The sequence below is a fragment of the Amycolatopsis marina genome, from assembly GCF_900111885.1.
Lineage (GTDB): Bacteria > Actinomycetota > Actinomycetes > Mycobacteriales > Pseudonocardiaceae > Amycolatopsis > Amycolatopsis marina.
Window position 1 is genome coordinate 173,015 of sequence record NZ_FOKG01000008.1, and the last position, 57,671, is coordinate 230,685.

The following is a 57,671-nucleotide window of genomic DNA, read 5'->3' on the forward strand; positions in this document are numbered from 1 at the left end:
GATCCGGTCGCTGCCTGGCCAGAAATGCGTCAGCAGCAGTGTTCTCGCTCGGGCGCGTGCCGCCCAGGTACCGGCTTCGGTAGCCGTCATCACGTAGCGGGGGGTGGTGTCCGGCGCGGGTCCCTGCAGGGTCGCGTCGGCGATGAACAGGTCGGCGTTCTCGGCCAGCCGGGCGAGCTCGGGGCTGGGACCGCTGTCACCGGTGTACGCCACGACGAGACCCGGTGCGCTGAGCCGCACGCCGATGTCGGGCACGTGGTGCGGCAGCGGGAACCCGGTGAGGCGGAACGGCCCCAACTCCTGGGTGCCTTCGATGTCGTGCACCTCGAACACCGCGTGCGGGTCGGGCCGGGGCTCGGTGCTTTCCAGTACGCGCAGAACTCCTGGTGGGCAGTACAGCGGCAGTTGCCGCCGGCGTTCGGCGAAATAGTGCGCCCTGCCGACGGCGGTCAGGTCCGCGCAGTGGTCCGGATGTTCGTGCGTGATCACCACCGCGTCCACCGCGCGGTCCTGACAGTGTTCGAACAGCCGCGATGCCGTGCCATAGCCCAGGTCGAGTACCACCCGAAACCCGTCGTACTCGAGCAGGTACCCACTGCACGCACCGCCGGGCTCCGGCCACGCCCCACTGCTGCCGAGCACCCGTAGTCGTCGCATCCGGCCAGTCTGCCAACGAGTCTGTCGGTCCGCGCCGGTAGCCTCCCGGGCGTGCTCACCGTCTCCACCGTGAATGTCAATGGTCTTCGTGCTGCCGCCAAGAAGGGGTTCGTCGAGTGGCTCGCGGCCACCGACGCCGATGTCGTCGCCTGCCAGGAGGTACGCGCCGAACCGGAGCAACTTTCGGACGGTGTCCGGGAGCCGGAAGGCTGGCACGCCGTGCACGCGCCCTGCGCGGTCAAGGGCCGCAACGGCGTCTCGCTGTACAGCAGGCAGGAGCCGGAGGCCGTGCGGATCGGCTTCGGGGAGGCCGAGTTCGACCACAGCGGGCGCTATCTGGAGGTGCAGCTGCCCGACCTGGTGGTGGCGAGTCTCTACCTGCCCAGCGGTGACGTGGGCACGCCACGTCAGGAGGAGAAGGAGCGCTTCATGGCGGCGTTCCTGCCCTATCTCGCGGAGCTGCGCGGGAAGGCCGCCGCAGCGGATCGCGAGGTGCTCGTGGTGGGCGACTGGAACATCGCGCACGCCGAGGTCGACCTGAAGAACTGGCGGACGAACCGGAAGAACTCCGGCTTCCTGCCCGAGGAACGGGCGTGGCTGGGCCGGGTGTTCGACGAGGTGGGCTATGTCGACGTGCAGCGCAGGCTAGACCCCGAAGGCCCTGGTCCGTACACCTGGTGGTCCTACCGCGGCAAGGCGTTCGACAACGACTCGGGATGGCGCATCGACCTCCAGGTCGCGACCCCCGGGCTGGCCGGACGCGCAGTCAAGGCCACCGTGGAGCGCGCCGAGACCTATGACGCCCGCTGGTCCGACCACGCGCCCCTGACGGTGTCGTACGGGTCGTGAGCACCCCGCCGCCAGGTCCACTCGGTGAGTCGCTAGTCTCGGCCCCCGAGTTGCTGCTTCCACACCGGGCTTGACACGCTCGGTAGCTTTCAACTCGAGCAAGCCCCCCTTTTGGGGGAAGCATGATTGCGTTCTCGTAACGGGAGGCACTTCGGTGCGCAGTGCTCTGGCAGAGCTGATGCGGTCGTCGGCGGCCAAGGTCCGGACCGTGGCGGTGCTGACCCTGGGTGCGCTGGCGTCGCTCGTGGCGACGGCCGGCACCGCGACAGCCGAGCAGGCGGCACGGGTGGAGCCGAACACGGTCACCTTCGGCCTGCTGGGGCCGGTCGGCCTGGTCGCGGTCGTGCTCGGCATCGTCGGAATGGCAGCGGGTGTCGTGCGGCAGCGCAGGCGTGTACGCGCCACCGCGGCGGCTGGTTCCGGGGACACCATGAGCGGTCAGGTCTCCGCGATGGCCGGGGCGATGCTCGCCGAGGGCGCCACCCGCACGGACTTGACCACGACCTCCCCCCGGACCCCGGCGGTCTGACCCACTCCGCGCGTTGGCGGGAAAGCGCCAGCCGGTGGCCCCGGAGCGCAAATATTCCTGCGCGTGGGGACAAATGCCTCACATCAAAACGCCTTACCGCCGGCACTGCTCGTCCGTAGTCTCGGATCATGGCTGACGACGTGTCGATCACCCCGCCCGCTGCACTGGAGACCCCGCCGAGTCCCTCCGCCCTGCGCCGCGCGCTCAGGCGTGCCGAGGACGGCGTGGCTCTCGACGTCACCGAGTCCGCGGTGCTGCTGCACTCGCGGGATGCGGATCTGGAGCGGCTGCTGGCCGCGGCGGGGAAGGTGCGCGACGCCCACCTCGCCGATCAGGGGCGCACGGGCATCGTGACCTACAGCCGCAAGGTGTTCATCCCGCTGACCAGGCTGTGCCGTGACCGGTGTCACTACTGCACCTTCGTCACGGTGCCCGGCAAGCTGCACTCGATGTACCTCGAACGGGACGAGGTAATCGAGATCGCCAGGGCCGGAGCCGCCGCGGGCTGCAAGGAGGCGCTGTTCACCCTCGGCGACCGGCCGGAGGACCGCTGGCCGCAGGCCAAGGAGTGGCTGGACGAGCGCGGCTACGAGTCGACACTGGACTACGTCCGCGCCTGCGCCATCGCGGTGCTGGAGGAGACCGGTCTACTGCCGCACCTCAACCCCGGCGTGATGAGCTGGGAGGAGATGACGCGGCTGAAGCCGGTGTCGCCGAGCATGGGGATGATGCTGGAGACCACCGCCGAGCGGTTGTGGTCGGAGAAGGGCGGGCCGCACTACGGCAGCCCGGACAAGGACCCCGCCGTCCGCCTGCGCGTGCTCGACGACGCGGGCCGGGTGGGCGTTCCGTTCACCACCGGCATCCTGGTCGGCATCGGCGAGAACCACACCGAGCGGGCCGAGTCGCTGCACGCGATCCGCGCCCGCGCGCGGCAGTTCCGCAACGTGCAGGAGATCATCGTGCAGAACTTCCGCGCCAAGCCGGACACGGCGATGCGCGCGGCTCCCGACGCCGACCTGCAGGACCTCGCCGCCACCGTCGCTGTGGCGCGACTGCTGATGCCGCCTGGCGTCAGCGTTCAGGCGCCGCCGAACCTCGTCGGCGACGAGCACGCACTCCTGCTGCGGGCAGGTATCGACGACTGGGGCGGGGTTTCTCCGCTGACCCCGGACCACGTCAACCCGGAACGTCCCTGGCCGCAGATCAGTGAGCTGGCCGGCTGGACCGCCGAGGCCGGGTTCACTCTGCGCGAGCGGCTGACGGTCTACCCGAAGTACGTCCGTTCGGCGGAGAAGTGGATCGACATCCGGTTGCACGAGCACGTCTCGGCGCTGGCCACCGAGGACGGCCTCGCCGACGAGGGGGCGGTGGTCGAGGGCCGCGCCTGGCAGGAGCCGGACGGCGGGCTGGACACGACCGGCCGGTCCGACCTGCACACCGCCATCGACACCGAGGGGCGAACCGGGGACCGGCGCGGGGACTTCGACAGCGTCTACGGCGACTGGGAGATGCTCAAGCAGCAGGTTCCCGACGCGACCGCCCCGCAGCGCCTGGACGACGACGTGCGCACCGGCCTTCGCCTGGCCGCCGACGACCCCGCGGCGCTGCTCGACGAGCGCAACAGCGCGGCGGCGATGGCCCTGCTGACCGCGGAGGGCCCGGCGCTGGAGACGCTGGCCGGGCTCGCCGACGAACTGCGGGCCGACGTGGTGGGTGACGACATCACCTACGTCGTCAACCGCAACATCAACTTCTCCAACGTCTGTTATGTCGGCTGCCGGTTCTGCGCCTTCGCCCAGCGCGAGCGGGACGCGGACGCCTTCCGGCTGTCGGTGCGGGACGTGGCCGCCAGGGCCGTCGAGGCCGCCGAGGCAGGCGCGACCGAGGTGTGTATGCAGGGCGGCATCGACCCGAAGCTGCCGATCACCTACTACGCCGACGTCGTCCGGGCGATCAAGGCCGCGGTCCCGGACATGCACGTCCACGCCTTCTCCCCGATGGAGATCGTCTCCGCCGCCTCGAAGGCCGGGGTGAGCGTGCACGAATGGCTCACCGAACTGCGCGACGCCGGACTCGGCTCCATCCCGGGCACGGCGGCGGAGATCCTCGACGACGACGTGCGCTGGGTGCTCACCAAGGGCAAACTGCCCGCACAGACCTGGATCGACGTCGTGTCCACGGCGCACCGCCTCGGCATCCCGTCGTCGTCGACGATGATGTACGGCCACGTCGACCACCCCGGCCACTGGCTGGGGCACCTGCGCGTGCTGTCCAGGATCGCGGCGGACACCGGGGGTTTCACCGAGTTCGTCGGCCTGCCGTTCGTGCACCACAACGCGCCGATCTACCTGGCAGGCGTGGCCCGGCCGGGCCCGACGATGCGGGACAACCGCGCGGTGCACGCCTTCGCCAGGCTGGGCCTGCACGGCCGGATCGACAACGTGCAGTGCTCCTGGGTCAAGCTCGGTGACGAGGGGACGGCGCAGGTGCTGCGCGGCGGTGCGAACGACATCGGCGGGACGCTGATGGAGGAGACGATCTCGCGCATGGCGGGCTCGGAGCACGGCTCGTCGCGTACCGCCGACGAGCTGAACCATCTGGCCGGGTTGGCCGGACGATCCTCGCGGCAGCGCACCACCACCTACGACAAGCGGCTCGAACCGCTCGATGTCCTCTCCTGACACGCTTTGAAAACACGGCTGGGAGCGGGTGCCTGCCCGCTCCCAGCCGTTGTCGTCGGAACTATCCGGTGTAGCGGGCGATCCAGCTCGAGTAGTACGGCACGTCGACGTAGATCGACGGGCCGGTGGCGCAGGTGCTGCTGTTGTTCCCCGCGCGGCTGGTGGCGCCGATCAGCTGCCACACGCCGTTGACCCGCTTGATCTGCGGGCCACCGGAGTCGCCGTAGCAGGCGCCGGAGTTGTTGTTCGGGTTGTCGGTGCAGATCTCACTGGCAGCGTAGATCCCGGAGCACTCCCGGTCGCTGACGATGGAGGTGTCCAGCTGCTGCAGGGTGACCGGGGCACCGCAGGCACCGCGCGGCGCGCAGGTCTGGCCCCAGCCGATGATCCGAGTGCCGGTGCCGACCGGGCCGGAGGAGGAGGCGATCGAGATCGGCGCCCGGTTGGTGATCTGGGTGGACAGGCGCAGCAGCGCGAGGTCGGCGGACGGGTGGGCGATCCGCTGGGCGACGCGAGCGACGGTGCCGCCGCTCGTGCGGTTGGTGGTGCCGACGCGCACCTGGTAGGGCGTGCCGCAGTGGGCGGCGGTGACCACCCAGCCGGGCTTGATCAGTGAGCCACCACAGGAATGGCTGCCCCAGCTCGACTGCAGCGAGGCCATGAACGAGTACGTTTCGGTGGCGTTGCCGCCGCCGACGATCAACGGTTCGACGCCGGCCGGTTCGGCCGAGGCCGTCGCCGGTACCGCCGTTGCGGCCAGTGCCGTCGCCGCCGCGAGTAGGAGGCCGGAGAGCAGGGACCGTGCCTTCATGGGTTCTCCTTCGGTAATCCCGAACGGGTGATTCGGTATCGAAAGGAACGGTAGAAAGCTGCCCGGAGTAACAGAACCGTCGGAAGTAGGTCCCGTTTAACTGTTTAGTACTTTTGTCGGGTGACGGTTCACCGCCCCTGCCGATAGTGGTCTCGCCGGGCGACCTCGCCGTCGGGTCGGTGCGGCGGCCTGAGAGAATCCGAGCGTGTCCGACGCTTCCGCATCTCCCGAGCAGGCCCGCAGGCCCCGCGTGCTCTCCGGCATCCAGCCGACCTCCGACTCCTTCCACCTTGGCAACTACCTCGGTGCGTTGCGCGAGTGGGTGAGTCTGCAGGAGACACACGAGACCTTCTACATGGTGGTCGACCTGCACGCGATCACCGTGGAGCATGATCCGAAGATGCTGCTGGAGCGGACCCGGCGCTCGGCGGCGCAGTTGCTCGCACTCGGTGTCGACCCGGAACGCAGCGCGCTGTTCGTCCAGAGCCAGGTGCCCGAGCACGCCCAGCTGAGCTGGGTGCTGGAATGCCAGACCGGCTTCGGCGAGGCGGGCCGGATGACGCAGTTCAAGGACAAGGCCGCCAAACAGGGGACGGACAGGGCGAGCGTCGGGCTGTTCACCTACCCGGTGCTGCAGGCCGCCGACATCCTGCTCTACCAGGCCAACGCGGTCCCGGTCGGGGAGGACCAGCGCCAGCATCTCGAGTTGTCGCGCAACCTCGCACAGCGGTTCAACCACCGTTTCGGCAAGACACTGACGGTGCCGGAGCCGCACATCGTGAAGGACACGGCCAAGATCTTCGACCTGCAGGAACCCACCTCGAAGATGAGCAAGTCGGCGTCCTCGACGAACGGGCTGATCGAGTTGCTCGATGACCCGAAGCGCTCGGCGAAGAAGATCCGTTCCGCGGTGACCGACACCGGCCGCGAGGTCGTTTTCGACCGGGAGAACAAGGCCGGCGTTGCCAATTTGCTCACCATCTACTCGGCGCTGACCGAGCGGACCGTCGCGGAGCTGGAAACGGCTTACGAGGGCCGGGGTTACGGCGACCTGAAAAAGGATCTGGCCGAGGTTCTGGTCGAGTTCGTGACGCCGTTCCAGGACCAGGTCCGGTCCTATCTGGACGACGTGGCCGAGTTGGACAAACTGCTCACCTGTGGTGCGGACCGGGCCCGTGAGGTGGCCGTGCCGACGCTGGCCGCGGTGTACGAGCGGATCGGCTTCCTCCCTCCCGCCCGTCTCCCCCCACCACCCAAAAGGTAGGCGCTTCGCGCCTCAGTCCTACTCCGTCCGCTAACCGGTATCCGCCCGCGGGTGGGTGTCCGAAATGCTCCACCGGCGGGTGCGTTCGTGCGCGGCTTCCTCCCGCCGAGGTTCCCGGTGGATCAGCACCGAGAGCCGGTGGTAGGCATTCAGCAGTTCGGTCCTTGCCTCGTCGTGTTCGCGGGCCACGGCATGCCGCAACGCCTCCTCGATCGCGGCGAGCACGATCGGCTCCACAGCGGACAGCGTGCGGGCGGCTTCGTTGGTGCTCTCGCGCAGCCGCGCCAGCAGTACCTCGGCCTGGCGCCCGCCCTCGGTGATCGTCAGCGCGGGAATCAACAGCCTGAGCTGGGTGTGCAACCGGGCGAGCAGCGCGCGCACGTCATCGGGTGCTGAAGCGTTCACCGTTTGCTCCTTCCCCGGCGGACCGCGTCCCACTCGTCGCAAGGTCCCGTCGCGACCGTCCCATAGTGGGACGCACGACCGTGTCGGGTGTGACGCTACGCCAGACGCGTTCTCCGGGCCGACTGCCGGTGTCTCCGATGCACAGGTCTTCATCGGCCGGTGCTCGCGTTGCGGGGTTCCGGTCGCGTGGTTAGCGTTCTTCCGTGGGAGACAGGGACGAGCGCGCCGAGTCCAAGCAGGGCGAGTCCGCCGAGCCGGACAAGGAGAAGCTGCTGGCGAGGCTGCGCCGGAAGTACCCGTGGCTGGACCACCTCGTCCGCGCGGCTGATTCGTTCAACGAGAACTACGGCAACCACTACGCCGCGGCGATCACCTACTTCAGCGTCCTTTCGGTGATCCCCATCCTGATGGTCGGGTTCGCGATCGCCGGGTTCGTCCTCGCGGGCAACCGCGAGATCATCGACCAGATCACCGAGGGCATCAACAACTCCGTGCCCGAGGGCCTCAACGACATCGCCAACAGCATCGTGGACACCGCGGTGGAGTCCGGTGGCGGCCTCGGTCTCATCGGTCTGGCGCTGGCGCTCTACTCCGGCATCGGCTGGATGTCGAACCTGCGCGACGCGCTGACCGCGCAGTGGGGACAGGAGAAGAAGCAGGTGCCGATCGTCTCGAAGACGATCAAGGACCTCACCGCGCTGCTCGGCCTCGGTGCGGCGCTCCTGGTGTCGTTCGCCATCACGGCCGCGGGCAGCGGTCTCGGCCGGCTGCTGCTCGAACTGGTCGGGCTCGAGGACGAGGGCTGGGCGGTGTTCCTGCTCAAGCTGGCCACCATTGTGCTGTCGCTGCTGGCGAACCTCCTGGTGTTCCTCTGGGTCATCGCCAGGTTGCCGAGGGAGAAGGTCGCGCTGCGCAGCGCCGTCAAGGGCGCGGCGATCGCGGCGGTCGGCTTCGTCATCCTCCAGCAGGTCGCCACGTACTACCTGCAGGGATTGTCGGACAAGCCGTCGTTCGCCGTGTTCGGCCCCGTCCTCGGTCTGCTGATCTTCGCCAACCTGGTCTCCCGCTTCCTGCTGTTCGTCACGGCGTGGACGGCCACCGCCAAGGAGAACGCCACCAGGACGGTGGAGCCGCCGCCGCCGGCGGTGATCCGGCCGCAGGTCGTGGTCCGCCGCAGCCTCGGCGCCGGTGCGACGGCGGGCGCCTTCAGCGCGGGAGCGCTCCTCGCCTGGCTCGCCGGGCGCCGCACCCGCTGAATTCGTCGACGAATTCCCGCGAGGACCGCGGTCCGTCGGTGGGGGTCGCTACCGTCTAGGTCCAGACGTAATCGGCAGAGACGGCAATCCCGAGATGACATCAGTGCTCATCGGCCGCGAACACCCCGCGGAGATACTGCGCACCGAGGTGACCAGGGCGACCGAAAGCCACGGTGGCCTCGTACTGGTGACCGGGGAGGCGGGCATCGGCAAGACCACCCTGGTCACCGGCGCCGCCGAGGAGGCCGCGCGGCGGGGCGCGCTGGTGTTGCACGGCACCTGCTGGGACCCGGACAGCGCGCCCGGCTACTGGCCCTGGGTGCAGGTCCTCAGGGCGCTGCGCCGTGGGGTGGACGAGGAGCGGTGGGCCGCGGTCGAGCGGGCAGGGGGCAGCACGCTGCCCGCGTTGCTGGGCGAGTCCAGACAGGCGGAACAGGGCGCCGAGTTCGAGCTGTACGACGCCGTCACCATGGCCCTGGTCACGGTGTCGGCCGCGCGCCCGGTAGTGGTCGTGCTGGACGACCTGCACTGGGCCGACGCCGCATCGCTGCGACTGCTGGAGTTCGCGGCGCGGCACACGTGGTTCGAGCGGTTGCTGCTGATCGGCACCTACCGCGACGTCGAGGTGGACGCGCCAGGGCACCCGCTGCAGTCGTTGATCACGCCGCTGGTCGCCAAGGCCACGACGGTGACGCTGACCGGCCTCGAACCCGACGACGTGGCAGCGCTGATCAGCCGGACCGCGGGACGCTCGCCGGACCCCGATCTCGTCGCCGAGGTGCACCGCCGCACCGGGGGGAACCCGTTCTTCGTCGAGCAGACGGCACGGCTGTGGCACAGCGGCGGCTCGGTCACCGGCATAGCACCAGGAGTGCGCGACGCCCTGCAGCGCAGGATCGAGTTACTGGCTCCACCCGTCCGGCACCTGCTCACCACGGCCGCGGTGCTCGGCCGCGAGTTCCACCGGCAGGTGCTGGCGGCCGCGGTCGCGTCTCCGGTGCCGCAGGTGGATCGGTTGCTGGACCAGGCGGTGACGGCCCGCTTGGTGGTCGCGCGCGGCGGCGGCACCTTCGCCTTCGCGCACGACCTGGTCCGGGAGTCGCTGTACGACGGCATGGACGAGGCCGAACGCCGTGGTCGCCACGCCGGAGTCGTCGCGGCCCTCGAGGGCTCGCCCACGCTGGCCGAGCGCGTTCTACCCGGTGAACTCGCCCGGCACGCCTACCTCGCGGGTCCGGACATCGAGCCCGTGCGTGTCGTGGAACATCTGCTCGCCGCGGCGCGGAACGCGAGCAGCAGGCTTGCCGGCGACGAGGCGGTCGAGCATCTCCGGCGGGCGCTGGACCGGGTGGACCCCGACGACCACCGCAAACGGGTCACCGTGGCCCTCGACCTGGGCCACGAGCTGGAGAGCACCACGGGGAGGGACGAGGCCCTCGGGCTCTTCGACCTCGCTGCCGAGGCCGCTCGTGCGGCCGGTGATCCGGCACTGCTCGCGCGCGTGGCCCTGACCGTCTACCGGGTCGACATCCCGGCCCCGCAGGACCGGCGAGACATCGAACTGCTGCGGGAGGCGTACCGGTCACTGGTGGGCGACATACCCGACGAGACGGTCAAGCCGGACCGGCTCGCGCACCAACTGACCGAGCGGGTCGCCGCGGTGGCCAGGGACGCCGAGGACGACGACGCGCTGATCTTCAGCCTGTGGGCCCGCCACAACTCGATCTGGGGTCCAGGTAGCGAACAGGAGCGGGTGGCGATCACCGACGAGCTGATCGAGCTGGCCCGGCGGACGGCCGACTTCGAACTGGAGTACTTCGCGGCGTCGTTTCGCTGGGTCGCGTTGCTGGAGCAGGGGGACGAGGGCTACCTCGAGCAGTTCCACGACTTCCTCGCCGTGACCAGGCGCGGCAAACTCGCCCGCTCCGAGTTCGCCTCGTCGGTCGACCAGAGCGTCATCTGCCTGCTGACGGGCCGGTTCGGGGAGTCCGAGGAGTTTCTGGACCGGGCCGTGGCCTCGTTCGGAGGCAACACACACCCGCACTTCGCCTACCTGGCCGTGCAGCTGCGCTGGGCGGTGTGGCTGGCCCAGGGCAGGTTCGACGAGCTGGCCGAGTTGCACCGGCAACTCGCCGCAACCGATCATCCGTTCCCCAGGCTGCTGCAGGCCGTCAGCGCGGCGGAAGCCGGGGACACCGAAGCGCTCTCCGCTCTGGCCGATCAGCTGGCGGAGGAGCGGCCGTACCCGCGCGATTTCCGCCCGCTGTGGTTGCGGCTGCAGGCCTCGATGGCGGCGCTCATCGGGGACGCGGACCAGCGGGCCGCGGCCCGCACCGACCTGGAGCCGTTCGCCGGGCAGTGGCTGGTCTCGCTCTACGGCTGCGATATCGCGGGCCCCGTGGAGCACTGGCTGGCGGAACTCGACCTCGCGGACGGGAATCGGGACGAGGCCGTGTCGCGGTTCACCGAGGCGAACCGATCCGCGGTCCGGATGCGGGCGCGGCCGTGGTCGATCCGGGCCAGGGATGGCCTGGCGCGTGCGCTGGCCGCACGAGGCTCCGGCGACGACGTGCCCAGGGCCAAGGCGTTGCTGGTGGAGGTGGAGCGCGAGGCGACCGCGCTGGGGATGCGACATGTGGCGCGCCGGACCCGCGAAGCGCTCGCCGAGACGAACGCTGCCGTAGTCCCGCCTCCACAGGCCGACGAGTTCCGCAGGGACGGCGAGGTGTGGTCGGTGACGTACGCGGGGCGCACCGTGCACCTGCCCGACGCCAAGGGCCTGCGCGACCTGCACGTGCTGCTGGGCAGGCCGGGAACGGACGTCCCGACGGTGCGCCTGCTCAATCCGTCCGGCGGCGAACTGGTCGCGGCCACCCACAAGCTCGGCGGCGACGCCGTTCTCGACGACGAGGCCAAGGCGCGCTACAAACGCCATCTCGACCGGCTCGACAGCGAGATCGACCGCCTCGTCGAACTGGGTGAGGACGCTCGCGCCGCCAAGCTGGACGCCGAACGCACCGCGCTGCTCGACCAGTTGCGCTCAGCCGCGGGGCTCGCGGGCCGCACCCGCAGGCTCGGCGACGAGGCCGAGCGGGCGCGCAAGACCGTCACCGCGCGGATCAGGGACACGCTGCGCAAGCTGGACCAGCTCCACCCCGAACTCGCCGCGCACCTGCGCGGTGCCGTGATCACCGGTGCGAGCTGCGGCTATCACCCGGACACCGAGGTGGGCTGGCGGTTGTGACCGGGTGTGGGGAACGCCCCCTGGCCGCTCCCCACACCCGCTCGCGCTCACTTGCGGTTGTACAACCGCATGGTGAGCGTCCCGAACACGGCGATGATCGCCGTGCCCGCGATCAGGACCCAGAGCGTCGCGCTCGCGTCCGGGGTGCCGTTCATCAGTCCGCGCACCGCGGCGACCAGCTGGGTGATGGGATTGACGTCGACGAACCCCTGCAGCCAGCCGGGCATGGTCTGCGGGTCGACCAGGATGTTGCTCAGGAACGTCAGCGGGAACAGCACCAGCATGCTGACACCCATCACCGACTTCTCCGACCGCAGCAGCAGGCCGAACATCGTCCAGATCCAGGAGAACGCGAACGAGAAGACGACCACCAGCGCGACCCCGAGCAGCACCCCGGCCAGACCGCCCCCTGGGCGGAATCCGAGGATCAGCCCGAGGATGAGGATCGTGGCCGACGCCATCGTGTAGCGGAATGCGTCGCCGAGCAGGTAGCCGACCATCGGCGACGGCCGCCAGATGGGCAGCGTCCGGAACCGGTCGAACACGCCCTTGCTGATGTCGGTGTTCACCGAGACACCGGTGTACATCGTGGTCATCACCACACTCATCACCATGATGCCCGGCAGCAGGTACTGCAGGTAGTCCGTGACCGAACCCTCCAGTGCGCCGCCGAACAGGTAGGTGAACATCAGCGTCATGATGATCGGGAACGCGGTGACGTCGAACAACTGCTCCGGCACGTGCTTGATCTTCAGCATCGCCCGCCAGCCGAACGTCATCGACGACGAGAACGGGCTCGGGCGCGGCGGTCGTTCACCGGACACCAGTACGGCGGCCAGGTTCTCCGCCGAGGGCGCGGCGAGGGTGGCGTCCTCGTCCTTGATGGCGGTGCTCATGATGCAAGCTCCTTCTCGGTCTGCTCGTGTGCGGGGCGGTTGGTCAGGGCGAGGAACACCTCGTCCAGGCTGGGCTGGCCGAGGGAGAAGTTGTCGACGGTGATGCCGGCCGTGGACAGCTCGGCCAGCGCCCGCGACGCGTGTTCGGCCGCTCCCTGTTCGGTCTCGTCGCTGATCCGGGCGGTCAGTGCCAGCGGGTCGGCGTCCAGCTGCACCGGCGTGTTGAGCGCGGTGGTGAGCACCTGTTCCGCCGCGGCTCGCTGGTCGGCGTGGCGCAGCCGCAGGTGCACCGCGCCCGCGCCGACCGAGGCCTTCAGCTCGCCCTTGGTTCCTTCGGCGATGACCTTGCCGTGGTCGATGACCGCGATCCGGCTGGCGAGCTGGTCGGCCTCGTCCAGGTACTGGGTGGTCAGCAGCACCGTCGTGCCCTGTGCGACGACCGCCCGGACGATGTCCCAGACCTGGTTGCGGCTCCTCGGGTCGAGGCCGGTGGTCGGCTCGTCGAGGAACAGCAGGTCAGGGGTGTTGAGGATGCTCGCGGCGATGTCGATCCGCCTGCGCATACCGCCGGAGTAGTTCTTCACCTGCCTGCCTGCGGCCTCGGTCAGGCCGAACGCCGCGAGCAGCTGTTCGGCGCGCTGCCGCGCCGCGGGTTTGCGGTGGCCGAGCAGTCTGGCCAGCAGCACCAGGTTCTCGGCGCCGGTCAGGTCCTCGTCCACCGAGGCGTACTGCCCGGTGAGGCTGACCCTGCTGCGCACGGCGTCCGCCTCACGCAGCACGTCGTGGCCGAAGACCCTGGCCTCTCCGTCGTCCGGCCGGAGCAGGGTCGCCAGCATCTTCACCGCGGTCGTCTTGCCCGCGCCGTTCGGGCCGAGCACGCCGTAGACCGTGCCTGCGGGGACGGCGAGGTCGATGCCGTCGACCGCCCGGGTGGTCCCGAAGGTTTTCACCAGCCCGGACGTCTCGATCGCCAGACCGTTGTCGGGTTGAGCCATGGTTGTTCCCGTCCTCTTTCGGTTCGTTCGTTCCAGTCGTGAGTGCTTCAGGACACGTAGGGCCGTGTGGCGCGGGCGTCCCGCAGTGCCAGTCCCCACCAGACGAGCTGGTCGAGCAGGGTCTGCGCCGCGTGCTTGCGCCCCTCCGTGTCGTGTGGTCTGCCTTGCTCGTCGAAGGTGCTGTCCAGCAGGTCGAGGCCCACTCCGTCGCGCATCGTGACGGTGTGCAGTTCGGTGAAGACCTCGCGCAGCTGCCCCACGGCGTGCATCCCCCGATAGCGGCAGCCGTAGGAGACAAAGCCGACCGGCTTTGCCTGCCACTCGTCGTAGGCGTAGTCGATCGCCTGTTTCAGCGACGCCGGGAAGCTGCGGTTGTACTCCGGTGTGACCACGACGAAGGCCTCCGCCCGATCGATACTGGCGGTGAACTCGGCCATCTGTCCGGTCGGCTTCGCCGGATAGCAGTCCGGGAAGTCGAAGTCGGCCAGATCGAGCACGTGGAGTTCGACGTCGGGGCGCTGCCGGGCGATGTCGGCGAACCACTCGGCGATGGCGGCTCCCGACCTGCCCTCCCTGGTGCTGCCAACGACCAGGGCGACCCGCAGGCCGGCCGCCTCGGTGTGGGTCATCGCGCCTCCATGCGGGAGTTCGTTGGTGTCTGTCCCATGGGCGCGAGATCCGGCCGAACGCTCGCTGGATCGGAACTAGCGGATGCCGGCGCGTCTCGATGTCCCCAATAATGTGGCATTGGGGAACTTCAACGTCCCCAAAACCTCATTGGGGACATCCCCGATCAGCGGAGCGCGACGGTCAGCAGGACGGCGGCCTCGCCGATGGCCTGGACGGCGTGCCGTTCGGGCGGAACGGGAGCCAGCTCGCCGCTGCTCAGCAGCAGGTCGCGTTCGGCGGTGCGCAGCCGCACTCGGCCGTCGAGGACCTGCACGGTGGCGGCAGGGGGCGAATCGTGCTCGGCAAGTTCCATGTCCTCGGCAAGCGCGATGATCGTGACCCGCTGGGAGGTACTGGAGACGATCGTTCGGGCGGCGCGGCCCGCGTGGTGGGCGCGGGCCTGCTCGAGCAACTCGGCGGACAGGGCGTGGATCGACGTGACCTCGGGGTGATGGCTCATGGAGCGGCTCCCGGTTCGGATCCTTCCTGACCGTGATCACCTCGACGATAACGGTGAGTGGCGTCGGGCGCAGGCCGTCGACAGACGCGATGGAATGCGCGGCAATCCCTTAGCGTTGCGAAGGACCGGGAGCCTATGCTGGCGGACGACCACGAGAGGGTGACGGTGACGGACACGGACGCGCGGGAGACCGCCGCGACAACACGGCTGCCCCGCGAGATCTGGGTACTGGTCGGCGCCAGTTTCCTGATCGCGATCGGCTACGGCCTGATCGCGCCCGCACTGCCCAGCTTCGCCGTCAGCTTCGATGTCGGGGTCACCGCCGCCGCGGTCGTCGTGAGCGCGTTCGCGTTCGTGCGGCTGGCGTTCGCGCCGGCCAGCGGACGGTTGGTGACGCGGTTCGGTGAGCGGCCGATCTACCTGTGGGGTCTGACCATCGTCGCGGCGGGCAGCGTGGCCAGTGCCTTCGCCGTCGAGTACTGGCAGTTGCTGCTGTTCCGCTCGCTGAGCGGAGTCGGCTCGACGATGTTCACCGTGTCGGCTGTGGGCCTGCTGATCCGGATCGCGCCCGCGCACCTGCGCGGCAGGGCCTCCGGGCTGTGGGGCACCAGTTTCCTGCTCGGCGGCATCGCGGGTCCGATCGTCGGCAGTGGTCTCGTCGTCGTCTCGCTGCGGGCACCGTTCCTGGTCTACGGCCTGGCGCTGATGCTCACCACCGGCCTGGTCTGGTGGCAGCTACGGCACTCGACGCTCGCGTCCCGCGCCGACGAGGACGGGGAGCCGGTGCTCACCTTCCGGCAGGCGTTGCGACACCGCACCTACCGGGCGGCGCTGGCCTCCAACTTCGCCAACGGCTGGGTGGTGTTCGGGGTGCGCATGTCCCTGATCCCGCTTTTCGTGACGGCCGTGCTGGCCAGGGGCGAGGAGTTCACCGGGATCGCGCTCGCGGTGTTCGCCGCAGCGAACGCGGCTGTCCTGCTGGTCGCCGGCCGGTTCGCTGACACCCGCGGTCGAAAGCCACCCGCGCTGGTCGGCCTTGCGCTGCTCGCGGTCGGTACGGTCCTGCTCGGTCAGGCGCAGGAGCCGTGGCTGTTCCTGGTGGCCTCGCTCGTCGCCGGTTTCGGCTCCGGCGCGCTGAACCCGGCGCAGAGCGCGGCCGTGGCCGACGTGCTGGGCAAGAAGGCCAGGGGCGGCGGAGTGCTCGCCGGGTTCCAGATGTCCGCCGACGTCGGCGCGGTCCTCGGTCCGCTGGCCGCGGGCGCGATCGCGGAGGCCTGGTCCTTCGGCGCGGCCTTCGCCGTTACCGGCGGCATCTCCGCGCTCGCCCTGGTGGTCTGGATCGCCGCACGCGAGACCCTGCCCGCCCCCGACACCGACGACGACGCGGACCGGGCGGGGCAGAGCGAACCCGAGCACACGGCCCAGGACGCCGTCCCCGAGTGCTGCGACCTGGACAGCGTGCGCAGGCGTTGACCCCTCCGTACCGCGCTATTCCTCGGCCTGCCTGCGGCGGTGCACGACGATCACGCCGCCGATCGAGACGATCGCCGCGATCAGGGTGATGATCCACCCGGTGACGCCGAACGGGTCCTTTTCCGACGGCAGGACCGACGTCCCCGCCGCGGCGACCTGGTCCTGCTCCGGCTCGGCCTCCTCGGTCATCGCCAGCGTGTCCGCGGAGTAGTTCAACTGCCCGACAGGCTCGGGACCGGTCGCGGCGAGCGCGAAGCCGTAGTCGAGCAGCTCCGCCGCCTGTGCCGACAGCCGGGTCGGGCGCTGCTCGCCGCGCAGCAGCACCACCGCGATGCGCCTGCCGTCGCGCTCGGCGCCGCCCGCGTAGGTGTGCCGCGCGTCGTCGGTGAATCCGGTCTTCCCGCCGAGGAAGCCGGGGTAGTCGTCGAGCAGACGGTTGTCGTTGTAGATCGGGATGTCCGGTTCGCCCGGCGCGCCGGGGAAGTCGATGTGCTGGGTCGCAACCGCTTTGGCGAACTCCGGGTCGTGGATGGCGTAGTTGTACACCAGGCTCATGTCGTACGCCGAGGTCATCATTCCCGGTCCGTCCAAACCGGACGTGGTGGCGGCCCGGGTGTCCCGCGCACCGATGCGGGCGGCGAGGTCGTTCATCTTCTCCAGTGCGACCGGCATTCCGCCGAGTGCCGTGGCGAAGGCGTGCGCCACGTCGTTGCCCGAGCGCATCAGGAGGCCGTGCAGCATGTCGTCCACTGTGTACTCTTCGCCCGCGACGATTCCGACACAGGTGCACTCCTGGTTCGCGTCCAGTTCGGTCGGCGTGATGGTGTCGTCCGGCTCGAACTCCTGGATCGCCACCAGGGCGGTGAGTATCTTGACCAGTGAAGCGGGCCGGTGCCGTCCGTGCGGGTTCTTCGCGGCCAGCACCGCGCCACTGTCCAGATCCTGTACCAGCCAGGACTCGGCCGTGAGCCCCTCGGGAGGAGCGGGAGCGCCCGTGGGCAGTACCAGCCCGCACTCGCCCATCCGCTCGCCGCCCACCGGTTCGATGGGCACCGGCAGCGGTTCGGGGGAGGGCACTCCGGGAGGCGGCTCCTCGGAGGTGTCCACCGGAGGGGGCGGTAGCCGCCGGTTCGAGCAGGACTGGCTGGAAGGATCACCGGTCTCGTCCTGGGCGGCCGCCGGCAGTGCCGTCACGGCGAGCACGCCGGAGAGCACGGCGACCAGCAGGACCCGGAGCGACCGATCACAAACGCTGCGCACCCGTGCAGTATGACTATCACCGCGCGGTCATACTGCACCCCATGCGCATGTCTCGCCGCACCTCCCTCTTTCTGCTGATCTTCGGCGTGTGGTCCTGGATCATCTGGATCACCTTCGTCAGGAACCTGTGGGCGAGCGACAACGCCTGGTCGGCGGACGGTTCGCCGACGACGTTCTTCGTCGTTCACCTGGTGCTGGCCGTGGTCTCGTTCGTGCTCGGCACGATCATCGGCGTGATCGGCTGGCGTGGCCGGCGGGGCGCGCGTTCCGCCGCGTCCGGGTGATTGCTCCGAATGGCGGGCAGCGCGCGGTAGTTTCGCTACCTAACGTTCTGCGCGTTGACCCGACCCCGGGCAGATCCCCGCGAGGCTGACCGCCTCCGGCCCGCTGCCCGCATCTGGAGGTGGAATGTCCCGGATCCGAACGAGGCTGTTGCCCACGGCCGTGGCGCTGGCGATGGGGGCGGGCGGTGTGCTGCTGGCCCCGACGGCCGCCGCGGCACCGTCCGAAGCCGCTGCCTGCGACACGACCAGTCCGCAGTACAGCTACGTGGTGCTTTACCAGCAGGGCACGGCGCAGTCTGATGTGGACTCCGAGCTGGCGGCGGAGTGCGGCAGCAGGATCGCCTACTACCCGGAGATCGGGGTAGCCGTCGCCAGCTCGCGCAGCGCCGACTTCGCCGAGCGCCTCGGCGTTTTCCGGGCGTACTCGGCCGAGCGTGAGATGGCCGAGCCGCCCGCGACCACGGCGGCGGCCGCCAGGTCGGCCGCCCGCGCGGCCGCCGAGGACGAGGCCGACCTGGAGCGCACCACCGAGGTCAGCGTGGCCGCCGACCTCAGCGAGCAGCAGTGGGACATGCGCGCGATCAAGGCGCCCGAGGCCAACGCGATCAACCCGGGCAGCCGCTCGGTGACGGTCGGCGTGCTCGACTCCGGTATCGAGTCCACCCACCCCGGTCTCCGTCACGCCGTGGACCCAGCCACGTCGGCGGGGTGCGTCACCGGTGCGCCGGACACCAGCCCGAGTGCGTGGGCACCGACGACGTCCGACCACGGCACGCACGTGGCGGGCACCATCGCGGGCAAGGACACCGAGGCCGGCTTCACCGGCGTGGCTCCCGGCGTCCGCCTCGCGTCGGTGAAGGTGGTCAGTGACCAGGGGCTGATCTTCCCCGAGTCGGCGGTCTGCGGCTTCATGTGGGCGGGCAAGCACCGGTTCGAGGTGACCAACAACAGCTACTACGTCGACCCCGGTATGTTCTACTGCCCCGAGCAGCCCGGTGACGCGGCCGCGTACGAGGCCGTCCGCCGCGCCGTCGAGTACTCGCAGCGTCGCGGCGCGCTGAACGTGGCAGCCGCCGGGAACAGCGATCTGGACCTGGCCAATCCGACCAGCGACCCGAACCGGCCGCATCCGGTCGACTCCAGCTGCGCGATCCTGCCGAAGGGCATCGACGGTGTCGTGACGGTCTCGGCCGTCGGCTACGAGGGCACCAAGTCCTACTACAGCAACTACGGCAGGGGCGAGGTCGAGGTGACGGCTCCCGGCGGGGATCGGACCCAGCCACCGCCGGAGGGCCAGGGTGCGGGCTGCCCGCTGTCGACCATCGTCGGCGGCAAGTACGGCACCAAGTGCGGGACGTCGATGGCCGCACCGCACGCTGCCGGGGTCGCCGCCCTGTTCGCGAGCCGGTACCGCAACGCGCCGCCGCAGGTGCTGAACGCGCTGTTGCTGGCCAAGGCCGATCCCGTGGCATGTGGCGAGGCCGAGGAGTGCACGGGCTCACCGCGCAACAACTCCTTCTACGGCCGGGGACTGGTGAACGCACTGCGGGCGGTGCGCTGACCGCCCGCCTCTGACAGCGGTCGGGGCCATCCTGCGAGCGACATCCGCAGGGTGGCCCCGACGGTGTCAGGGACTCCTGACACTGGGCCGAGTGGCCCCATTTGGGTCACGTGTCGGATACGTCGGTGGATGATTTGTAACAGCAGGACGAGTTTTGCCGCTTCTGGTGGGCAGAAAGCCTCACTTTCGGGTGAGGTCCCACGGTGACAGGAGCTCCGGCATGGGAACACCCGCGCTGCGTGTCCGTACCAGGCTGCGCCGGATCGTCGCGGCCACGACAGCGGGCGTGCTCGCCACGGTCGGGCTCGTCACGATCCCGTCGGCGCCCGCGGTGGCGGCGGTGCCTGCCGGGTTCAGCGACACGGTCGCGATCAGCGGGCTCAGCTCGCCGACGGCGACCGCGTTCGCGCCCGACGGCCGGGTGTTCGTCGCGGAGAAGAGCGGCATCGTCAAGGTGTTCGATTCGCTGGCAGACCCGACCGCGACCGTGTTCGCCGACCTGCGGACCCAGACGCAGGACTTCTGGGACCGCGGCCTGCTCGGCCTCGCGGTGGATCCGCAGTTCCCGGCCCGCCCCTACGTGTACGCGTCCTACACCTACGACGCCGAGCCCGGCGGGACCGCGCCACGCTGGGGCGACGCCTGTCCGACGCCACCCGGGGCCACCGACAAGGGCTGCGTCGTCACCGGGCGGGTGTCCAAGCTGACGATGGGCGCGGGCGGGACGGCGACCGCCGAGCAGCCGTTGCTCACCGGGTGGTGCCAGCAGTACCCGAGCCATTCCATCGGCACCGTGACCTTCGGCCCGGACGGCAATCTGTACGTCGGCGGCGGGGACGGTGCGAGCTTCAACTTCGCCGACTACGGCCAGGTGGGCAACCCCTGCGCCGACCCGCCGGGCGCGCAGGGCACGAACCTCTCGCCACCGGCCGCCGAAGGCGGCGCGCTGCGTTCGCAGTCGCCGCGCAGGGCGGCGGGTCAGCCGGTGCTGCTCAACGGCGCGATCCTGCGGATCGACCCGGACACCGGCGAGGGCGTTGCGGGAAACCCGTTCGCGAGCAGCGCGGACGCCAATGCACGGCGAATCATCGCCTACGGCCTGCGCAACCAGTTCCGGTTCGGCTTCCGGCCCGGCGGGAACGAACTCTGGGCCGGTGACGTCGGCTGGGGCACGTGGGAGGAGATCAACCGCGTCGCGGATGTGACCGACGCGGTGGCGGAGAACTTCGGCTGGCCCTGCTACGAGGGCGACGCCCGGCAGTCCGGGTACGACAACGCGAACCTGACCCGGTGCGAGTCGCTGTACTCCGGCCCCGGCCAGACGGCGCCGTACCACGCGTACAACCACAGCGCCAAGGTCGCGGCGGGCGACGGCTGCCCGACGGGGGGTTCCTCGGTCAGCGGGATCGCCTTCGAGTCGGGGAGCAACTACCCGCCTGCCTACGACGGTGCGCTGTTCTTCGCGGACTCCTCGCGTGGCTGTATCTGGGCGATGCAAAGCGACGGCGGCGAGCCGAGTCCCTCGCGGATCGTGCCGTTCGTGACCGGCGCGAATGTCCCGGTGCAGGTGCTCACCGGCCCTGGTGGCGACCTGTTCTACGTCGCACTCGGCGCGGGCGAGCTGCGCAGGGTGACCTACTGGGACGGCAGCAACCGGCCACCGGTCGCGGCGGCCACGGCGAATCCCTCGTCCGGCCCCGCGCCGCTGACCGTCCAGTTCGACGGCAGCGGCTCCAGCGACCCTGATCCGGGGGACACCCTCACGTACGCGTGGGACCTCGACGGGGACGGTGCCCACGACGACGCCACCGGCCCGATCCCGACATGGACCTATGTGGACACCGCAACGGTGGGGGCCGGGCTGCGAGTGACGGATTCGAACGGGGCCGGGGCCACCACCGGGGTTTCGGTGACCGTCGGCACTCCGCAGGGGCTGGATCCGGTGCCGGTGATCGACGAGCCGACGAGTGCGCTCAAGTGGCGCGTCGGGCAGACGGTGGCGTTCACCGGAAGGGCGGTCGACGCGCAGGACGGGACGCTCCCGGCCGCGGCGCTGTCCTGGCGGCTGGCGATCCGGCACTGCGCGACGAACGGGACGTGCCATACCCACAACGTGCAGGACTACACCGGGGTCAGCTCGGGCACGTTCGTCGCGCCGGACCACGAATACCCGTCGCATCTGGAACTGACGCTCACGGCGAAGGACTCCTCGGGGCGTACCGGCACCCGGACACTGGAGCTGCATCCGCAGACCGTCCAGCTGAACTTCACGTCGAATCCGAGCGGGGCACTGCTCACCGTGGCGGGATCGGAGCAGCGGGCGCCGTTCTCCCGCACGGTGATCGTCGGGTCGAACAACTCGATCAGCGCGGCCAGCCCGCAGCGGCTCGGTTCGTTCAACTCGAAGTACGCCTTCACGAGCTGGTCCGACGGCGGAGCCAGGACCCACAACATCACGGCGCAGGCCGCCGCGACGGAGTACCGCGCGAACTACCGCTGGTGCTGGCTGCTCAACCCCTGCTAGTTCCGTCACCCCGGAGGCGTTACCGGCTGTCCCCTTTCGAGTTACTGAGCGAACGTCAGCTCCCAATGTGCTGTAACAAGAGGAGAGTTTGCCGCTTGTCCTACAGGCCCCACGTCGGCGGTGAATGACCCGAGTTTGAATACGACACAGTGACTGGAGTTCGGCATGGGTGCCCCGACCGTGCGTGTCCGAAGCAGATTCCGCAGGCTGCTGGCGGCGTCGTCCGCGGTGGTTCTCGGCGTGACCGGCCTCGCGGTGGTCCCCGCGGCCCCGGCCGCGGCCGTGCCTGCCGGATTCCGGGACACGGTCGCGATCGGTGGGCTCAGCTCGCCGACGGCGGCGGCGTTCGCGCCGGACGGCCGGGTGTTCGTCGCGGAGAAGAGCGGCATCGTCAAGGTGTTCGATTCGCTGGCAGATCCCTCCGCCACGGTGTTCGCCGACCTGCGTAAGCAGACGCAGGACTTCTGGGACCGGGGTCTGCTCGGTCTCGCGGTGGACCCGGAGTTCCCGGCCCGGCCGTTCGTCTATGTCTCCTACACCTACGACGCCGAGCCCGGCGGGAAGGCGCCGCGCTGGGGCGACGCGTGCCCGACGCCGCCGGGGGCCACCGACAAGGGGTGTGTCGTCACCGGGCGGGTGTCCAAGCTGACGATGGGCGGTGGTGGGACCGCCACCAAGGAACAGCCGTTGGTGACCGGGTGGTGCCAGCAGTACCCGAGTCACACCATCGGGACCGTGGCCTTCGGCCCGGACGGCAATCTGTACGTCGGCGGCGGGGACGGCGCGAGTTTCAACTTCGCCGACCAGGGTCAGGTGGGCAACCCGTGCGCCGACCCGCCCGGCCCCCGGGGCAGTGACCTGGTGGCCCCGAACGCGGAAGGTGGCGCGCTGCGGTCGCAGTCGCCCCAGCGGCCTGCCGGGCAGCCGGTGGTGCTCAACGGCGCGATCCTGCGGATCGACCCGGACACCGGTGCCGGCGTGGCGGGAAATCCGTTCGCGAGCAGCGCGGACGCGAACGCGCGGCGGATCATCGCCTACGGCCTGCGCAACCAGTTCCGGTTCACCTTCCGGCCCGGCAGCAACGAACTCTGGGCCGGGGATGTCGGCTGGCACGACTGGGAGGAGATCAACCGCGTCGCGGATGTGACCGACAGGGTGGCGGAGAACTTCGGCTGGCCCTGCTACGAGGGCAACGACCGGCAGACCGGGTACTCGAACCTGGACCGGTGCCAGTCGCTGTACTCCGGAGCCGGCCAGACGGCGCCGTACCACGCCTACAGCCATGGCGGCGCGGTGGCGAACGGCGATGGCTGCGCCGCGGGGGGCTCCTCGATCAGCGGGATCGCCTTCGAGTCGGGGGACAGCTATCCGTCGGCCTACGACGGTGCGCTGTTCTTCGCGGACTCCTCGCGTGGCTGCATCTGGGCGATGCGGACAAGTGTCATGGGTGATCCGAGCCCTTCGCGGATCACGCCGTTCGTGACCGGCGCGAGCATCCCGGTGCAGGTGCTGGCCGGTCCCGGTGGTGACCTGTTCTACGTCGCACTCGGTTCGGGTGAGCTGCGCAGGGTCAGCTACCGCGACGACGGCAACCGGCCGCCGGTCGCGCGAGCGACGGCGAAGCCTTCGTCAGGCCCGGCGCCGCTGACCGTGCGGTTCGACGGTGGCGGATCCAGTGATCCGGATTCCGGGGACACGCTGACCTACGCCTGGGATCTCGACGGAGACGGCGCCTATGACGACGCCGCGGGGCCGAAGCCGACTCGGACCTATTCGGACACCACGGTGGTGGAGGTCGGGCTGCGGGTGACGGACTCGCAGGGGGTCAGTGACACCACGAAGGTCTCGGTGACCGTGGGAAGTCCGCGCGGGGACGGGCCGGTTCCGGAAATCGACGAGCCGACGGGCTCGCTCAACTGGCGTGTGGGGCAGCCGGTGCGGTTCTCCGGAAAGGCGGTCGACCCGCGCAACGACGCGCTGCTGCCCGCGTCGGCGCTGTCCTGGCGGCTGGCCATTCGCCACTGCGTCGCCGACGGAAGCTGTCACACGCACAGGCTGCAGGACTTCAACGGTGTCGGCTCGGGGACGTTCACCGCGCCGGACCACGAGTACCCCTCGTACCTGGAACTGACGCTCATGGCGAAGGACTCCTCAGGCCGTACGGGCACGCGGACGATGGAGTTGCGGCCCGAGACGACCCGCCTGGACTTCACATCGAGCCCGAGTGGTGCGCTGCTCTCGGTGGCGGGCAGCCAGCAGCGGACGCCGTTCTCCCGCACGGTGATCGTCGGGTCGAACAACTCGATCAGCGCGGCCAGCCCGCAGCGCCTCGGCGTGTTCAACACCAAGCACGCCTTCACGAGCTGGTCCGACGGCGGCCAGCGGACGCACAACATCACCGCACCGGCGGGCCCGAAGGAGTACCGCGCGAACTACAGCCGGTGCTCGGCGGAAAACCCCTGCTGAGGTAGCCGGCGGTGCGGACAGGTCACGGCGTCCGCCCTTGCACCGTGTACGTAAGGTAACCCATGTCCGGCAAGCGATGACTGGAATGTGGTTATGGAATCGCAGCACGTGCAAGTACAGCGGTCTCGTTGGCCGATGCTGGTGGCCGGGCTGGTGCTCGGCTTGGTGCTGGGCGGCGGCGGTGTGGCTCTGGGATGGGTACTGTCGTCTTCGGGCGGGGGTGATTCCAACAGCGCCGTCGCCGACGCCGATGCGGCCTGCGCACTGCTGGAGCGGATGAGTTCCGAACTTGATCCGAGCAAGCAGCTCGCGGAGTACCACCGATGGGGTGCGGTGTTCAGCCTGGCCTCGGCCGCCGCGGAGGAGGACGAGCGCTACAAGGAGCTGGCCGATGCGATGAAGACACCCGTGACCATCGTCCAACGGACGTTCGACGGTCAGAGCCCGGAGTTCGTCGACGCGGTGGCCGAAGCCCGGTTGGCCTGCACCGCTCGCTGAGCCCCTATCCGAATCCACGCCGAATAGGTACTCGTACCTATCGGTTCCACGCTTGTTTAGTCCTTCGTCGTGCGCACACGCTGATCGGAAGCGTCCCTGCCGCCGCGAAGGAGCCAGCACGATGAGACTGCGTCACACCCTGCCCGCGATCGTGGTCGCACTGGCGCTCGTGGGTGCGCCAGCCACCGCGAGTCAGCCACAGCACGTTCTCGCCGCTCCCGACATCCCGGTTGCCAACGTTCAGGCCCACCTCGCCCAGTTGCAGACGATCGCCGGGAACAACGGGGGCAACCGGGCCCACGGCAGGCCCGGGTACAAGGCGTCGGTGGACTGGCTCAAGGGCAAACTCGACGCCGCGGGGTACCGCACCCAGGTGCAGCAGTTCAGCCGCAACGGCGCCACCGGTTACAACCTCATCGCCGACTGGCCGGGCGGCGACGAGTCCAACGTCGTCATGGCGGGTGCGCACCTGGACAGCGTGTCGGCCGGGCCGGGGATCAACGACAACGGCTCCGGTTCGGCGGGCCTGCTCGAGGTCGCGCTGACCGTCGCGCGCAACGGCGGCACACCGGACAAGCACCTGCGGTTCGGTTGGTGGGGCGCGGAGGAACTGGGCCTCGTCGGCTCGACCCACTACGTCAACACATTGTCCTCAACGGACCGGAGCAGGCTCGACGCATACCTGAACTTCGACATGATCGGCTCGCCGAACCCCGGTTACTTCGTCTACTCCAGCTATCGGCAGCCCGCTGGCTCGCAGGCGTTGGAGAACCTGCTGAACGAGGGCTTCCGGGCCAGGAACGTGCCGACCGAGGCGATCAGTATCGGCGGCCGCTCCGACCACGCGGCCTTCGCCCGCGCGGGAATCCCGATCGGTGGCACGTTCAGCGGCGCCGAGGTACGGAAGACCTCGAGCCAGGCGATGAAGTGGGGCGGCAGCGCGGGGGTGGCCTTCGACCGCTGCTACCACCGATCCTGCGACACCACCAGCAACATCAACACGACCTCGCTGGACCGGCACACCGACGTCATCGCCCACGCGATCTACACCCTCTCCGGCGCGAACTGACAGCCGCCACCGACAGCTCGGTCCAGGGATGGTGCGTCTGCAAGTACCACCAAGCAAGATCATCGGCACCGCCAACTACCCCCATCCGCACTTTCCCGGGAAAGTGCGGATGGGGGTAGTTGGCGTCAGGGCGCACCCAGTCAGGTGCTCGACACCGGCACCGGCACTGGGGTCGGCCTGGCCAGCACCTGGTCCAGAACGTCGGTGAGTAACCGCGCCGGATCTGGGACCAGTGCCGTGACCCGCATCGCGACGATCGCGTCCGGTCGCACGAGCATGGACCCGTCATCGGACAGCCACGGTGCGTGGACCCGGTGCGCCGGTAGGCCGACGTCCGCCGCGGCGGTGAGCCACCGGTCGCCCGCGCCGCCCACCAGCAGAGTCCACCGGGACGCGACCAGGTCGAGCGTGGAGACCCCGTCGACCCACGCGTGGGGCAACCGTGATCCCGGCGACCCGTCCAGCGTCACCGCCAGGTCCACTGTGGATGGCAGTTCCGGCTGTGGATCGACGACGGCGGCCGAGTCGTATCGCTGGCCGAGGTGCACGACCGGCGCCGCCCACACCCCCGCGGCCGTCCTGGCGGCGTCGGCCTCAGGTCCACGCCCCCAGTGCAGATCTGGGTCGGGGAGCCTGCGCATCGCCTGGTCCAGTGTCGCCACGGCGACCGGCTCGCGCTCCTGAGCGTAGGTGTCGAGCAGACCGGCGCCCGCCTCACCCTTGTGCACGGCGCCCAGTTTCCACGCCAGGTTGTGCGCGTCCGCGACCCCGGTATTGAGGCCGAACGCGCCCAGCGGCGACACGGTGTGCGCGGCGTCGCCGACGAGGAACACACGGCCGACGGCGAAGCGGTCCGCCATGCAGCTCCGGGGCCGCCAGGGGAGCACGCTGCGCACCTCGACGGCGAGGTTGGGATCGCCGACCGCCGCCCGGACGACCGCGGTGCACCGCTCGTGCGTGAAGTCCTCCTGACGCTCGTTCCCTTCCACGTCGCAAGCGACGTGGAAGACCCAGTTCGTCTCGCCGTCCACGGTCGCCAGCAGACCGGGCGCCTCCGGCGTGGTGATCGTGCAGGTGGCGAAGGACATTCCCCGCAGGTGTGGTCGGAGGTCGGCCCGGAACAAAATGTTGAGCATCGACTTTCCCAGCTCGCCGGGCCCGGAGGTGCCCACGCCGAGCGCGGTCCGGACGGCGCTGTGCGTGCCGTCCGCAGCCACCACACGTGCGCAGCGCAACGAGTAGCGGCCATCGGGACCCGCCAGTTCGACGTCGACCCGGTCGGCGTCCTGCGCGATGCCGACCAAACGGGTCGACCAGCGCAGATCCGCTCCTCGGCGCGCCAGGTAGGCGGCCACCACGGCGTCGAGGCGGTCCTGCGAGCAGACGCCCCGCAGCCTGAACGGCATTGTGTCCAGTTCGTCGGCGGACGGGGTCGGCATGGGCACGGTCACGACGTCTCCCGCGCCCATCTCGACGACCGTCCGCGCCACCGCCTTGCCTGCGGAGCTTCGGAGGTCGACCGCCTCGGCGTCGGCGGCGGTGTCGAGCCCGAGCTCGCGGAGGATCTCGACGGTGCGCGGTCCGATGCCGGTGGCGCGCGGGTGGACCGACGGACCAGACCGGCGTTCGACGAGCACCACGGGAACGCCGTGGTGGGTGAGCAGCGCCGCGGCGAGCAGCCCGACGCTGCCGCCTCCAACCACGAGCACGGGCACCTCTGGATACACTGTTGTCGTCATGGATACACCGTATCCAGAAGGTAGGATGCCGGTCAACGAGGAAAGGAGCCCACTCGATGACCGAACCCGCTCCCTCGATGGTGTGGACCAGGCCACGCCCGCAACCGCGCCGACGTGCACCGGGGGTGGACCAGTACGTGGCCGCCGCGCTGGCCGTCGCCGACGCGGAGGGCTTGGCCGCGGTGTCGATGCGCCGGATCGCGAGCGATCTCGGTTCCGGGACTGCCACCCTCTACCGCTACATCACCAACCGCGACGAACTGCTGGATTTGATGATCGACGCGGTGCAGGGCGAGGACCCGATCCCCGAGCCGGTTGGGGACTGGCGCACCGATCTCGCCACGGTCGCGCACGCGCTGCGCGCGACCCTGCTGCGGCATCCGTGGTTGGCCGGCGAACTGTCGGGCAGGCCCTCGCTTGGCCCCAACTCGCTGCGGCGGTCCGAATCCGCCCTGCGCGCCGCCGTCGCACTCACGCCCGACATCACCCTGGCGTCGCAGGCACTCGGCGCCGTGCGCGCGTACGTGCTGGGTTCGGTGGCCACTCAACAGGCCGCTCGTCGTGACGAGCAGCGCACCGGCCTGACCGAGGAACAGTGGCAGCGCAGCGTCGGTCCCTACATCAGCGAGGTCCTCGCGGCGGGCGAGCACCCGATGCTCGCCCGCCGCGTCCTCGAAGGCGAGGAACTCGACCCCGACGTCGAGTTCGCGTTCGGTCTGGAATGCGTGCTCGACGGTCTCGCGGCCAGACTGGGTCGCTGACCGGTCGATACGCGTACCGGTTGAGTGGGTCCGGGCCGGTGAACAACTGGACCGCGTCATCGACGGTGGCTTGGACTGCCGTTGGTCGGGGCGAGGTGACCGCTTGCCGACAGCCACCTGCCGGTGGAACTGGTGTTCGAGTAGCGTCGGTGGTGTGGACGTGGACGAGCGGGTGATACCGGCGTGGCAGCTTTCCGAGGGGGAGCTGCTCGGTGCCCTGCCGAGTCCGAAAAGGTCTTGCGGCGGCAGTACGGGCGGATGCTGGAACTAGTGGCGGAGACGGAAAAGCGCGGTGCAGCCGCGGCGCAGGGGTATGCGGGCACGGTGTCGCTGTTGATGATGGCGCTGCGCCTGACCCGCGCTGAGGCCAAGGCCCGTGTCGCGTAGGCGACCACTCCAATGCCGGTGGCGCAGGACGCTCTGCGGGCGGGAGAGATCGGCGCCGCGCAGGTGGCACAGATTCAGAAAGTCCTGACCCAAGCACCGGACACTCTTCCCGAGGCCGAGCGGCTCGCGACGGAGAACACGCTGGTCGAACTGGGCTGCCAGGCCGACGCCACCAAGGTCGCCAAGGTCGGGCAGCGGATCCTGGGCCACTGGGACGTTGAGAACGCTCCCCCGAAGGATCGGGAGCACCCCAAGGGGCCGTATCGGGAGTTTTACGGCCGCTACCGCCGGGACGGACAGTACGTGTTCTCCGGGCAACTGGACCCGGAATCAGCTGGGGAACTGGAAGGCGTCATGCATCCGCTGGCGAAGCCTGACCCGGCCGATGTCGACGGCGCCCCGGACCGCCGCAGCCATGCGCAGCGGCAGGGCGACGCCCTCGCCAACATCATCAGCCGCACCGCCCGCGCCGACGATCTCCCGACCACCGGCGGCGAACGCGCCGTGGTGACGGTGACAGTGTCCCTGGCGGAGTTGGAACAGCGTGCGGAAACCGCGATGCGGGGCGCGACTGGCTACACCTCGATCAGCCAACTCCGCCGCTGGTGTTGCGAAGCGAAAGTGTTGCCCGCCGTCCTCGGCACCCACGGCGAAATTCTCGACCTCGGCCGCGCCCAGCGCCTCGCCACCCCGGCTCAGCGACGGGCACTGGCGATCCGGGACGGGGGCTGCACCCGGCCGGGCTGTACACGCGGTCCGAAGTGGTGTCAGGTTCACCACGTGGTGTGGTGGATCGCCAATGGACCGTCCGGTCTGGACAACATGATCCTCGTCTGTGCGAAACACCACCGCGAGCTGCACCACACCGGATGGTCGGTCCGCATCCGCCACGGAACACCGGAGTTCATCCCACCGGAATGGCTGGACCCGGAACAGAAACCCATACGGAACAGCGCACACGATCCGCCCGGTAGGCGGCGTCATCGATCGGCGTCGACCCAGAGCAGGCCGACGTCGGCCCGCTGGCCCAGGACGCGCAGCATGCTCTCCTCGGACGTGAAACGCCCGTGCACGGTCTCGTCCATGGACCGAACCACCAAGTGGTCCTCGAACCCGAGTCCCCAGGCGAAAACCTGACCGTCCCACCCCACATCGTCCTCTGTGGATTCTTACAGCGCGAACCGCCGGGGTGGATTGGCGAGCGCCCACGACCTCAGCAGGGCACGCAGCTCGTCTCGCGTCCGGGGCAACTCGGGAGTCATGGAGACAGCGTTGCACTACGGCGGACTGTCCCAGTAGTTGAAACAGCGGATCCGATCGTGTGATCGCGCCCGTGCCGGTCGACGCGATGAGATGAGGAGCGAGCACCGGAGAGGGGAGCCAGATGCCGACCAGACACGGCACCGCGCGCATTCGCAGCATCGCGACCGAGTTGCGAGACCTGCGTGACAAGGCAGGCCTGAGCACGCGGGAGGCGGCCAAGCGGGTGGGCATGTCCGCGTCCACGCTGAACCGGCTGGAGAACGGCGGCAAGGCCGTCGAGCCGGAGGACGTCTCGGCGCTGCTGGTGGTCTACGCCGTGACCGGCGTCGAACGCGAGCGCCTGCTGCAACTGTCCCGAGAGGCGAACCTTCCAGGCTGGTGGGAGACGGGCGACCGGCCGCTACCTAAGCATTTGCCTGCCCTGATCAGCTTTGAGTCGGAGGCGACGGCCATCGTCCATGTGTCGATGTTGCGTATCCCAGGGCTGCTGCAAACCGCCGACTACATCCGTGAAGTCATGTCAGCAAACCAGGTCGCCGCACCTGAGGTGGAGGCCCGGGTGGCTGCGCGACTTGGTCGTCAATCGGTGCTCACCAAGCCCCGGCCTCCCCAGTACCTGGTGATTCTCGACGAGGCCGTTCTGCGGCGGCCTGTTGGCGGTGGTCAGCTCATGGCGGAGCAGCTGAGGCACGTCGTGAACTCTGCGCGCAGGCCGAACATCGAGGTGCGTGTGATCCCATTCGCGCGAGGTGAGCACGCGGGTGTTGACGGCACCTTCGTCGTGATGGATTTCGCCAAGGCTCGCTCGATCGTCTACCTGGAACACAAGCGGTCGTCGCTGTTCGTGGACGACCCGGATGAGGTTCGTGTGTTTCATCAAACGACAGATACGCTGCTCACTACGGCCCTTGGATCGGGTGAATCACTGGAGTTTCTCGCGTCAGTGGCTGACGAATACAGCGAAGGGTGAAACACGATGGAGCGTTCCGAAGGGGTGCGGGACGCCGCATGGCGCACAGCCAGCTACAGCGGAACCGAAGGAGAGTGCGTCGAGGTCGCGCCGCTGCCGGGCGTCACCGCCGTCCGCGACACCAAGGACCGTGACGGCGGCACGCTCCAGTTCCCCACCGTCGCGTGGCGCGCCTTCACCGCGAACCTCGTTTGAGCTACCGCAGCTGGTCGCGGCGCCGGGTCAGGTAGGCGATCTCGGCGGTGTTGCCCGCCAGCTCGATGGCTCTGTCGTATGCCGAGCGCGAATCCTGGCCGCGGCCCAGTCTGCGCAGCAGGTCGGCGCGGCTCGCATGGTAGGCGTGGTATCCGGCCAGCTTGTCCGCAAGACGGTCGACGGCCGCCAGTGCCACCTCCGGGCCGTCGAGCTCGGCGACCGCGATGGCTCGGTTGAGGGCGATGATCGACGAGGGGTCGAGGCGGACGAGCTGGTCGTAGAGGGCGACGACCTGCGACCAGTCGGTGTCCCGTATGTCGCGGGCGGAGGTGTGCACGGCGTTGATCGCCGCGAGGATCTGGTAGCGGCCCGGAGCCACACCGGTGGCCAGGCGCTCGCGCACCAGCCGATGGCCCTCGGCGATCAGCGCCGCGTCCCAGGCGCCGCGGTCCTGCTCGTCGAGGGTGACCAGTTCGCCGCTCGCCGAGACCCGGGCGCAGCGGCGGGCCTCGGTGAGCAGCATCAGCGCCAGTAGCCCGGCCACCTCACCGTCATCCGGCATGAGGGCACGAATCAGGCGGGTGAGGCGGATGGCCTCGGCGGTCAGGTCGTGACGAACGGGATCGGTGTCGGGGCCGGTCGCCAGATAGCCCTCGTTGAAGACGAGATAGAGGACGGCGAGTACGCCGGCGACCCGTGCCGGAAGATCCTCCGCCGCGGGTACCCGATAGGGGATGCGAGCCGCCTTGATCTTGGCCTTCGCGCGGGTGATCCGCTGTCCCGTGGTGTTCTCCTGCGCCAGGAAGGCGCGGGCGATCTCGGGCACGGTCAGGCCGCCGACCAGGCGCAGCGTCAGCGCCACGCGGGTCTGCATCGCGAGCGCGGGGTGACAGCAGGTGAAGATCAGCCGGAGCCGCTCGTCGTCGATGACGCCGAGCGGCACAGTCGGCACAGCCGGGTCGTCGTCGTACACCAGCCGAGCCTCCTTCTGCTTGTCGTCGCGCTTGTTCTCGCGGCGGATCCGATCGATGGCCTTGCGGTTGGCGGTGGTGGTCAGCCAGGCGCCGGGATTGGGGGGTACGCCGTCGGTGGGCCACCGCTCGACGGCGGTCGCGAACGCCTCGGCGGTCGCCTCCTCGGCGATGTCGAGGTCACCGAACCGTCTGGCCAGGTGGGCGACCACCCGTGCCCACTCCGCCTGGTGGGCCCGGGTGATCGCGTCCTCGACGTCGTTCACTGGAACGGCCGTACCTCGATCTTCCGATCGCAGACCTTCGACGCCTCGGCGGCGAGCTTGAGCGCCACATCCAGATCAGGTGCCTCCCACACCCAGACGCCGGCGAGATACTCCTTCGACTCCACGAAAGGTCCGTCGCTGAACACCGCCTGCTCGCCACGGTTGTCGACGACCGTGGCAGCGTCGGTGTCCGCGAGTCCGCCCGCGAAAACCCAGTGGCCCTCGGCGATCAGTCGTTCGTTGAACGCGCTGATGGCGGGCCGCCTGTCCGTGCTGCCGGGATTGGTCTTGTCATCGATGACGGAAACCAGGTACTGCATCTGAAGATCATCTCCCTTGCTTCAAGTCAGTGTGGTTCGGTGTCAGGGGCTTCAGGCCGTGGCATACCGCGGGCGCCCCCCGGGCCGGTAGACACCGATCGTCACCCCGTTGGGGATGGCTCGTGAGCCGACCAGCTCGAGCGCCGTGTCCGGGCCGTTGGCGGGGAACAGCCGCGTGCCCTGGCCGACGATCAGGGGATAGGTGACCAAGGTGATCTCGTCGACCAGATTGTTGCGGATGAGCCAGCGAACCAGGTCGCCGCTGCCGTGCACCTGCAGTTCGCCGCCGGGCTTGGCCTTCAGCTCGCCAACGGCGGCCGCGACGTCTCCGGCGAGGACGGTCGTGTCCGCCCAGTTCGGGTCGGTGAGGGTGGTCGACGCCACGTACTTGGGCCGCTTGTTCAACGCCACCGAGATCGGGTTGTCGCCCTGATCCGTCCCCCAGGAGCCGGTTCCCCAGGAGCCGGCGAAGATCTCGTAGGTCCGGCGGCCGAACAGGAACGCGTCGGCGCGCTGGAAGACCTGGCCGAGCCACGTCTCGGCCTCGTCGTCGAACAGCGGCAAGGCCCATCCGCCGCGCTCGAATCCGTCGCCGCGGTCCTCCTCCGGCCCGCCGAGTCCCTGCATCACTCCGTCCACCGTGACGTGCGTGATGGTCGTCAGCTTCATGATCTGAGCTCCTCCGGGTCGCAGGCGCCCCTCGTGGGCGGCCTCTCACCCCTTCTACGAACAATCCCGCCCCGATCCGACACCGCCTCCCCAAAATTTTTCCGACAACTTTCCGGCACGAACGCCAAAAGGGCCACCCCGCGTCCGATGAACGCGAGATGGCCCTGACGGGGCGACTGCTCAGGGCAGCCTCAGACGCGGCGGAACAGCAGCGCGCGCTTCACTTCCTGGATCGCCTTGGTGATCTGGATGCCACGGGGGCAGGCGTCGGTGCAGTTGAACGTCGTGCGGCAGCGCCACACGCCCTCGGCGTCGTTGAGGATGTCCAGCCGCTCCTCGGAACCCTCGTCCCGCGAGTCGAAGATGAACCGGTGGGCGTTCACGATCGACGCGGGCCCGAAGAAAGAGCCGTCGCTCCAGTACACCGGGCACGCCGACGTGCAGCAGGCGCACAGGATGCACTTGGTGGTGTCGTCGAACCGCTCGCGGTCCGCCTGCGACTGGATCCGCTCGCGTGTCGGCTCGTTGCCGTAGGCGATCAGGTACGGCTTGACCGCCTTGAAGGCCTCGAAGAAGGGCTCCATGTCGACATAGAGATCCTTCATCGTCTGCAGGCCCTTGATCGGCGCCACGGTGACCGTGGTCTGCTTGCCTTCCTTCGCAAGCAGGTCCTTCACCAGCACCTTGCAGGCCAGCCGGTTGATCCCGTTGATCTGCATGGCATCGGAGCCGCAGATGCCGTGCGCACAGGACCGGCGGAACGACAGGGTGCCGTCCACGTAGCTCTTGATGTTGGTGAGCAGGTTGAGCACCCGGTCGGTCGGCAGCGCCGGGACGTCGTAGGACTCCCAGTGCGGCTCGGTGTCCAGCTCCGGGTTGAACCGGAGGATCTTCACCGTGATGGTGACCGATCCTTCCGGCGCCGGGATTTGTGAGGTGTCATGGGAGCCGGTGGTGGGCTCGGCGACAGCGGTCATCAGTACTTACGCTCCATCGGCTCGTAGCGGGTGAACACCACCGGCTTGTAGTCCAGCCGGATGTCGGCGAGGAAGCCGGTCAGCCCGAGCGGGGCGTCCGGATCTTCCTTCTCCGGCAGCAACTTGTACGACATCGAGTGCCGCATGAAGTTGGTGTCGTCCCGGTTCGGGTAGTCCTCGCGGGCGTGCCCGCCACGAGATTCCTTACGTGCCAGCGCGGCGTGCACCAGTGCCTCGGCCAGGTCCAGCAGGAAGCCGAGCTCGACGGCCTCCAGCAGGTCGGTGTTGTACCGCTTTCCCTTGTCCTGCACCGCGATCCGGCCGTAGCGCTCCTTGAGCGCCTGCACGTCGGACAGCGCTTGCTTCAGCGTCTCCTCGGTGCGGTAGACGGCTGCGTTGGTGTCCATGGTCTGCTGCAGGGCCGTGCGGATGTCGGCTACGCGCTCGCCACCGTGTGCGGTGCGCAGGTGCTCGACCATGCCCTCGACCATCTTCGCCGGGGTCTCCGGCAGCTCGACGAAGTCGTGCCCGGACGCGTACTCGGCGGCGGCGATACCCGCGCGACGGCCGAACACGTTGATGTCCAGCAGCGAGTTCGTGCCCAGGCGGTTCGAACCGTGCACCGAGACGCAGGCGACCTCACCGGCGGCGAACAGACCGGGGATGACGTTCTCGTTGTCCCGCAACGCCTCGCCGTGCACGTTGGTCGGGATCCCGCCCATCGCGTAGTGCGCGGTCGGGTACACCGGCACCGGCTCGTGCACCGGGTCCACACCCAGGTAGGTACGGGCGAACTCGGTGATGTCCGGCAGCTTGGACTCCAGCACCTCGGCGCCGAGGTGCGTGCAGTCGAGGTACACGTAGTCCTTGCTCGGCCCGGCGCCACGGCCCTCGAGCACCTCGAGCACCATCGACCTGGCGACGATGTCGCGCGGCGCGAGGTCCTTGATCGTCGGGGCGTAGCGCTCCATGAACCGCTCGCCGTCGGCGTTGCGCAGGATCGCGCCCTCGCCTCGCGCGCCCTCGGTGAGCAGGATGCCGAGCCCGGCCAGACCGGTCGGGTGGAACTGGTAGAACTCCATGTCCTCCAGCGGCAGGCCCTTGCGGTAGTAGATGCCCATGCCGTCGCCGGTCAGCGTGTGCGCGTTCGACGTCGTCTTGAACACCTTGCCGAAGCCACCGGTCGCGAACACGATCGACTTGGCCTGGAACACGTGGATCTCGCCGGTCGCGAGCTCGTAGGCGATCGCGCCGGAGGCGACCTGCTCGCCTGCCTCGTTGGTGCTCAGGGTGATGTCGAGGACGTAGAACTCGTTGTAGAACTCGATCCCGTGCTTGACGCAGTTCTGGTACAGCGTCTGCAGGATCATGTGCCCGGTGCGGTCGGCCGCGTAGCAGGCCCTGCGCACGGCGGCCTTGCCGTGGTCGCGGGTGTGCCCGCCGAAGCGACGCTGGTCGATCTTGCCCTCGGGGGTGCGGTTGAACGGCAGCCCCATCTTCTCCAGGTCGAGCACCGCGTCGATGGCCTCCTTGGCCATAATCTCCGCGGCGTCCTGGTCGGTCAGGTAGTCGCCGCCCTTGACGGTGTCAAAGGTGTGCCACTCCCAGTTGTCCTCTTCGACGTTGGCCAGCGCGGCGCACATACCGCCCTGAGCCGCTCCCGTGTGCGAGCGCGTCGGGTAGAGCTTGGTGAGCACCGCGGTGCGCGAGCGCTGACCGGCCTCGATCGCCGCTCGCATGCCCGCGCCGCCCGCTCCGACGATCAACACGTCGTATTTGTGGAACTGCATGAGAAAAACTCTCCTGGTGGGGGGTCAGCTGGCCGCGATGTTGGGGTCGAAGGTGAAGACCACCAGTGTGCCGACAACGAGGATGACGAACATCGACACATAGAGCACCATCTTCAGCCAGAAGCGGGTGCTGTCCTTGCGGGCGTAGTCGTCGATGATCGTGCGCAGGCCGTTGCCGCCGTGCAGCTGGGCGAGCCAGAGCATCGACAGGTCCCAGAACTGCCAGAACGGCGAGGCCCAGCGGCCCGCGACGAAGGCGAAGTTGATCCGGTGCACGCCGTCGTCGAGGATGTTCATGATGAACAGGTGGCCGAGCACGAGGACCACCAGCGCGAGGCCGGACAGGCGCATGAACAGCCAGCTGTACAGCTCGAAGTTACTGCGCCGGGCGGCCGGCCTGCGCGGCGAGCGGGGCTTGTCCAGTGTGAGGGATTCGGTAGTCATCAGTTCGCCCCTCCGAGCAGGTCGGAGACGGTCCGCTCGAGCATGAAGTAGGTGCCGGGGACCATCACCAGGATCCAGATGCCGACGATCGTCCACAGCATCGGCCGCTGGTACCGCGGCCCTGGCTCCCAGAAGTCGATCAGCATCACCCGGATGCCGTTGAGCGCGTGGAACAGGACCGCGCCGACGAGGCCGACCTCGAGAAGGTTGACCAGCGGTGACTTGTAGGTCTCGATGACCTCGTCGTAGGCGTTCGGGGACACCCGGACGAGCGCCGTGTCGAGCACGTGGACGAACAGGAAGAAGAACGTGAGCACGCCGGTGATGCGATGCAGCACCCAGGACCACATTCCGGGGTCGCCGCGATAGAACGTTCCGTTCCGGCGCGAGGCACCCGCCCGATCGCTCGCCTCCGCCGTCGCGGCGGTGCTAGCCGTGGTGGACATCGGTGAAAGGCCTCCAACGTCGTGGCAGACTGAGCCCGCTTGATCAGAACTCCGGTTGCCATCGAGAGGCGCGTCCACCTGGGACGGTTCGGCGACGGTGCCGGGGTAATGGTCATCGAGCGTGGATGCAAGGGATGCTAGACCCGCCCCTTCACACCCGCCCAACCTCGGGTTGTTCTGTGTGATGGACCAGACACAGGACGTGTGGTACACGTCTCCCTGACGGTGCTGACGGTGCGGCGGCAAGATCACCTGACCCCGCCAGCGTGACTACAGCCAGTGCACGACTCGTTGCGATGTGATTCACGGAATGAACATTTAGGTTACGTAGGGTGCATTGAGGGTGGCGGCCATCCCACGGACCGGTACCGTTCGCCAGTCGGTCCGGCATCGCAGAGCCCGGGCCGTTCTCGGTTTGTCCGCTGGAACAGCGGGGAGGGAGATACACCGTGCGTTCACTGCGTGGTGGCCGGATCGTGGCGATCGCCGCGGCCGGAGTGCTGGCCCTGGCAGGTTGTGCCAAGGACTCCGGCAGTAATGACAACGCCTCGGGCAGCGAGGGAGGCAACGCGGGGGAGTGCGTGACGGCGGAAGCCCCGCCCGCGCCGCCGGCGGCGGCCTCGAGCGAGAGCGCCGCGGGGGCGGACGTCGACGCGAGCAAGCTCAAGGTCGGCCTCGCCTACGACGTCGGCGGCCGGGGTGACGCCTCGTTCAACGACGCCGCCGCGGCCGGCGTGGACCGGGCGGTGGAGCAGATGGGCGTTGCGGACACCACCGAGAGCACCGCGTCCGCCACCGAGGACGAGGCCTCCAAGCAGCAGCGGCTGAGCCAGATGGCCAACGAGGGCTTCAACCCGATCATCGCGGTCGGCTTCGCCTACGCCGAGGCCCTCAAGGCCGTCGCGCCGAAGTTCCCGGACACCCAGTTCGCCATCGTCGACGACAACTCGGTCGAGGCCGAGAACGTGACACCGCTGGTGTTCGCCGAGGAGGAGGGCTCCTTCCTCGCCGGTGTCGCCGCCGTCTACAAGAGCGAGAACTGCCACATCGGCTTCGTCGGTGGCGTGGACACCCCGCTGATCCACAAGTTCGAGGCGGGCTTCCTGCAGGGCGCGAAGGCCGCGTCGGACAAGGTCAAGATCGAGAACGACTACCTCACCCCGGCCGGCGACATCTCCGGCTTCCAGGACCCGGGCAAGGGCAACGTGGTCGCCAGCGCCCAGGTCGACAAGGGCGCGGACGTGCTCTACCACGCCGCGGGCGCTTCCGGTAAGGGCGTCTTCGAGGCGGCCAAGTCCGGCAACGCGAAGGCCATCGGGGTCGACTCCGACCAGTACAACCAGAAGACGCTGGCTTCGGTCAAGGACGTCATCATCACCTCGATGATCAAGCGGGTCGACGTCGCGGTCTTCGACTACATCGCCGCGGTCGCCAAGGACGACGTCTCGACGCTGCCCGAGCGCTTCAATCTTGAGGTGGACGGTGTCGGCTACTCGACCTCCGGTGGCATGATCGACGACATCGTGCCGCAGCTCGAGGGTTACAAGCAGCAGATCGTCGACGGCGCGATCACGGTTTCGGACAAGCCGGAGAACTAACCGCCAGATCACGGACGTGGGGCCAGAAGAGCGACCCTCTTCTGGTCCCACGCCGTGATTTCATGGGGAGCCCAGCAGGAACATGAGCACAACAGACCCCGTCCCGCAGCGGGGTGAACCGGTCGTCGAACTGGCCGGCATCACCAAGCGATTTCCCGGCGTCGTGGCGAACTCCGACGTCAACCTCACCGTCCGCGCGGGGGAGGTACACGCACTCTGCGGCGAGAACGGCGCGGGCAAGTCCACGCTGATGAAGATCCTCTACGGGATGCAGCAGCCGGACGAGGGCACCATCACGATCAACGGCGAACAGGTGCGCCTGCGCAACCCGCAGGACGCCATCCGTGCCGGAATCGGCATGGTGCACCAGCACTTCATGCTCGCCGACAATCTGACCGTTCGGGAGAACGTGCTGCTCGGCGCGGAGAACCTGCACGGCATCGGCAAGGCCGCCTCGCGCCGGATCGCCGAGCTCGAGGAGCGCACCGGGCTGCGCGCGGACCAGAACCTGCTGGTCGAACGGCTCGGTGTGGCGGACCGGCAGCGGGTCGAGATCGTCAAGGTGCTCTACCGGGGCGCGCGCATCATCATTCTCGACGAGCCGACCGCGGTGCTCGTGCCCCAGGAGGTCGACGCTCTCTTCGAGACGGTGCGCGACATGCAGGAGCAGGGGTTCACGTTCCTGTTCATCTCGCACAAACTCGACGAGGTGCGGGCGATCGCCGACACGGTCACCGTGATCCGCCGTGGGGCAACGGTCGGCACCGCCGACCCCAAGCGGATCAGCTCACGTGAACTCGCCGAGATGATGGTCGGCAGCGAACTCCCCAGCCCGGAGACCCGCGAGTCCACAGTGACCGAGCGCGATGTGCTGCGGGTGCGGGACCTGAAGCTCGCCGCCGAGGACAGCGAACGCGCGGTACTCGACGACATCTCCTTCACCGTGCACGCCGGGGAGATCCTCGGCATCGCCGGTGTCGAGGGCAACGGGCAGACCGAGCTGGTCGAGACGATTATGGGCATGCGCAAGGCGACCTCCGGCGCGATCGAGCTGGTGACCGAAGACGGGGACCGGAACCTGACCAGGCTGGGCACGCTCGCCCGGCGGGAAGCGGGCATCGGTTACATCGCCGAGGACCGGACCCGGCACGGACTGCTGCTGAACCAGCCGTTGTGGGTGAACCGGGTACTCGGCTACCAGACTCGCCGACCGGTCGCAAAAGGACCGTTGATCGATCGCGCGGGCGCGCGCGAGGACACCAGTCGCATCGTCGAGCAGTTCGACGTGCGGACACCGGGTATCGAGGTGCTCGCCGGGGCGCTCTCCGGCGGGAACCAGCAGAAACTCGTGGTCGGCAGGGAGCTCTCCGGAGCCCCCGTGCTACTCATCGCCTCGCACCCCACCCGGGGCGTGGACGTCGGCGCGCAGGCGCTGATCTGGGAGCAGATCCGCACGGCACGGGCGGACGGCCTCGCCGTGCTGCTCATCTCGGCGGACCTGGACGAGCTGATCGGGTTGTCCGACACGATCCGGGTCATGCTGCGCGGCAGACTCGTGGCCGAGGCGGACCCGCGCACGGTCACCCCGCAGGAACTGGGTTCCGCGATGACCGGAGCGTCCACGGACGGCACGGGGGAGGGTGACGGTTCATGAAGTCCTGGCGCACGGCGCTGCTTCCGCCGCTGCTGGCGATCATCTTCGCGCTCCTGCTGTCCTCGATCGCCCTGCTGATCTCCGGTGCGGACCCGCTGCTGGCCTACGGCACGATGCTGAGCCAGCTCACCGAGGGCTCCATCGCCGTCGACACGGTCAATCTGGCCACTGTGTACTACCTGGCCGGGCTGGCGGTCGCCATCGGCTTCCAGATGAACCTCTTCAACATCGGTGTCGAGGGCCAGTACCGGTTCGCCGCGATCATCGCGGCGATCGCCGGTGGAGCGCTGCAACTCCCGCCGGTGCTGCACACCTTCGTGATCATCCTGGTCGCCGCGCTGGCCGGCGCGGCCTACGCGGCGATCCCGGCGATCCTCAAGGTCACCCGAGGGGTCAGCGAGGTCATCTCCACGATCATGCTGAACGCCATCGCGGGCGGGATCATCGCGTTCCTGGTGAACCCGGACCAGTTCGGTGTGCAGACCGGGAACAACGTCAGCACCAGGGAGATCCCGGAAAGCGGCTGGGTTCCCGGCATTCCCTTCGGCAACGCGGGCACGCTTTTCGGGTTCGTGTTCATCGCGGCGCTCGTCGGCTACGCCTACTGGTTCATGCTGAACCGCACCCGGTTCGGCTTCGAACTCAAGGCCAGTGGCGAGTCCACCACCGCCGCGTCGGCAGGCGGTGTCAACGCGAAGAAGATGGTGCTCGCGGCGATGCTGCTCTCCGGTGCGGTCGCGGGTCTGGTGGCACTGCCCGAACTGCTGGGCCGCGACTACAGCTACGGCATCACCTCCACCCAGCAGTACGGTTTCACCGGCATCGCCGTGGCCCTGCTCGGGCGCAACCACCCCGCGGGCATCGCGTTCGGCGCGTTGCTGTGGGCCTATTTGGACAAGTCCGCCGTCTCGCTGGAGGCCATCTCGGTGCCCAAGGAGATCGCCACGATCATCCAGGGCACGATCGTGCTCTCGGTCGTGGTGGCCTACGAGATCGTCAAGCGCGCCGACATCGCCGCCGAGCAGCGGCGAGTGGGCAGGGCGCTGGCCGGCAACGGGCGCAAACCCGCGAGCGTGCGTGACGGAGGTGCGCTGTGACCAACACGGTGATCGAATCCCCCAGCCCGGTCACCGGACCGCCGGGCGGGGAGCCGGCGAGACGACGGATTCCGGGCTGGGCGCGGGGTCTGCTGTGGGCGGTCGCCGCGATCGCGGTGCTCGCCACGGCGTCGTACGCGACGGGCATGGACGTGCTCACGTCGTCCAACACCGCCAACACCGCGCTGCGCCTCGCGCTGCCGATCCTGCTGGCCGGGCTCGGCGGGTTGTGGGCGGAGCGCTCCGGCGTGATCAACATCGGCCTCGAGGGCATGTTGATCCTCGGCACCTGGGGTGCGGCCTGGGGCGCCTACTTCGGTGGCAGCGTCTGGACCGGTCTCGCCGCGGCGATCCTGTTCGGCGGGCTCGGCGGGCTGCTGCACGCCGTCGCCACGGTGACCTTCGGGGTCAACCACATCGTCTCCGGTGTGGCGATCAACCTGCTCGGACTCGGCGTCACCAAGTATCTGGCGAGCCTGATCTTCGAGCCCATCTCCGGCAACCCGAGACAGTCACCGGTCGTGCCGAAGTACGACACCTACTCGGCCACCTTCCTCTCCGACTGGCTCGGGGACATCGAGGCCATGCAGCGGGTGTTCATCTCCGACGCCGCGGGCCTGATCCGCGGCCTGATCACCCAGGTCACCCCGCTGGCGGTGCTGGCACTGCTGCTGGTGCCGGTGAGCTACCTGATCCTGTGGCGCACCAGGTTCGGGCTGCGGCTGCGCTCCTGCGGCGAGAACCCCGTCGCGGCGGAGTCGCTCGGCGTCAACGTCTACCTGCACAAGTACGTGGCGCTGGCGATCTCCGGTGGACTGGCCGGGATGGGCGGGGCCTCACTGGTACTGCTGCCCGGCGGCGCGGACTACCTGGAGAACCAGACCAACGGCAGGGGGTTCATCGGCCTCGCGGCGATGATCTTCGGCAACTGGCGGCCGGGCGGTCTGCTCGGTGGTGCCGCGCTGTTCGGCTACGCCGACGGCCTGCAACTCTCCGGTGGTGGCGAGGCGGTGATCTCGCTGCTGTACGGGGTGGTGATCCTGCTGATCGTGCTCGTGGTGCTGCAGCTGTTCCGGAAGCAGTGGCTGTCCGCGCTGCTGGCCGCCGCCGGCGCCGGGGTCCTGTACTACATCTACTGGTCCAACGACGCGCTGCCGCGTGACCTGATCCCCTACACCCCGCACTTCGTCACGCTGATCGTGCTGGCCGTGTCGGCGCAGAAGCTCCGGCCGCCCAGGGCGATCGGGCGGCGGTACCGGCGCGGTGAGGGGGACTAGGCATGTCTGACACAGTCGTCGACTGGGAGGCGCTGCGGGCCAGCGCGGTCCGGGCGGCGCAGCTCGCCTACGCGCCGTACTCGGGACTGCTGGTCGGCGTCGCCGGGATCATGGACGACGGCCGCGAGGTACTCGGCTGCAACGTGGAGAACGCCTCGTACGGGGTTGGCCTGTGCGCGGAGTGCACCATGGCGGGGCAGGCCCGGCTCAGCGGCGGGGGACGGCTCGTCGCCGTAGCTTGCCGCAGCGGTGCGGGTGAGCTGCTGATGCCGTGCGGGCGGTGCAGACAGATCCTGTTCGAACTGGGCGGCGGCAGCTGTTTGGTGGACACCCCGCGCGGTGTACTGCCGATGACCGAGGTCCTGCCCGATGCCTTCGGCCCCGAGGACCTCCCCGGCTGACGGCGCGGTTGCCAACAGACACTGCGAATGGAAGGAGCACCCGTGGCTCAGGAGCCCTTCGCGGCGGTGGACGTCATCCGCGCCAAGCGGGACGGTGACAGGCTCAGCGACGAGCAGATCAGCTGGGTCGTGGATGCCTACACCCGCGGTGCCGTCGCCGAGGAGCAGATGTCCGCGCTCGCGATGGCGATCTTCCTGCGTGGCATGGACACCGCCGAGATCGCCAGGTGGACCGGCGCGATGATCGATTCCGGCGAGCGGCTCTCGCTCGCCGTCTCCCGGCCGACCGTGGACAAGCACTCCACCGGCGGCGTCGGGGACAAGATCACCCTGCCGTTGGCCCCGCTGGTCGCCGCCTGCGGCGCGGCCGTGCCCCAACTGTCCGGCCGGGGGCTCGGGCACACCGGTGGCACGCTGGACAAGCTGGAGGCCATTCCCGGCTGGCGAGCCGCGCTCAGCACGGCCGAGATCACCCGGCAGCTCACCGACGTCGGCGCGGTCGTCTGCGCGGCGACCCCGTCGCTGGCGCCCGCCGACCGCAAGCTGTACGCCCTGCGTGACGTCACGGCGACCGTGGAGTCGATCCCGCTGATCGCCAGCTCGATCATGAGCAAGAAGATCGCCGAGGGGTCGGCCGGGCTGGTGCTCGACGTCAAGGCGGGCAGCGGCGCGTTCATGAAAACCAGGGCCCAGGCCCGCGAACTGGCACGCACCCTGGTGGAGATCGGCACGGCGCACGGCGTCGCCACCACCGCGCTGCTCACGGACATGAGCGTGCCGCTGGGCAGTGCCGTCGGAAACGCCGTCGAGGTGGCCGAGGCCGTCGAGGTGCTTCGTGGCGGCGGCCCCGCCGACGTCGTGGAGCTGACCCTCGCACTGGCCAGGGAGATGCTGGCACTGGCCGGGATCGACACCGACCCCGCCGCCGCGCTCGCGGACGGCCGGGCATACGAGACCTGGTGCCGGATGATCCGCGCGCAGGACGGCGACCCGGACGCGCCGCTGCCGAAGCCACGGCACGTGCACGTCGTCGAGGCCGAGCGGACGGGCACGCTGACGAAACTGGACGCCTACGCCGTCGGTGTGGCCGCATGGCGGCTCGGCGCCGGACGCAGCCGCAAGGAGGATCCGGTGCAGCTCGCGGCCGGGGTGCGCTGCCTGGTCAAGCCGGGTGCGCGGGTGGAGGCGGGTCAGCCACTGCTGGAGCTGCACACCGACACCCCGGACGCGGTCCCCACGGCGCTGGAGTCGCTGCGCGGTGGCGTCGTGGTGGCCGAGCCGGAACACAGCGATGCCCCCGCACCGGGCGGGGGCATCGTGTTCGAGACCGTGCGCGGCTGAGGCGTGCCGTCAGCCGCGGGTCGCCTCAGCTGTCGCTGTCCTCGGCGGAGTCGCCGCTGCCGTTCTTCGCCTTGTCCGTGACGGCCTTGGGCGAACGGCCGTTCCGGGCGCGACGCGGCTGCCTCGGTGCGGGCGGTGCCGGAACGGGCTGCGGCGCGGGGCCGCCACCGAGCATCAACTCGGCGAAGGTCGCCATCGCCTCGTCGAGCTGCCCACCGATGCGCCGCTCGGACTCCTCGGCGCTCTTCTTCACCACGGAGGTGACCGAGTCGGTGTCCGGGCGGGCGGAGATGGTGGTCTCGACCTTGGACAGGCCGGACTTGACCGAGCCGTTCAGGTCGCCGATCTGAGTGGTGACACCGTCTTCGACCTTGTCGAGGCGGTTGCCCAGCTCGTCGAGCCTGTTGGTGACCTGCTCGAGCCGCTCGGTGAGCCCGTCGAGCCTGCTCGCCGGGTCCACCATGTCGCCGGTCTCGGTGACCGTGGTGCGCAGCGCCTCGGTACCGGCCTCGATCCGCTCACGCGTGGCGGTGTCGAGTGCGTCGATCCGGTCCTTGGTGGCGTCGGCGACGGTGTCGATCCGGTCGCGCAGGGCGGCCTCGGAGTTCTCGATGCGCTCGCGCACCGGGCCGTGCACCGACGCGGGCAGCGCGTCGAGCTTGTCGTCCTGCTTGTCCAGGTGACCGCCCAGCTCGTCGAGCCTGCGGTGGATGTTCTGGAGCTTGTCCTCGAGGCCGTCCATCCGGCCCACGACGCCCTCGAAGCGCGCGCCGACTCCGTCGAGCCTGCCGTCGAGCTGGGCGAACGGCTTCGCCAGCTTGTCGACGATGGCCTCCACCGAACGGGCGACCGCGGCGATGGCGTTGTCCTGCGCCTCAAGGCGGGACATGGCCTCGTCGAGGCGTTCGGCCAGGACGCCGACCTCGGTGCGGTCGGGCAGCTCGGACAGCCGCTTGCGCACCGCGCCGAGCGAGTCGACCGGCGAGAGCCGGGCGTAGATGTCGTCGAGGGCGTCGAAGATCTGCTGCTGCTCGCTCTCCCGGACCTCGGCCGCGCGCACCAGCATGTTGCGCATCCGGTCGAAGGACGGGGCTGCAAGGTGGTTGTCAGTGGTCACTGCGGTGTCCTTCATCGGCGGGGAAAAGGATGGGACGTGGGCGGCAGCTTATCTAGTGTCGAATTGCTGTGAGTATCGCCCCCACGTAAATGAGAATGACGTGCGCAACTCCGTTGGCCGAATGGTAGCCGGGTCGCCACCAGCTCAGGGTTAAGTTCAGGCTGAGAGTGCCGCCGCGTAGGTGATAACACCACCGCCGTTCGGCCCAGCTGTCCAGGTCGTTTACCGGATTGTCTCCGAGTGTTCGAGGTGTTCGACGGCCGGTAGCGCGCCGGTACTGTTCGCAGTATGCCAGTCGTTGACCTCCCCACGCTCGAATCCATTCGCCGAGTTCCCAAGGTGCTCCTGCACGACCATCTGGACGGCGGGCTGCGGCCCCGGACCGTGGTCGAACTGGCCGAGAGCACCGGTTACCAGGGACTTCCGACCACCGACGTCGACGAGCTCGGCCGCTGGTTCACCGCGGCCGCCGACTCCGGTTCGCTCGAGTCGTACCTGGAGACCTTCGCGCACACCTGCGGTGTCATGCAGACCGAGGAGGCGCTGGTCAGGGTGGCCGCGGAGTGCGCGGAGGACCTGGCTGACGACGGCGTGGTCTATGCGGAGGTCCGGTACGCGCCGGAACTGTTCGTGGAGCGCGGTTTGTCACTCGATACGGTGATCGAGGCCGTGCAGGCGGGGTTTGCCGAGGGTGAGCGCCGAGCCGCGGAGCGGGGCAGGCGGATTCGCATGGTCACGCTGCTCTGCGCGATGCGCCAGCACGCGAGGGCGCACGAGATCGCCGAACTCGCCGTCCGTTATCGAGACTCCGGCGTCGGCGGTTTCGACATCGCCGGACCGGAAGCCGGCTTTCCTCCCACCCGCAATCTGGACGCATTCGAATATCTCCGTACCAGTAATGCGCATTTCACCATTCATGCGGGAGAGGCGTTCGGACTCGCCTCTATTTGGGAGGCGATTCAGCATTGTGGAGCCGAGCGCCTCGGCCACGGAGTCCGGATCGTGGACGACATCACCGAAGACGCGGACGGCCTCCACCTGGGACGGCTGGCCGCGTACATCCGCGACACCCGGATCCCGCTCGAGGTGTGCCCTTCATCGAATGTGCAGACCGGTGCGGCGCGGTCGATCGCCGAGCACCCGATCGGCCTGCTCGCCAAATTGCGTTTCCGGGTCACCGTCAACACGGACAACAGGTTGATGAGCGGCTGCACCGTCTCCTCGGAGTTCGCCGCGCTGGTGGACGCATTCGGATACGGCTGGGCGGACATCCAGTGGTTCACGATCAACGCGATGAAGTCCGCGTTCCTCGATTTCGACCAGCGTCTGGCCTTGATCAACAACGTGATCAAGCCCGGTTACGCCGAGTTACTCCGCTGACCTCTCCTTCCCTCGCGAGTGGGAGCTTGTCGACGACTTCCCCCGCCGTCCGGCACGGGAAGTCGTCGGCGAATTCCGGCTTGTGATGGTTAGCGTGGCGAAGTAATGTTCAGGATGTAGGAAGAGATTCCTGAATGTTGGGATAAAGCCATGGTCGTCGAGCAACGGGCAGCACCTCGCCGCTGGCTGATCCTCGGCCTCGGCCTCGCTGCCCAGACGGCCAGCTGCACATTCCTCTACGGGATCCCGTTCCTCGTGCCCGCCATGCGCGCCGCGGAGGGCCTGTCGCTGGCGCAGGCGGGCACGATCGTCGCGGCGCCCAGCATCGGCCTGCTCTTCACACTCATCGCCTGGGGTGCGGCGGCCGACCGTTTCGGGGAGCGGCTGGTGATGGCGTTGGGGCTCGGTGCCTCGGCGTTGTTGTTGCTCTCCGCGGGCGCGGGCAGGCACTCACTCGGCACGCTGTTCATCCTGTTCCTGCTCGCGGGTGCGGCCACCGCCTCCGTCAACGCCGCGAGCGGCCGGGTGGTGATGGGCTGGTTCAGCGTGCGGGAGCGTGGGCTGGCGATGGGCATCCGGCAGACGGCTCAGCCGCTCGGGGTCGGCGTCGCCGCACTCACCCTCCCGCCACTGGCCGAGGCCTGGGGATTCCGGGCGGCGATGCTGTTTCCCGCCGGGTTCGCGCTCGTCACCGCGATCCTGGTGCTGCTGTTGGTGGTGGATCCGCCCCGCCCCGCGCGGGCTGCGCCGACGCCGGACAGCCCGGTGCGGGGGACTTCGCCGTACCGGACTCCCACGTTGTGGCGGGTACACGGGGCGAGTGCACTGCTGGTGGTGCCGCAGTTCGCCGTCTCGGCCTTCGCGCCGGTGTACCTCGTGGCGATGCACGGCTGGAGCCCGCTCGCCGCGGGCTGGTTCCTGGCCGTGGTCCAGGTGCTCGGCGCGGTGGGCAGGCTGGGGGCGGGGTACTGGTCGGATCGGGTGGGCAGCAGGTTGCGGCCGATGCGCCTGCTGGCCATGGCGAGTGCGGCGGTGATGCTGCTGGTCGCACTCGGCGACGCGAGCTGGCCCTGGCTGGTGCTGCTGGCGTTGGTGCTCGCCGCGGTGATCACGGTCAGCGACAACGTGCTGGGCTTCACGGCGTCCGCCGAGCTGGCCGGCTTGGCGTGGTCAGGACGCGCGATGGGGGCGCAGAACACCGCGCAGAACGTCGCGGCGTCGCTGACCCCGCCGATGCTGGGGCTCGTGATCGGCGACTCCCGCTACGCGCTCGCCTTCGCCCTCACCGCGGTCTTCCCACTACTGGCCATCGGCCTGGTCCCGGTTCGCGCCGAGACCGCGCCGCGGTAGCGCCGAAGAACAGTTCAGTGCGCGTTGAGGCGGTCCTCGAACGACTCGACCAGCTTGCGCCAGGCGCTCTGCTCGGCGTCGAAAGGAGCGCTCGGCGCCAGCCGGTTCGGCTCGGGGCGCAGGACGAACGACACCATCCAGCCGAGGCTCTCCGACTTCGCCAGCGCGGTGGCGACGCTGTCGTCACCGGCCCAGTCGGCCGCGTCGGTGAGCAGTTCCACCGCCAGTTCGAGCTGGGTCGGGTCGATCGCGTCCACGCCTTCGGCGATGTCGGCGTCCAGCCCGGTCAGTACGTAGGTGTTCTCGGTGTCGACGTCGATCTCCAGCTCACCCGCGGTCGCGGCGTCACGGACCCTGCTCCAGGTGGAGACCTCGGCGAGGTCGGTGTCGCCGAATTTCGCGCTGTCGGCGAGACCACGCGCCAGTGCCCGCTCCGAGGTGAACACGTCGATCTCGCCGCCGGAACCGAGGAAGATCGGCTCGTCGTCGAGGTAGCAGCGCAGGGTGTAGTACTCCTGGTCGCTGGTGACGATCTTGATCGGGTCGATGCCGACCTCGGCCCAGAACCCGGTCGGCTCGTCCTCGGCTGTGGTGTCCTCGGTGTCGTCGGTGTCCACGGCGTCCAGGTCGTCGTTCTCGTTGTCCACACCGGCTTCGGCCTCGGCCGACTCCTCGTGGAACGCCGCGAGCTCCTCGGCCGTCGCCTCCAGCGTGGCCGCGTCCACCGAGGGGACGGTGACCAACTGGTCGATGGCGTCGAGCACCGTGTCCCACTTCTCCGAGACAGCGGCGGAAAGGTCGTTCCACAGCCGCTGGCCCTCGCGGCCGGTGAACGGCAGCCGTCCCTGCTCCAGCAGCGAGAAACCCTCGTAGGCGTCGAGCACCTCGTGGACCTCGTCCAGCTCGCACACGTCCGCCAGCGAACGGACGATGCCGACGATCTCGGCGAGTTCGCCGATGGTCCAGGAGTCCGGCTCGTCGGCGACCATCTCGGGCACGCCGACCAGGTCGTAGGAGTGGTCGTCGTCGGGGATCAGCTCCGGCACGTTCAGCGCGGGAACGATCTCCCATGCCGGATGGTCGATCAGGTCGTGCTGCTCGGCCGTGCGCACGAACGCGGCCAGATGCGCGGCGTCCGGGAAGGCGTAGAGGTCCTCGTCGTCGCCGAGGAACGCTTCCCACTCCTCGCCGTCCTCCCGCCACCGCGGGGCCCACAGGGTCACCAGGTCACCCTGTGGCAGCCCGAGTTCGATCGGGATGATGTCCTGTGCCATTACGACCCTCCGGAATAACCGCCTGTGTGCACGCGGGCAGGAGTGTCCTCCCCGGCCGGTGCGCGCCTGCGGGCAGCCTACGGGTTTCCGGCCGAAGCCGCGATCACCCCTGGTGCTTCACGGCCGGGATGGCACCATCTAGGGCACCATGAATCCCAACCTCGTCAGTCTCGCCGACGCCGTGCCCGCAGATCCCGACCCCGACTCGCTGTTCGAGGCGTTCTCCTCCTGGGCCGCCGAGCGCGGCATCGAGCTGTACCCGGCGCAGGAGGAAGCGCTGATCGAGGTGGTCTCCGGGGCCAATGTCATTCTCTCCACACCCACCGGCTCGGGCAAGAGCCTCGTCGCGGTCGGCGCGCACTTCGCCGCGTTGGCCCACGGCAGGCGCAGCTTCTACACCGCGCCGATCAAGGCGCTGGTTTCGGAGAAGTTCTTCTCCCTGATCGAGATATTCGGGGCGGACAACGTCGGCATGATGACCGGCGACTCCAGCGTCAACGCCGACGCCCCGATCATCTGCTGCACCGCCGAGATCCTGGCGAACATGGCCCTGCGGTTCGGTCCGGAGGAGGGCAGGGACGTGGTCGGCCAGGTCGTGGCCGACGAGTTCCACTTCTACTCCGAGCCCGACCGCGGCTGGGCGTGGCAGGTGCCGCTGCTGGAACTGCCGCACGCGCAGTTCGTGCTGATGTCCGCGACGCTCGGCGACGTCTCCTTCTTCGAGAAGGACCTGACCAGGCGCACCGAACGCTCGACGGCCGTGGTGACCTCGGCCCAGCGGCCGGTCCCGCTGACCTTCCGCTACGCGCTGACGCCGATGCACGAGACCATCTCCGAGCTGCTGCACGGCGGGCAGGCACCGATCTACATCGTGCACTTCTCCCAGGCCGCCGCGATCGAGCGCGCGCAGACGCTGATGAGCATCAACCCGTCCAGCAGGGCCGACAAGGACGCGATCGCCGAGGCCATTGGCGAATTCCGGTTCTCCGCGGGCTTCGGCAAGACCCTGTCCCGCCTCGTGCGTCACGGTGTCGGCGTGCACCACGCCGGGATGCTGCCGAAGTACCGCAGGCTGATCGAGCAGCTCGCACAGGCCGGGCTGCTGAAGGTCATCTGCGGCACCGACACCCTCGGCGTCGGTATCAACGTCCCCATTCGCACGGTGCTCTTCTCTGCGCTGACGAAGTACGACGGCGTCCGCCAGCGCCACCTCAAGGCACGCGAGTTCCACCAGATCGCGGGCAGGGCGGGCCGTGCGGGCTACGACACCGACGGCTATGTCGTGGTGCAGGCGCCGGATCACGTCGTGGAGAACGCGAAGGCGCTGGAGAAGGCGGGCGACGACCCGAAGAAGCGGCGCAAGATCGTTCGCAAGAAGGCTCCGGAAGGGTTCGTCAACTGGACCGAGAGCACGTTCGACCGGCTCGTCGCAGCTGAGCCGGAACCGCTCACCTCCAGCTTTCAGGTCAGCCACTCGATGCTGCTCAACGTCATCTCGCGGCCGGGCAACGCCTACGAGTCGATGAAGCACCTGCTGGAGGACAACCACGAGCCGCGCCCCGCGCAGCGCAGGCATATCCTGCGGGCGATCGCGATCTACCGGGCGCTGCTCGCCGCGGGCATCGTGGAGCAACTGTCCGAACCGGACGAACAGGGTCGCTATGTCCGGCTTACGGTCGACCTGCAGTTCGACTTCGCGCTGAACCAGCCGCTGTCGCCGTTCGCGCTGGCCGCGATAGACCTGCTGGACACGGAGTCCCCCAGTTATCCGCTCGATGTTGTTTCCATTGTGGAATCTACTGTGGATAACCCACGGCCGGTGCTCTCGCAGCAACAGTTCAAGGCACGCGGTGAAGCCGTCGCGGAGATGAAGACCCAGGGCATCGAGTACGACGAGCGGATGGAACTGCTCGAGAACATCACGTACCCGAAGCCCCTCGAGGAGTTGCTGCACGCCGCATACGAGACCTACCGGCAGGGCCATCCCTGGGTCGCGGACTACGAGCTGTCACCGAAGTCGGTCGTGCGGGACATGTACGAGCGGGCGATGAACTTCGTCGAGTACGTGGGCTTCTACTCACTCGCGCGGTCCGAGGGACTGGTGCTGCGATACCTGGCCAACACCTACGACGCGCTGCGGCACACCGTGCCCGACGAGGCGAAGACCGAGCCGCTGCAGGATCTCATCGAGTGGCTGGGTGAACTGGTGCGTCAGGTGGACTCGAGCCTGCTGGACGAGTGGGAGGCGTTGCGGCACCCCGACGAGCACGTCGAGGGCGAGGTGCGTCCACCGGTGCCGGAGGGGCCGCCGCCGGTCACGCGCAACGAGCGGGCGTTCCGGGTGCTGGTGCGCAACCAGCTGTTCCGGCGGGTGGAGCTGGCGGCGCGGCGGGCATACGAGGAGCTCGGCGAGCTGGACGCCGGGTCCGGCTGGAACGCCGACGCCTGGGCGGACGCGCTGGCGGACTACTACGACCAGCACGACGAGATCGGCATCGGCCCGGACGCCCGTGGGCCCGCGTTGCTGCTGATCGAGCGGGAGCCGGAGTTGTGGCGGGTCCGGCAGATCTTCGACGACCCCGCGGGTGACCACGACTGGGGGATCAGCGCCGAGGTCGACCTCGCCGCCTCCGACGAAGCCGGTGCCGCCGTCGTCCACGTAACCCGGGTGGACCAGCTCTAGATCCCGCACTTTCCCGGGAAAGTGCGGGGTGGGAAACGTTCGGTGCCTGGTCCAGGGCTTGTCCTCTCGCACTTTCCCGGGAAAGTGCGATACTGCGCGTGTGCAAGTACCCGCACTTTCCCGGGAAAGTGCGGTTCTCAGGGGTTCGGGGGGCGCTTGGCGGCCAGATCGAGCACGATCTCCGCCGTGTCGGCATCGGTGATCAGGGTGGACACCATGCCGGAGCGCAGCATGGCGTCGACGGCCTCGGCCTTCGGTGGGCTGTAGCCCAGTGCGATCACCTCGGGGACGCGGAGCAGGTCCTCGGTGCTGATCGCCAGCACGTGGTGGGCGAGCCCGGTGGACATCGGATTTCCGTCGGCGTCGAACAGTCGCGCCGCCACCTCGGCCTTCGCCCCACGCCTCTCGATCGTCAGCCGCTCGGGTTCGGCCACCGCGTCGTACACGGTGGACTCGCCCGGCTGCCACGAACCGATGCTCACGACGGCTTTGGTCAGTTTTCCGAACTGCGCGAAGGTCTCCGCGATGCCCGGCTGGCTACGCAGGATCTCCGTGGTGCGCCGGTCGGGCAGTACCAGCGGGCCGAAGATGGGGTAGGCGTCGCCGCCGGAGACCGCGGCCACCCGCCGGGCTGTCTCCACCGACCGGTCGCGCGCGTCAATTCCGGCCTGCACGCCGCAGAGCTGCACGATCGGGCAGCGGGGCAGCGAGTGCACGAACTCGGCCATCACGTTGACCGAACGAGCCCACGACAGGCCGAGAACATCGTCGGGAGTGACGATCTCGGCGAGCAGGTCGGCGGCAAGGGCGCCGATACGACGGCGGAGTTCCTGCTTGCTCTCCTTCGTCGACGCTCGTTCGAGCACCAGTGCACGACGCAGGCCGTAGGCCGTGCTGATTTCGTCGGACAAGGTCAGCTCGACCGGCGCGGGCAGGTTGAACTCGACTCGCACAAGACCGCTTTCCATTGCCGCATCGAGGATCCTGGCGACCTTGAACCGGCTTATCCCGAACTCCTCCGCGATTTCGATCTTCGATCGGCCCTGCACGTAGAAGCGCCGGGCGATGGAGGCCGCGTGTACGGCGGCATCCGGACCGGTGATGGTGTCAACCAGTCGTATAGCGCTCATATGAGCATCATAACACGAAAAATGCACGAAAGGTTGACGTAACAAGGAGGAAAGTTCTTCAATGCCTGGACATGCGCCGCCACGCATTGGTCTTCAGTGCTCATATGAGCGGACGCAGGAACGCGAACGCAACGAGAGGTGGAGTGGCATGCGCGCCGCGATCATCGATACGCCCGGTTCGATCAGGGTGGGGGACGTGCCCGACCCGAAGCCCGGCGACCGCCAGGTGGTGCTGAAAGTGGGTGCGTGCGGGATCTGCGGTACGGATCTGCACATCGCCGACGGGCACTTCCCACCGACGCCGTATCCGATCGTGCCCGGCCACGAGTTCGCGGGCGAGATCGTCGAACTGGGGGCCGATGTGCCGGGAGGCTGGCAGGTGGGCGACCGCGTTGCCGTGGACCCGTCGTTGTTCTGCGGTTACTGCGGCCCGTGCCGGGCGGGCCACGGCAACCTGTGTGCCAACTGGGGTGCGACCGGTGACACCGTGGACGGCGCGTTCGCCGAGTACGTCGCGGTGCCCGCGGCCAACTGCTACCGGATGCCCGACGAGCTGACCTGGGAGCAGGGCGCGCTGGTGGAACCGGTGTCCTGCGCCGTGCACGGCGTACGCCGGGTCGGCGTGGAAGCCGGTGAGCGCTTCCTCGTGGTGGGTGCCGGCACGATGGGCCTGATCATGCAGCAGTTGCTGCAGCGGGCCGGCGCCGAGGTGACGGTGGTGGACCGCAACACCGCGCGTCTCGGCCGGGCCGCGGAGCTCGGTGCACGCGCGGTGGCGGGCGATGTGGCGGATCTCGACGGCGAACGGTTCGACGCGGCCGCGGACTGCACCGGCGCCGTTCCCGCGATCGAAGCCGCCTTCGACTCGCTGCGCAGGGGTGGCCGGTTGCTGGTCTTCGGGGTGGCCCCGGAGCAGGCACGGGTGGCGCTCTCGCCGTTCCGGATCTACAACGACGAGATCACCGTCGTCGGCTCGATGGCCGTGCTGCACAGTTTCGGTCCGGCGCTGGACCTCGTCGCGTCGGGAGCCATCGACACTGCCGCGCTGCTCACCGACACGCTGCCGCTCGAGCAGTACCCGGAGGCGTTGGAGCTGATGCGCAGCGGCGCCGGGCTGAAGGTTCAGGTCCTGCCGGGAGGGTCCAATGTTTAGGCGGTGTTTCACAAGCGCGCGGCGCGGCGGGCTCGCGGTCGCGCTGGTGGCCGCGCTTGCGCTTTCCGGGTGCGCCGGAGCCGGGGCGTTGGGCGCTGGCGGGCAGACGCTCGTGGTGGCGATCGTGTCCAACCCGCAGATGAACGACGCCATCGAGCTCTCGCACCGGTTCGAGGCCCAGCACCCCGGGGTCGACCTGAAGTTCGTTTCGCTGCCGGAGAACCAGGCCCGGGCGAAGATCACCGCTTCCACCGCCACCGAGGGCGGCGAGTTCGACGTGGTCATGATCAGCAACTTCGAGGCGCCGCAGTGGGCGGCGAACGGCTGGCTGGAGAACCTGCAGCCCTACATCGACGCGCATCCGGAGTACGACGAGGCCGACTTCATCCCGAGCATCAGGGACTCCTTGTCCTATGAGGACTCCATGTACGCGGTGCCGTTCTACGGCGAGTCCTCGTTCGTCACCTACCGCGAGGACCTGTTCGAGCAGGCGGGTCTGACGATGCCCCCGAATCCGACCTGGGAGCAGATCGCCGAGTTCGCCGCGGTGCTCGATGACGACCAGGCCGGAATCGCCGGTATCTGCCTGCGCGGCAAGCCGGGCTGGGGCGAGAGCCTCGCTCCGTTCAACACCGTCGCGAACACCTTCGGCGCACGATGGTTCGACATGGACTGGAACGCGCAGCTGACCTCGCCGGAGTTCACGGCGGCGGCGGAGTTCTACGTGAACCTGATCCGGGAGCACGGCGAGGTGGGCGCCTCCAGCGCTGGCTTCTCGGAATGCGGCAACAGGTACGCGCAAGGGCAGGCGGCGATGTGGTACGACGCGACCGTCATGGCGGGCACCAACGAAAGCCCCTCGGACAGCACCGTGGTGGGCAAGTCGGGTTACGTCCCCGCGCCGGTCGCCGAGACCGAGTCCAGCGGATGGCTCTACACCTGGTCGCTGGCGATGCCGAAGGTCACCGAGCACAAGCAGATCGCCTGGGACTTCATGCGGTGGATGACCGACAAGGATTTCGTCCGGATGATCGGCGAGGAGTTCGGCTGGAACGCCGTCCCGCCCGGCTGCAGGCTCTCCACCTACGAGATTCCGGAGTATCGCGAGGCCGCGAGCGCCTACGCGCAGCCGACGCTGGATGCCATCAAGAAGGCCGACCAGCAGCGCACGATGACCGAACCGGTGCCCTACCCGGGCATCCAGTTCGTCGGCATCCCGGAGTTCCAGGACCTGGGCACCCGGGTGAGCCAGCAACTGTCCGCCGCGATCGCCGGTCAGATCTCCGTCTCCGAAGCGCTGGAGCAGTCGCAGGAGTACGCGGAAACCGTAGGCAAGTCCTATCAGGAGGCACAGTGATGTCCTCGACTTCCACGGCCACGGCAGAACCTCCGAAGGCCGGCCAGAGCTCGCCGGTCACCCGGCACCGCAACACTGATCGCGACCGCCGTGCCGGTGGCTGGCGACGTAGGGCGCCACTGCTGCCCGCGCTGATCTTCGTGATCGCGGTGACCCAGATCCCGTTCCTGCTGACGGTGTTCTACTCGTTCCAGTCCTGGAACCTCGTCCGGCCGGGTTCCCAGCATTTCGTCGGATTCCAGAACTACGTCGACGTCTTCGCCGACAGCCAGTTCCGGGGCGCGCTGTTCAACACGGTGCTGCTCACCGTCGTGTGCGTGTTCGTCGCCATGGGGATCGGACTGGGGCTGGCACTGCTGCTGGACCGCAAGTTCCTCGGCAGGGGAGTGGTCCGGACGCTGATCATCACGCCGTTCCTGATCCTGCCCGCCGCGGGTGCGCTGATCTGGAAGACCACGATGTTCGACCCCGTGTACGGCTTGCTGAACTTCGTGTTCGGTTCCAACACGGATTGGCTCTCGGAGTACCCGCTCGCCTCGGTGATGACCCAGATCGTCTGGCAGTGGACCCCGTTCATGATGCTGCTGATCCTGGCCGGTCTGCAGTCGCAGTCCAAGGAGGTGCTGGAGGCCGCGCAGGTCGACGGGGCGGGGCCGTGGCGCACGTTCGCCTCGATCACGTTGCCACAGCTGAGCCGGTATCTGCAGCTGGCCGCACTGCTGGGGGCGATCTACATCGTCAACAGCTTCGACGCGATCTTCCTGATGACGCAGGGTGGCCCTGGCACCGCCAGCACGAACCTGCCGTTCTACATCTACCAGCGGGCCTTCCAGGGATTCGACATCGGACAGTCGTCGGCGATGGGAGTCGTCGTGGTGATCATGACGTTGATCGTGGCGACCTTCGCGCTGCGCCTGATGTTCCGGGCGTTCTCGGTCAATGAAGGGGTGAAGTGACGATGAGCGTGGCCACCACCAACCGGCTCGGAAAGTCGGCGCTGACGGGAATCACCTGGGTCATCGCGATCCTGTTCGTGTTCCCGGTCATCTGGATGGCGCTGACGGCGTTCAAGCAGGAGTCCGACGCCGCGACCGACCCGCCGAAGCTCTTCTTCACCCCGTCACTGGAGCAGATCGGCGGCATCATCGACCGCGGGTTCCTGCCGTACCTGGGGAACTCGGCGTTCGTGACAGTGCTCTCGACCCTGGCCGTACTCGCGCTCGGCGTACCCGCGGCCTACGCGCTGTCGCTGGCGCCGGTGAAGAACACCAGCAACGCGCTCGGCTTCTTCCTTTCCACGAAGATGCTGCCGGTCGTGGCCGCGATCATCCCGCTGTACGTCATCTCGCAGAACCTCGCGCTGCTGGACAACGTCTGGGCGCTGGTCGTCCTCTACACGGCGATGAACCTGCCGCTGGCGATCTGGATGATGCGGTCGTTCTTCCTCGAGGTGCCGAAGGAGATGATCGAGGCGGGCCGGATCGACGGGGCGAACCTGCCGACGTTGCTGCGGAAGGTGATCCTGCCCGTGGTGGCCCCCGGCATCGCCGCGACGGCACTCATCTGCGTGATCTTCTCCTGGACCGAGTTCTTCTACGCGGTCAACCTCACAGCGGCGCGGGCCGGAACGGTGCCGGTGTTCCTGGTGGGGTTCATCACCAGCGAGGGCCTCTACTGGGCCCAGCTGTCGGCCGCCGCACTGATGGCGTCGCTGCCGGTGATGATCATCGGCTGGTTCGCCCAGAACCACCTGGTCCGAGGCCTGTCCATGGGTGCGGTCAAGTGAACGGCCGCGGCCGGGCCGACA

Annotated in this window: 50 protein-coding genes (1 of these 50 cut by a window edge); 31 read left to right on the top strand and 19 right to left on the bottom strand. The window is 68.9% G+C overall.

Annotation, left to right across the window (positions count from 1 at the left end):
* Positions 1 to 657: the 5' portion of an MBL fold metallo-hydrolase gene (locus BM199_RS15340; protein WP_091673882.1), read on the bottom strand. Its footprint begins 78 nt before the window's first position; 657 of the gene's 735 nt are visible here — the first part of the coding sequence; its start codon is at positions 655 to 657; its stop codon lies off the left edge, out of view.
* Between the two features lie 51 nt (positions 658 to 708).
* On the opposite strand from BM199_RS15340, the gene BM199_RS15345 reads away from it, so the two are divergent.
* From BM199_RS15345 to BM199_RS15355, 3 genes are all read left to right on the top strand, one after another.
* Positions 709 to 1,506 carry an exodeoxyribonuclease III gene (locus tag BM199_RS15345; RefSeq protein ID WP_091673883.1) on the top strand — a complete coding sequence of 266 codons (798 nt, stop codon included), beginning with the start codon at positions 709 to 711 and terminating at the stop codon, positions 1,504 to 1,506.
* Positions 1,507 to 1,660: 154 nt separating this feature from the next.
* Complete coding sequence (locus BM199_RS15350) at positions 1,661 to 2,035, top strand: hypothetical protein (RefSeq protein ID WP_425425529.1); 375 nt, start codon at positions 1,661 to 1,663, stop codon at positions 2,033 to 2,035.
* 128 nt (positions 2,036 to 2,163) lie between these two features.
* Complete coding sequence (locus BM199_RS15355) at positions 2,164 to 4,719, top strand: bifunctional FO biosynthesis protein CofGH (protein ID WP_091673884.1); 2,556 nt, start codon at positions 2,164 to 2,166, stop codon at positions 4,717 to 4,719.
* Positions 4,720 to 4,780: 61 nt separating this feature from the next.
* On the opposite strand, the gene BM199_RS15360 is transcribed toward BM199_RS15355, so the two are convergent.
* Entirely contained in the window at positions 4,781 to 5,530 is a 750-nt protein-coding gene (locus BM199_RS15360; protein WP_091673885.1) for a S1 family peptidase, read from the bottom strand.
* Positions 5,531 to 5,735: 205 nt separating this feature from the next.
* On the opposite strand from BM199_RS15360, the gene trpS reads away from it, so the two are divergent.
* Positions 5,736 to 6,794, top strand: a complete 1,059-nt coding sequence (gene trpS, locus BM199_RS15365; RefSeq protein ID WP_091673886.1) for a tryptophan--tRNA ligase — start codon at positions 5,736 to 5,738, stop codon at positions 6,792 to 6,794.
* A 30-nt stretch (positions 6,795 to 6,824) separates the two neighbouring features.
* On the opposite strand, the gene BM199_RS15370 is transcribed toward trpS, so the two are convergent.
* Positions 6,825 to 7,199 (bottom strand): hypothetical protein, encoded by a 375-nt coding sequence (locus tag BM199_RS15370; RefSeq protein ID WP_091673887.1) that lies wholly within the window; start codon positions 7,197 to 7,199, stop codon positions 6,825 to 6,827.
* Positions 7,200 to 7,402: 203 nt separating this feature from the next.
* Between BM199_RS15370 and yhjD the strand changes: the two genes are divergently transcribed.
* Complete coding sequence (yhjD, locus tag BM199_RS15375; RefSeq protein ID WP_091673888.1) at positions 7,403 to 8,455, top strand: inner membrane protein YhjD; 1,053 nt, start codon at positions 7,403 to 7,405, stop codon at positions 8,453 to 8,455.
* Positions 8,456 to 8,549: 94 nt separating this feature from the next.
* Positions 8,550 to 11,699, top strand: a complete 3,150-nt coding sequence (locus BM199_RS15380) for an ATP-binding protein (protein ID WP_091673889.1) — start codon at positions 8,550 to 8,552, stop codon at positions 11,697 to 11,699.
* A 47-nt stretch (positions 11,700 to 11,746) separates the two neighbouring features.
* Here the strand turns inward: BM199_RS15380 and BM199_RS15385 are convergent, their stop codons facing one another.
* The 4 genes from BM199_RS15385 to BM199_RS15400 form a co-directional block, all read right to left on the bottom strand.
* Positions 11,747 to 12,595 (bottom strand): ABC transporter permease, encoded by an 849-nt coding sequence (locus BM199_RS15385; protein ID WP_091673890.1) that lies wholly within the window; start codon positions 12,593 to 12,595, stop codon positions 11,747 to 11,749.
* The gene (locus BM199_RS15390) at positions 12,592 to 13,590 is read right to left on the bottom strand and encodes an ATP-binding cassette domain-containing protein (protein ID WP_091673891.1); all 999 of its coding nucleotides are present in this window, start codon (positions 13,588 to 13,590) and stop codon (positions 12,592 to 12,594) included. Before BM199_RS15390 ends, BM199_RS15385 begins: the two co-directional genes overlap by 4 nt.
* Before the next feature lie 47 nt (positions 13,591 to 13,637).
* Entirely contained in the window at positions 13,638 to 14,219 is a 582-nt protein-coding gene (locus tag BM199_RS15395) for an NADPH-dependent FMN reductase (RefSeq protein ID WP_091673892.1), read from the bottom strand.
* A 164-nt stretch (positions 14,220 to 14,383) separates the two neighbouring features.
* Positions 14,384 to 14,719, bottom strand: coding sequence for a cupin domain-containing protein (locus tag BM199_RS15400; protein ID WP_091673893.1), 336 nt, complete (start codon positions 14,717 to 14,719; stop codon positions 14,384 to 14,386).
* A 135-nt stretch (positions 14,720 to 14,854) separates the two neighbouring features.
* Here BM199_RS15400 and BM199_RS15405 point away from each other — a divergent pair, with 135 nt between their 5' ends.
* Positions 14,855 to 16,192, top strand: coding sequence for an MFS transporter (locus BM199_RS15405; protein ID WP_091673894.1), 1,338 nt, complete (start codon positions 14,855 to 14,857; stop codon positions 16,190 to 16,192).
* Between the two features lie 15 nt (positions 16,193 to 16,207).
* Here BM199_RS15405 and BM199_RS15410 read toward each other — a convergent pair whose 3' ends face one another.
* A complete protein-coding gene (locus tag BM199_RS15410) occupies positions 16,208 to 17,452 on the bottom strand; it encodes a D-alanyl-D-alanine carboxypeptidase family protein (protein ID WP_091673895.1) in 1,245 nt (414 codons plus the stop codon).
* A gap of 41 nt (positions 17,453 to 17,493) precedes the next feature.
* Between BM199_RS15410 and BM199_RS15415 the strand changes: the two genes are divergently transcribed.
* From BM199_RS15415 to BM199_RS15440, 6 genes are all read left to right on the top strand, one after another.
* The gene (locus tag BM199_RS15415; protein WP_091674013.1) at positions 17,494 to 17,736 is read left to right on the top strand and encodes an SCO4848 family membrane protein; all 243 of its coding nucleotides are present in this window, start codon (positions 17,494 to 17,496) and stop codon (positions 17,734 to 17,736) included.
* A 124-nt stretch (positions 17,737 to 17,860) separates the two neighbouring features.
* On the top strand, positions 17,861 to 19,297 hold the full coding sequence (locus BM199_RS15420; protein WP_091673896.1) for a S8 family peptidase: 1,437 nt from the start codon (positions 17,861 to 17,863) through the stop codon (positions 19,295 to 19,297).
* Between the two features lie 220 nt (positions 19,298 to 19,517).
* Entirely contained in the window at positions 19,518 to 21,821 is a 2,304-nt protein-coding gene (locus tag BM199_RS15425) for a PQQ-dependent sugar dehydrogenase (protein WP_091673897.1), read from the top strand.
* Between the two features lie 165 nt (positions 21,822 to 21,986).
* Positions 21,987 to 24,287, top strand: coding sequence for a PQQ-dependent sugar dehydrogenase (locus BM199_RS15430; protein ID WP_091673898.1), 2,301 nt, complete (start codon positions 21,987 to 21,989; stop codon positions 24,285 to 24,287).
* Between the two features lie 93 nt (positions 24,288 to 24,380).
* Positions 24,381 to 24,785 (top strand): hypothetical protein, encoded by a 405-nt coding sequence (locus BM199_RS15435; protein WP_091673899.1) that lies wholly within the window; start codon positions 24,381 to 24,383, stop codon positions 24,783 to 24,785.
* A 121-nt stretch (positions 24,786 to 24,906) separates the two neighbouring features.
* Positions 24,907 to 25,854: a M28 family metallopeptidase gene (locus BM199_RS15440; protein ID WP_091673900.1), complete on the top strand. Its 948-nt coding sequence runs from the start codon at positions 24,907 to 24,909 to the stop codon at positions 25,852 to 25,854.
* Positions 25,855 to 25,994: 140 nt separating this feature from the next.
* Here BM199_RS15440 and BM199_RS15445 read toward each other — a convergent pair whose 3' ends face one another.
* Positions 25,995 to 27,593, bottom strand: coding sequence for an FAD-dependent monooxygenase (locus BM199_RS15445; RefSeq protein ID WP_091673901.1), 1,599 nt, complete (start codon positions 27,591 to 27,593; stop codon positions 25,995 to 25,997).
* A gap of 56 nt (positions 27,594 to 27,649) precedes the next feature.
* Here BM199_RS15445 and BM199_RS15450 point away from each other — a divergent pair, with 56 nt between their 5' ends.
* The 5 genes from BM199_RS15450 to BM199_RS15465 all read left to right on the top strand — a co-directional run bounded on the left by BM199_RS15450 (position 27,650) and on the right by BM199_RS15465 (position 31,169).
* Positions 27,650 to 28,354 (top strand): TetR/AcrR family transcriptional regulator C-terminal domain-containing protein, encoded by a 705-nt coding sequence (locus BM199_RS15450; protein WP_245788379.1) that lies wholly within the window; start codon positions 27,650 to 27,652, stop codon positions 28,352 to 28,354.
* 258 nt (positions 28,355 to 28,612) lie between these two features.
* On the top strand, positions 28,613 to 28,741 hold the full coding sequence (locus tag BM199_RS34925; RefSeq protein WP_281245702.1) for a hypothetical protein: 129 nt from the start codon (positions 28,613 to 28,615) through the stop codon (positions 28,739 to 28,741).
* Positions 28,742 to 28,759: 18 nt separating this feature from the next.
* Positions 28,760 to 29,878 (top strand): HNH endonuclease signature motif containing protein, encoded by a 1,119-nt coding sequence (locus tag BM199_RS15455; RefSeq protein ID WP_245788380.1) that lies wholly within the window; start codon positions 28,760 to 28,762, stop codon positions 29,876 to 29,878.
* Positions 29,879 to 30,125: 247 nt separating this feature from the next.
* Positions 30,126 to 30,974, top strand: a complete 849-nt coding sequence (locus tag BM199_RS15460) for a helix-turn-helix domain-containing protein (protein WP_177242631.1) — start codon at positions 30,126 to 30,128, stop codon at positions 30,972 to 30,974.
* A 6-nt stretch (positions 30,975 to 30,980) separates the two neighbouring features.
* Entirely contained in the window at positions 30,981 to 31,169 is a 189-nt protein-coding gene (locus BM199_RS15465; protein ID WP_091673903.1) for a DUF397 domain-containing protein, read from the top strand.
* A gap of 1 nt (position 31,170) precedes the next feature.
* Here the strand turns inward: BM199_RS15465 and BM199_RS15470 are convergent, their stop codons facing one another.
* The 7 genes from BM199_RS15470 to sdhC all read right to left on the bottom strand — a co-directional run bounded on the left by BM199_RS15470 (position 31,171) and on the right by sdhC (position 37,052).
* Entirely contained in the window at positions 31,171 to 32,406 is a 1,236-nt protein-coding gene (locus BM199_RS15470; protein ID WP_091673904.1) for an RNA polymerase sigma factor, read from the bottom strand.
* Entirely contained in the window at positions 32,403 to 32,726 is a 324-nt protein-coding gene (locus BM199_RS15475; protein WP_091673905.1) for a YciI family protein, read from the bottom strand. Before BM199_RS15475 ends, BM199_RS15470 begins: the two co-directional genes overlap by 4 nt.
* Before the next feature lie 51 nt (positions 32,727 to 32,777).
* A complete protein-coding gene (locus BM199_RS15480) occupies positions 32,778 to 33,395 on the bottom strand; it encodes a dihydrofolate reductase family protein (protein WP_091673906.1) in 618 nt (205 codons plus the stop codon).
* A gap of 191 nt (positions 33,396 to 33,586) precedes the next feature.
* Complete coding sequence (locus BM199_RS15485; protein ID WP_091673907.1) at positions 33,587 to 34,372, bottom strand: succinate dehydrogenase iron-sulfur subunit; 786 nt, start codon at positions 34,370 to 34,372, stop codon at positions 33,587 to 33,589.
* Positions 34,372 to 36,162, bottom strand: coding sequence for a succinate dehydrogenase flavoprotein subunit (sdhA, locus tag BM199_RS15490; RefSeq protein WP_091673908.1), 1,791 nt, complete (start codon positions 36,160 to 36,162; stop codon positions 34,372 to 34,374). Before sdhA ends, BM199_RS15485 begins: the two co-directional genes overlap by 1 nt.
* 24 nt (positions 36,163 to 36,186) lie before the next feature.
* The gene (locus tag BM199_RS15495) at positions 36,187 to 36,606 is read right to left on the bottom strand and encodes a succinate dehydrogenase hydrophobic membrane anchor subunit (protein WP_091673909.1); all 420 of its coding nucleotides are present in this window, start codon (positions 36,604 to 36,606) and stop codon (positions 36,187 to 36,189) included.
* A complete protein-coding gene (gene sdhC / locus BM199_RS15500; protein ID WP_091673910.1) occupies positions 36,606 to 37,052 on the bottom strand; it encodes a succinate dehydrogenase, cytochrome b556 subunit in 447 nt (148 codons plus the stop codon). The genes BM199_RS15495 and sdhC overlap by 1 nt, the downstream gene beginning before the upstream one ends.
* A gap of 458 nt (positions 37,053 to 37,510) precedes the next feature.
* On the opposite strand from sdhC, the gene BM199_RS15505 reads away from it, so the two are divergent.
* The 6 genes from BM199_RS15505 (at position 37,511) to BM199_RS15530 (ending at position 44,420) form a co-directional block, all read left to right on the top strand.
* A complete protein-coding gene (locus tag BM199_RS15505) occupies positions 37,511 to 38,650 on the top strand; it encodes a BMP family lipoprotein (protein ID WP_091674015.1) in 1,140 nt (379 codons plus the stop codon).
* An 82-nt stretch (positions 38,651 to 38,732) separates the two neighbouring features.
* Entirely contained in the window at positions 38,733 to 40,304 is a 1,572-nt protein-coding gene (locus BM199_RS15510) for an ABC transporter ATP-binding protein (protein ID WP_091673911.1), read from the top strand.
* Positions 40,301 to 41,401: an ABC transporter permease gene (locus BM199_RS15515; protein ID WP_091673912.1), complete on the top strand. Its 1,101-nt coding sequence runs from the start codon at positions 40,301 to 40,303 to the stop codon at positions 41,399 to 41,401. Before BM199_RS15510 ends, BM199_RS15515 begins: the two co-directional genes overlap by 4 nt.
* A gap of 8 nt (positions 41,402 to 41,409) precedes the next feature.
* Complete coding sequence (locus tag BM199_RS15520; RefSeq protein ID WP_091674016.1) at positions 41,410 to 42,678, top strand: ABC transporter permease; 1,269 nt, start codon at positions 41,410 to 41,412, stop codon at positions 42,676 to 42,678.
* 2 nt (positions 42,679 to 42,680) lie between these two features.
* Positions 42,681 to 43,079, top strand: coding sequence for a cytidine deaminase (locus BM199_RS15525; protein ID WP_091673913.1), 399 nt, complete (start codon positions 42,681 to 42,683; stop codon positions 43,077 to 43,079).
* Between the two features lie 27 nt (positions 43,080 to 43,106).
* Complete coding sequence (locus BM199_RS15530; protein ID WP_091673914.1) at positions 43,107 to 44,420, top strand: thymidine phosphorylase; 1,314 nt, start codon at positions 43,107 to 43,109, stop codon at positions 44,418 to 44,420.
* A 25-nt stretch (positions 44,421 to 44,445) separates the two neighbouring features.
* Here BM199_RS15530 and BM199_RS15535 read toward each other — a convergent pair whose 3' ends face one another.
* Positions 44,446 to 45,537 (bottom strand): PA containing protein, encoded by a 1,092-nt coding sequence (locus BM199_RS15535; protein WP_091673915.1) that lies wholly within the window; start codon positions 45,535 to 45,537, stop codon positions 44,446 to 44,448.
* 288 nt (positions 45,538 to 45,825) lie between these two features.
* Between BM199_RS15535 and BM199_RS15540 the strand changes: the two genes are divergently transcribed.
* Both BM199_RS15540 and BM199_RS15545 read left to right on the top strand, forming a co-directional pair.
* On the top strand, positions 45,826 to 46,917 hold the full coding sequence (locus BM199_RS15540; RefSeq protein WP_091673916.1) for an adenosine deaminase: 1,092 nt from the start codon (positions 45,826 to 45,828) through the stop codon (positions 46,915 to 46,917).
* Between the two features lie 150 nt (positions 46,918 to 47,067).
* The gene (locus BM199_RS15545; RefSeq protein ID WP_091673917.1) at positions 47,068 to 48,267 is read left to right on the top strand and encodes an MFS transporter; all 1,200 of its coding nucleotides are present in this window, start codon (positions 47,068 to 47,070) and stop codon (positions 48,265 to 48,267) included.
* Positions 48,268 to 48,281: 14 nt separating this feature from the next.
* Here the strand turns inward: BM199_RS15545 and BM199_RS15550 are convergent, their stop codons facing one another.
* On the bottom strand, positions 48,282 to 49,541 hold the full coding sequence (locus tag BM199_RS15550) for a primosomal protein (protein WP_091673918.1): 1,260 nt from the start codon (positions 49,539 to 49,541) through the stop codon (positions 48,282 to 48,284).
* A 148-nt stretch (positions 49,542 to 49,689) separates the two neighbouring features.
* On the opposite strand from BM199_RS15550, the gene BM199_RS15555 reads away from it, so the two are divergent.
* Positions 49,690 to 52,224: a DEAD/DEAH box helicase gene (locus tag BM199_RS15555; RefSeq protein WP_091673919.1), complete on the top strand. Its 2,535-nt coding sequence runs from the start codon at positions 49,690 to 49,692 to the stop codon at positions 52,222 to 52,224.
* Positions 52,225 to 52,361: 137 nt separating this feature from the next.
* On the opposite strand, the gene BM199_RS15560 is transcribed toward BM199_RS15555, so the two are convergent.
* Positions 52,362 to 53,354: a sugar-binding transcriptional regulator gene (locus BM199_RS15560; protein ID WP_091673920.1), complete on the bottom strand. Its 993-nt coding sequence runs from the start codon at positions 53,352 to 53,354 to the stop codon at positions 52,362 to 52,364.
* A gap of 148 nt (positions 53,355 to 53,502) precedes the next feature.
* Between BM199_RS15560 and BM199_RS15565 the strand changes: the two genes are divergently transcribed.
* Genes BM199_RS15565 through BM199_RS15580 form a run of 4 tightly spaced genes read left to right on the top strand, consistent with a single transcriptional unit; the run spans position 53,503 to position 57,650 of the window.
* The gene (locus BM199_RS15565) at positions 53,503 to 54,507 is read left to right on the top strand and encodes a zinc-dependent alcohol dehydrogenase family protein (protein WP_091673921.1); all 1,005 of its coding nucleotides are present in this window, start codon (positions 53,503 to 53,505) and stop codon (positions 54,505 to 54,507) included.
* Positions 54,500 to 55,864, top strand: a complete 1,365-nt coding sequence (locus BM199_RS15570; RefSeq protein WP_091673922.1) for an ABC transporter substrate-binding protein — start codon at positions 54,500 to 54,502, stop codon at positions 55,862 to 55,864. Before BM199_RS15565 ends, BM199_RS15570 begins: the two co-directional genes overlap by 8 nt.
* Positions 55,864 to 56,820 carry a carbohydrate ABC transporter permease gene (locus BM199_RS15575; RefSeq protein ID WP_091673923.1) on the top strand — a complete coding sequence of 319 codons (957 nt, stop codon included), beginning with the start codon at positions 55,864 to 55,866 and terminating at the stop codon, positions 56,818 to 56,820. The genes BM199_RS15570 and BM199_RS15575 overlap by 1 nt, the downstream gene beginning before the upstream one ends.
* A gap of 2 nt (positions 56,821 to 56,822) precedes the next feature.
* Complete coding sequence (locus BM199_RS15580; protein ID WP_091673924.1) at positions 56,823 to 57,650, top strand: carbohydrate ABC transporter permease; 828 nt, start codon at positions 56,823 to 56,825, stop codon at positions 57,648 to 57,650.
* Positions 57,651 to 57,671 lie beyond the last annotated feature (21 nt).

Coding starts and splice junctions, on each gene's coding strand:
- BM199_RS15450 (WP_245788379.1), top strand. CDS start 27,650: ATGACCGAACCCGCTCCCTCGATGGTGTGGACCAGGCCACGCCCGCAA.
- BM199_RS15530 (WP_091673914.1), top strand. CDS start 43,107: ATGGAAGGAGCACCCGTGGCTCAGGAGCCCTTCGCGGCGGTGGACGTC.
- BM199_RS15385 (WP_091673890.1), bottom strand. CDS start 12,595: ATGAGCACCGCCATCAAGGACGAGGACGCCACCCTCGCCGCGCCCTCG.
- BM199_RS15390 (WP_091673891.1), bottom strand. CDS start 13,590: ATGGCTCAACCCGACAACGGTCTGGCGATCGAGACGTCCGGGCTGGTG.
- BM199_RS15550 (WP_091673918.1), bottom strand. CDS start 49,541: ATGGCACAGGACATCATCCCGATCGAACTCGGGCTGCCACAGGGTGAC.
- BM199_RS15425 (WP_091673897.1), top strand. CDS start 19,518: ATGGGAACACCCGCGCTGCGTGTCCGTACCAGGCTGCGCCGGATCGTC.
- BM199_RS15485 (WP_091673907.1), bottom strand. CDS start 34,372: ATGACCGCTGTCGCCGAGCCCACCACCGGCTCCCATGACACCTCACAA.
- BM199_RS15460 (WP_177242631.1), top strand. CDS start 30,126: ATGCCGACCAGACACGGCACCGCGCGCATTCGCAGCATCGCGACCGAG.
- BM199_RS15510 (WP_091673911.1), top strand. CDS start 38,733: ATGAGCACAACAGACCCCGTCCCGCAGCGGGGTGAACCGGTCGTCGAA.
- BM199_RS15420 (WP_091673896.1), top strand. CDS start 17,861: ATGTCCCGGATCCGAACGAGGCTGTTGCCCACGGCCGTGGCGCTGGCG.
- BM199_RS15575 (WP_091673923.1), top strand. CDS start 55,864: ATGTCCTCGACTTCCACGGCCACGGCAGAACCTCCGAAGGCCGGCCAG.
- BM199_RS15525 (WP_091673913.1), top strand. CDS start 42,681: ATGTCTGACACAGTCGTCGACTGGGAGGCGCTGCGGGCCAGCGCGGTC.
- sdhC (WP_091673910.1), bottom strand. CDS start 37,052: ATGTCCACCACGGCTAGCACCGCCGCGACGGCGGAGGCGAGCGATCGG.
- BM199_RS15405 (WP_091673894.1), top strand. CDS start 14,855: ATGCTGGCGGACGACCACGAGAGGGTGACGGTGACGGACACGGACGCG.
- BM199_RS15435 (WP_091673899.1), top strand. CDS start 24,381: ATGGAATCGCAGCACGTGCAAGTACAGCGGTCTCGTTGGCCGATGCTG.
- BM199_RS15495 (WP_091673909.1), bottom strand. CDS start 36,606: ATGACTACCGAATCCCTCACACTGGACAAGCCCCGCTCGCCGCGCAGG.
- BM199_RS15440 (WP_091673900.1), top strand. CDS start 24,907: ATGAGACTGCGTCACACCCTGCCCGCGATCGTGGTCGCACTGGCGCTC.
- BM199_RS15480 (WP_091673906.1), bottom strand. CDS start 33,395: ATGAAGCTGACGACCATCACGCACGTCACGGTGGACGGAGTGATGCAG.
- BM199_RS15415 (WP_091674013.1), top strand. CDS start 17,494: ATGCGCATGTCTCGCCGCACCTCCCTCTTTCTGCTGATCTTCGGCGTG.
- BM199_RS15360 (WP_091673885.1), bottom strand. CDS start 5,530: ATGAAGGCACGGTCCCTGCTCTCCGGCCTCCTACTCGCGGCGGCGACG.
- BM199_RS34925 (WP_281245702.1), top strand. CDS start 28,613: ATGCTGGAACTAGTGGCGGAGACGGAAAAGCGCGGTGCAGCCGCGGCG.
- BM199_RS15445 (WP_091673901.1), bottom strand. CDS start 27,593: ATGACGACAACAGTGTATCCAGAGGTGCCCGTGCTCGTGGTTGGAGGC.
- BM199_RS15545 (WP_091673917.1), top strand. CDS start 47,068: ATGGTCGTCGAGCAACGGGCAGCACCTCGCCGCTGGCTGATCCTCGGC.
- BM199_RS15560 (WP_091673920.1), bottom strand. CDS start 53,354: ATGAGCGCTATACGACTGGTTGACACCATCACCGGTCCGGATGCCGCC.
- BM199_RS15555 (WP_091673919.1), top strand. CDS start 49,690: ATGAATCCCAACCTCGTCAGTCTCGCCGACGCCGTGCCCGCAGATCCC.
- BM199_RS15465 (WP_091673903.1), top strand. CDS start 30,981: ATGGAGCGTTCCGAAGGGGTGCGGGACGCCGCATGGCGCACAGCCAGC.
- BM199_RS15430 (WP_091673898.1), top strand. CDS start 21,987: ATGGGTGCCCCGACCGTGCGTGTCCGAAGCAGATTCCGCAGGCTGCTG.
- BM199_RS15380 (WP_091673889.1), top strand. CDS start 8,550: ATGACATCAGTGCTCATCGGCCGCGAACACCCCGCGGAGATACTGCGC.
- BM199_RS15580 (WP_091673924.1), top strand. CDS start 56,823: ATGAGCGTGGCCACCACCAACCGGCTCGGAAAGTCGGCGCTGACGGGA.
- BM199_RS15540 (WP_091673916.1), top strand. CDS start 45,826: ATGCCAGTCGTTGACCTCCCCACGCTCGAATCCATTCGCCGAGTTCCC.
- BM199_RS15400 (WP_091673893.1), bottom strand. CDS start 14,719: ATGAGCCATCACCCCGAGGTCACGTCGATCCACGCCCTGTCCGCCGAG.
- BM199_RS15570 (WP_091673922.1), top strand. CDS start 54,500: ATGTTTAGGCGGTGTTTCACAAGCGCGCGGCGCGGCGGGCTCGCGGTC.
- BM199_RS15565 (WP_091673921.1), top strand. CDS start 53,503: ATGCGCGCCGCGATCATCGATACGCCCGGTTCGATCAGGGTGGGGGAC.
- BM199_RS15355 (WP_091673884.1), top strand. CDS start 2,164: ATGGCTGACGACGTGTCGATCACCCCGCCCGCTGCACTGGAGACCCCG.
- BM199_RS15395 (WP_091673892.1), bottom strand. CDS start 14,219: ATGACCCACACCGAGGCGGCCGGCCTGCGGGTCGCCCTGGTCGTTGGC.
- BM199_RS15515 (WP_091673912.1), top strand. CDS start 40,301: ATGAAGTCCTGGCGCACGGCGCTGCTTCCGCCGCTGCTGGCGATCATC.
- sdhA (WP_091673908.1), bottom strand. CDS start 36,162: ATGCAGTTCCACAAATACGACGTGTTGATCGTCGGAGCGGGCGGCGCG.
- BM199_RS15475 (WP_091673905.1), bottom strand. CDS start 32,726: ATGCAGTACCTGGTTTCCGTCATCGATGACAAGACCAATCCCGGCAGC.